Annotated in this window: 41 protein-coding genes (1 of these 41 only partly in view); 21 read left to right on the top strand and 20 right to left on the bottom strand. The window is 69.0% G+C overall.

Going from position 1 to position 44379, the window contains the following annotated elements; translation table 11 throughout:
- Window positions 1-210: 210 nt before the first annotated feature.
- The 3 genes from ACWGID_RS22805 (at window position 211) to ACWGID_RS22795 (ending at window position 2761) form a co-directional block, all read left to right on the top strand.
- On the top strand, window positions 211-693 hold the full coding sequence (locus tag ACWGID_RS22805) for a cupredoxin domain-containing protein (protein WP_452199551.1): 483 nt from the start codon (window positions 211-213) through the stop codon (window positions 691-693).
- 83 nt (window positions 694-776) lie between these two features.
- Window positions 777-2018 carry a hypothetical protein gene (locus tag ACWGID_RS22800; RefSeq protein WP_452199549.1) on the top strand — a complete coding sequence of 414 codons (1242 nt, stop codon included), beginning with the start codon at window positions 777-779 and terminating at the stop codon, window positions 2016-2018.
- Window positions 2018-2761 carry a nucleotidyltransferase domain-containing protein gene (locus tag ACWGID_RS22795; RefSeq protein WP_452199548.1) on the top strand — a complete coding sequence of 248 codons (744 nt, stop codon included), beginning with the start codon at window positions 2018-2020 and terminating at the stop codon, window positions 2759-2761. Before ACWGID_RS22800 ends, ACWGID_RS22795 begins: the two co-directional genes overlap by 1 nt.
- On the opposite strand, the gene ACWGID_RS22790 is transcribed toward ACWGID_RS22795, so the two are convergent.
- From ACWGID_RS22790 to ACWGID_RS22770, 5 genes are all read right to left on the bottom strand, one after another.
- Window positions 2721-3959 carry a glycosyltransferase 87 family protein gene (locus ACWGID_RS22790; protein WP_452199546.1) on the bottom strand — a complete coding sequence of 413 codons (1239 nt, stop codon included), beginning with the start codon at window positions 3957-3959 and terminating at the stop codon, window positions 2721-2723. The two genes, ACWGID_RS22795 and ACWGID_RS22790, sit on opposite strands and share 41 nt — an antisense overlap.
- The gene (locus tag ACWGID_RS22785) at window positions 3956-4627 is read right to left on the bottom strand and encodes an HAD family hydrolase (protein ID WP_452199544.1); all 672 of its coding nucleotides are present in this window, start codon (window positions 4625-4627) and stop codon (window positions 3956-3958) included. Before ACWGID_RS22785 ends, ACWGID_RS22790 begins: the two co-directional genes overlap by 4 nt.
- A gap of 88 nt (window positions 4628-4715) precedes the next feature.
- Window positions 4716-5510, bottom strand: a complete 795-nt coding sequence (locus ACWGID_RS22780) for a DUF4097 family beta strand repeat-containing protein (RefSeq protein WP_452199542.1) — start codon at window positions 5508-5510, stop codon at window positions 4716-4718.
- A gap of 124 nt (window positions 5511-5634) precedes the next feature.
- On the bottom strand, window positions 5635-6909 hold the full coding sequence (locus ACWGID_RS22775) for an AAA family ATPase (protein WP_452199541.1): 1275 nt from the start codon (window positions 6907-6909) through the stop codon (window positions 5635-5637).
- Window positions 6909-7568: an SAF domain-containing protein gene (locus ACWGID_RS22770; protein ID WP_452199539.1), complete on the bottom strand. Its 660-nt coding sequence runs from the start codon at window positions 7566-7568 to the stop codon at window positions 6909-6911. The genes ACWGID_RS22775 and ACWGID_RS22770 overlap by 1 nt, the downstream gene beginning before the upstream one ends.
- 168 nt (window positions 7569-7736) lie before the next feature.
- Between ACWGID_RS22770 and ACWGID_RS22765 the strand changes: the two genes are divergently transcribed.
- Window positions 7737-7985, top strand: coding sequence for a helix-turn-helix domain-containing protein (locus tag ACWGID_RS22765; RefSeq protein ID WP_452199538.1), 249 nt, complete (start codon window positions 7737-7739; stop codon window positions 7983-7985).
- A gap of 117 nt (window positions 7986-8102) precedes the next feature.
- On the opposite strand, the gene ACWGID_RS22760 is transcribed toward ACWGID_RS22765, so the two are convergent.
- Window positions 8103-8654: a hypothetical protein gene (locus ACWGID_RS22760; protein WP_452199536.1), complete on the bottom strand. Its 552-nt coding sequence runs from the start codon at window positions 8652-8654 to the stop codon at window positions 8103-8105.
- A gap of 169 nt (window positions 8655-8823) precedes the next feature.
- On the opposite strand from ACWGID_RS22760, the gene ACWGID_RS22755 reads away from it, so the two are divergent.
- The 5 genes from ACWGID_RS22755 to ACWGID_RS22735 all read left to right on the top strand — a co-directional run bounded on the left by ACWGID_RS22755 (window position 8824) and on the right by ACWGID_RS22735 (window position 14641).
- Entirely contained in the window at window positions 8824-10353 is a 1530-nt protein-coding gene (locus tag ACWGID_RS22755) for a LysM peptidoglycan-binding domain-containing protein (protein ID WP_452199535.1), read from the top strand.
- Between the two features lies 1 nt (window position 10354).
- Complete coding sequence (locus ACWGID_RS22750) at window positions 10355-11647, top strand: Rv3235 family protein (protein ID WP_452199533.1); 1293 nt, start codon at window positions 10355-10357, stop codon at window positions 11645-11647.
- 182 nt (window positions 11648-11829) lie between these two features.
- Window positions 11830-12807, top strand: a complete 978-nt coding sequence (locus ACWGID_RS22745; RefSeq protein ID WP_452199531.1) for a VanW family protein — start codon at window positions 11830-11832, stop codon at window positions 12805-12807.
- Between the two features lie 61 nt (window positions 12808-12868).
- On the top strand, window positions 12869-13576 hold the full coding sequence (locus ACWGID_RS22740; RefSeq protein WP_452199529.1) for a helix-turn-helix domain-containing protein: 708 nt from the start codon (window positions 12869-12871) through the stop codon (window positions 13574-13576).
- Window positions 13577-13588: 12 nt separating this feature from the next.
- Window positions 13589-14641, top strand: coding sequence for an aminoglycoside phosphotransferase (locus ACWGID_RS22735; RefSeq protein WP_452199528.1), 1053 nt, complete (start codon window positions 13589-13591; stop codon window positions 14639-14641).
- Between the two features lie 3 nt (window positions 14642-14644).
- Here the strand turns inward: ACWGID_RS22735 and ACWGID_RS22730 are convergent, their stop codons facing one another.
- Together ACWGID_RS22730 and ACWGID_RS22725 are read right to left on the bottom strand one after the other, a co-directional pair.
- Window positions 14645-16042 (bottom strand): alpha/beta hydrolase, encoded by a 1398-nt coding sequence (locus tag ACWGID_RS22730; RefSeq protein ID WP_452199526.1) that lies wholly within the window; start codon window positions 16040-16042, stop codon window positions 14645-14647.
- 157 nt (window positions 16043-16199) lie between these two features.
- The gene (locus tag ACWGID_RS22725) at window positions 16200-16811 is read right to left on the bottom strand and encodes a TetR/AcrR family transcriptional regulator (RefSeq protein WP_452199525.1); all 612 of its coding nucleotides are present in this window, start codon (window positions 16809-16811) and stop codon (window positions 16200-16202) included.
- A 278-nt stretch (window positions 16812-17089) separates the two neighbouring features.
- On the opposite strand from ACWGID_RS22725, the gene ACWGID_RS22720 reads away from it, so the two are divergent.
- The 6 genes from ACWGID_RS22720 to melA are packed head-to-tail and all read left to right on the top strand — an operon-like array spanning window position 17090 to window position 23259.
- Window positions 17090-17968: an endo alpha-1,4 polygalactosaminidase gene (locus ACWGID_RS22720; protein WP_452199523.1), complete on the top strand. Its 879-nt coding sequence runs from the start codon at window positions 17090-17092 to the stop codon at window positions 17966-17968.
- Window positions 17969-18001: 33 nt separating this feature from the next.
- Entirely contained in the window at window positions 18002-19300 is a 1299-nt protein-coding gene (locus ACWGID_RS22715; RefSeq protein ID WP_452199521.1) for an ABC transporter substrate-binding protein, read from the top strand.
- Window positions 19270-20223, top strand: coding sequence for a carbohydrate ABC transporter permease (locus ACWGID_RS22710; RefSeq protein WP_452199519.1), 954 nt, complete (start codon window positions 19270-19272; stop codon window positions 20221-20223). The genes ACWGID_RS22715 and ACWGID_RS22710 overlap by 31 nt, the downstream gene beginning before the upstream one ends.
- Window positions 20220-21038 carry a carbohydrate ABC transporter permease gene (locus ACWGID_RS22705; RefSeq protein WP_452199517.1) on the top strand — a complete coding sequence of 273 codons (819 nt, stop codon included), beginning with the start codon at window positions 20220-20222 and terminating at the stop codon, window positions 21036-21038. The genes ACWGID_RS22710 and ACWGID_RS22705 overlap by 4 nt, the downstream gene beginning before the upstream one ends.
- Window positions 21039-21040: 2 nt before the next feature.
- The gene (locus ACWGID_RS22700; RefSeq protein ID WP_452199516.1) at window positions 21041-21967 is read left to right on the top strand and encodes a carbohydrate kinase family protein; all 927 of its coding nucleotides are present in this window, start codon (window positions 21041-21043) and stop codon (window positions 21965-21967) included.
- Entirely contained in the window at window positions 21964-23259 is a 1296-nt protein-coding gene (gene melA, locus ACWGID_RS22695) for an alpha-galactosidase (RefSeq protein ID WP_452199514.1), read from the top strand. The genes ACWGID_RS22700 and melA overlap by 4 nt, the downstream gene beginning before the upstream one ends.
- Here the strand turns inward: melA and ACWGID_RS22690 are convergent.
- The 3 genes from ACWGID_RS22690 to ACWGID_RS22680 form a co-directional block, all read right to left on the bottom strand.
- Complete coding sequence (locus ACWGID_RS22690; RefSeq protein WP_452199513.1) at window positions 23223-24155, bottom strand: NAD(P)H-dependent flavin oxidoreductase; 933 nt, start codon at window positions 24153-24155, stop codon at window positions 23223-23225. The genes melA and ACWGID_RS22690 overlap by 37 nt on opposite strands.
- Window positions 24156-25450: 1295 nt before the next feature.
- Window positions 25451-28435, bottom strand: a complete 2985-nt coding sequence (gene secA / locus ACWGID_RS22685) for a preprotein translocase subunit SecA (RefSeq protein WP_452199511.1) — start codon at window positions 28433-28435, stop codon at window positions 25451-25453.
- 184 nt (window positions 28436-28619) lie between these two features.
- Entirely contained in the window at window positions 28620-29831 is a 1212-nt protein-coding gene (locus ACWGID_RS22680) for a winged helix-turn-helix domain-containing protein (RefSeq protein ID WP_452199509.1), read from the bottom strand.
- Window positions 29832-29986: 155 nt separating this feature from the next.
- Between ACWGID_RS22680 and ACWGID_RS22675 the strand changes: the two genes are divergently transcribed.
- On the top strand, window positions 29987-30799 hold the full coding sequence (locus ACWGID_RS22675; RefSeq protein WP_452199508.1) for a S1 family peptidase: 813 nt from the start codon (window positions 29987-29989) through the stop codon (window positions 30797-30799).
- 64 nt (window positions 30800-30863) lie between these two features.
- Here ACWGID_RS22675 and hpf read toward each other — a convergent pair whose 3' ends face one another.
- The 5 genes from hpf to mtrA form a co-directional block, all read right to left on the bottom strand.
- Window positions 30864-31490, bottom strand: coding sequence for a ribosome hibernation-promoting factor, HPF/YfiA family (gene hpf / locus ACWGID_RS22670; RefSeq protein ID WP_337759795.1), 627 nt, complete (start codon window positions 31488-31490; stop codon window positions 30864-30866).
- A 238-nt stretch (window positions 31491-31728) separates the two neighbouring features.
- Entirely contained in the window at window positions 31729-32310 is a 582-nt protein-coding gene (locus ACWGID_RS22665) for a ComF family protein (protein WP_452199505.1), read from the bottom strand.
- Between the two features lie 157 nt (window positions 32311-32467).
- Window positions 32468-34249, bottom strand: coding sequence for an LpqB family beta-propeller domain-containing protein (locus ACWGID_RS22660; RefSeq protein ID WP_452199503.1), 1782 nt, complete (start codon window positions 34247-34249; stop codon window positions 32468-32470).
- Window positions 34246-36003 carry an MtrAB system histidine kinase MtrB gene (mtrB, locus tag ACWGID_RS22655; protein WP_452199501.1) on the bottom strand — a complete coding sequence of 586 codons (1758 nt, stop codon included), beginning with the start codon at window positions 36001-36003 and terminating at the stop codon, window positions 34246-34248. Before mtrB ends, ACWGID_RS22660 begins: the two co-directional genes overlap by 4 nt.
- A gap of 47 nt (window positions 36004-36050) precedes the next feature.
- A complete protein-coding gene (mtrA, locus tag ACWGID_RS22650; RefSeq protein WP_141859693.1) occupies window positions 36051-36728 on the bottom strand; it encodes an MtrAB system response regulator MtrA in 678 nt (225 codons plus the stop codon).
- Window positions 36729-36985: 257 nt separating this feature from the next.
- On the opposite strand from mtrA, the gene ACWGID_RS22645 reads away from it, so the two are divergent.
- The 5 genes from ACWGID_RS22645 to ACWGID_RS22625 are packed head-to-tail and all read left to right on the top strand — an operon-like array spanning window position 36986 to window position 42033.
- Window positions 36986-38005 (top strand): hypothetical protein, encoded by a 1020-nt coding sequence (locus ACWGID_RS22645; RefSeq protein ID WP_452199500.1) that lies wholly within the window; start codon window positions 36986-36988, stop codon window positions 38003-38005.
- Window positions 38002-38634, top strand: a complete 633-nt coding sequence (locus ACWGID_RS22640; protein WP_452199498.1) for a DUF4129 domain-containing protein — start codon at window positions 38002-38004, stop codon at window positions 38632-38634. The genes ACWGID_RS22645 and ACWGID_RS22640 overlap by 4 nt, the downstream gene beginning before the upstream one ends.
- On the top strand, window positions 38631-39773 hold the full coding sequence (locus tag ACWGID_RS22635; RefSeq protein ID WP_452199496.1) for a DUF4350 domain-containing protein: 1143 nt from the start codon (window positions 38631-38633) through the stop codon (window positions 39771-39773). The genes ACWGID_RS22640 and ACWGID_RS22635 overlap by 4 nt, the downstream gene beginning before the upstream one ends.
- A complete protein-coding gene (locus tag ACWGID_RS22630) occupies window positions 39770-40741 on the top strand; it encodes an AAA family ATPase (protein WP_452199494.1) in 972 nt (323 codons plus the stop codon). Before ACWGID_RS22635 ends, ACWGID_RS22630 begins: the two co-directional genes overlap by 4 nt.
- Window positions 40742-40782: 41 nt before the next feature.
- Entirely contained in the window at window positions 40783-42033 is a 1251-nt protein-coding gene (locus ACWGID_RS22625; protein WP_452199492.1) for a DUF58 domain-containing protein, read from the top strand.
- On the opposite strand, the gene ACWGID_RS22620 is transcribed toward ACWGID_RS22625, so the two are convergent.
- The 4 genes in view from ACWGID_RS22620 to ACWGID_RS22605 are tightly spaced (at most 26 nt apart) and all read right to left on the bottom strand, a layout consistent with a single transcriptional unit that may run on beyond the window.
- Entirely contained in the window at window positions 42034-42702 is a 669-nt protein-coding gene (locus ACWGID_RS22620) for a phosphotransferase (RefSeq protein ID WP_452199490.1), read from the bottom strand.
- Window positions 42703-42728: 26 nt separating this feature from the next.
- Complete coding sequence (locus ACWGID_RS22615) at window positions 42729-43538, bottom strand: VOC family protein (protein WP_452199489.1); 810 nt, start codon at window positions 43536-43538, stop codon at window positions 42729-42731.
- On the bottom strand, window positions 43535-43870 hold the full coding sequence (locus ACWGID_RS22610; RefSeq protein WP_452199487.1) for an ArsR/SmtB family transcription factor: 336 nt from the start codon (window positions 43868-43870) through the stop codon (window positions 43535-43537). Before ACWGID_RS22610 ends, ACWGID_RS22615 begins: the two co-directional genes overlap by 4 nt.
- A gap of 22 nt (window positions 43871-43892) precedes the next feature.
- Window positions 43893-44379 carry the 3' portion of an ABC transporter ATP-binding protein gene (locus ACWGID_RS22605; RefSeq protein ID WP_452199485.1) on the bottom strand. The gene runs 473 nt beyond the window's last position, so 487 of the gene's 960 nt are visible here — the last part of the coding sequence; the start codon falls outside the window, past its right edge — the gene reads right to left on this strand; its stop codon occupies window positions 43893-43895.

Here is a 44379-nt window from a genome sequence, read left to right as displayed (position 1 = left end):
GTGCCTCGCCGCGCGGGAGGGAAGGTCTCGATGTGGTTTCATCGTGGCCTTTCCTCCAGCGCGGTGAGGTGCCCGCCGAGTGCCGCGCAGTAGGCGCAGGGGTCCCAGACGCCCTCCTCAGGGAACGATGAGCCATTCGTGTTCGTCAGGCAAGAGGGTGTGTCCCGCACCCTGAGAAGTTCACGTACCCCTCGAAAGGCTTCTGGACCGATGCGTTCGACCCTCACTCGCGGTGCCGCCACCGCTCTCCTGCCCACCCTCGGCGTGCTGGTCCTGGCCGGCTGTGGTGGCGGCGATTCCGGCAGCGGAACCAGCACCCCGTCAGCGAGCGCGTCGACCCCGACCTCGAGCCTGCCGACCAACACCCCGACCCCGGGGTCGCCGAACACCAGCTCCCCGTCGAACACCGCGGACCCCTCCGGTGAGCAGGCCGACGTCACCATCGACGTCACCGTTGCCAACGGCAAGGTCAACCCGAGCGGCGCCACGATCAAGGTGAAGGCCGGCCAGACCGTGCTCGTCAAGGCGACCAGCGACGCCGACGAGGAGCTGCACATCCACGGCTACGACAAGGAGCTGGAGCTCACCCCGGGCAAGCCCGCGTCGGTGACCTTCACCGCGAACATGAAGGGCACGTTCGAGGTGGAGACCCACAAGAGCGGCAAGCTGGTCGCCAAACTCGTCGTCTCGTGATTGCGCAACTGCTCCCGTTGCACGGGATCGGGGGTCGGCAAGACCTTCCGGTTCCGTTCGGGCTGGCGGTTGGTGGTGCCGCGGTGGCGGTGACGGTCTCGTTCGTGATCCTCGGGCTGGCGTGGCGAAGTCCGAAGTACCGCGGGAACGCCTCCGGGAAGCCGTTGCCCGCCGCAATCACCCGGACGGTCGACGCCGGCTGGTTCCGGTGGATCGTCCGCGTGGTCGGGCTGGCGACCTTCCTGTACGCGATGGTGTCGCTGATGTTCGGCGTCGACCGGTTGACGAACCCGATCTTCGGCTTCATCTACATCCTGGTCTGGGTCGGACTGGTCCCGATCTCGATCCTGCTCGGACCGGTCTGGCGGACGCTCAACCCGCTGCGCACGATCCACCTGCTGCTGTCCAAACTGCTCCGGCAGCCGTCGTCGAAGGGTCTGCTCGAGCTCCCGTCATGGGTAGGACTGTGGCCGGCCGCACTCGGGATCTTCGCGTTCACCTGGCTGGAGCTGGTCGCGCCGGATCGCGCGACGATTCCGGTACTGCAAGCCTGGATCGCGCTGTACGTCGTGATCACGCTGTTCGGCGCGATCCTGTTCGGTGACCGCTGGTTCGCGCAGGGCGACCCGTTCGAGGCGTACGCGACGCTGATGTCGCGCCTCTCGCCGTGGGGCCGCCGGACCGACGGCGCGCTGGTGGTCCGGCGTCCGCTGGAGAACCTCGACGGGATGAAGCCGCGGCCCGGCCTGGTCGGACTGGTGGCCGCGCTGCTCGGCTCGACGGCGTACGACGGATTCTCGAACTCGTCGGCGTGGATCGGCTGGGCGCAGAACCAAGACGTCTCGATGACCTGGCTCGGGACCGCCGCACTGATCGTGTTCATCCTGTTCGTGCTGGTCACGTATTCCGGCGCCACGCTCCTCGCCGGCCGCCTCTCGGACAGCTCCCGTACGTCGCTCCCGGGTCTCTTCGCGCACTCCCTCGTACCGATCGCCTTCGGGTACGTCGTGGCGCACTACCTGACCCTGTTCATCCTCGAGGGGCAGCGGACGCTGATCTACCTGAGCGACCCGCTGAGCAACGGGGCGAACATCTTCGGCACGGGTCTACTCGCGGTGAACACCGGTATCACCAACCACAGCACGGCGATCGCGGTGATCCAGGTGCTGGCGGTGGTCGGCGGTCACCTGCTCGGCGTCGTCTCGGCCCACGACCGCGCGGTCGCCCTGTTCCCCCGCGCCAAGGCGCTGGCTGGTCAGCTCCCGCTACTCGTCGTCATGGTCGGCTACACCTGCGGCGGCCTGCTCCTACTGTTCTCTTCCTGATGTACACACCCGCCGCCCGCTCGGCCCTCCGCGACAGACTGGTCGAGGCGGCCCGAGCGGACGCGCGCATCGCGGGTGCCGCGCTGACCGGATCGGCCGCGTCCGGCGCCGAGGACGAATGGTCGGACATCGACCTCGCCTTCGGCCTCGCCCCGAGCGCTGACCAACAGGCCGTACTGGAGGACTGGACGGCGCGGCTGTACAAGGACCACGGCGCCGTCCACCACACCGACGTGTGGTCGAGCGGGACCGTCTACCGAGTGTTCCTGCTGGAGTCCACGCTGCAGGTGGACATCGCCTTCGCCCCGGCCGACGAGTTCGGCGCGCGCGGTCCCGCCTTCCAAGTGCTGTTCGGAGAGACCGTGGAGCAGCCGGTCTGGAAAGCGCCGTCGCCGATCGACCTGGTGGGGATGGCGTGGCTGTACGCCCTGCACGCGCGATCGAGCATCGCGCGCGGCAAGGTGTGGCAGGCCGAGTACATGATCAGTGGAGTCCGTGACCACGTGCTGATGCTGATGTGCCTGCGGTACGACGTTCCGCATTCGCAAGGTCGCGGGTTGCATCTGTTGCCGTTGGTCGCCAGCACGACCGTGGAGCCGACGCTGGTGCGGTCGCTCGAGCTCGCCGAGTTGCGGCGGGCGTTTCGCGCGAGTGTCGACGTACTGCTGGCCGAGGTGGAGCTTGTCGACGCGGACCTGGCGGTCAGGCTTGGGCGGCCGGTTCGGGAGTTGACGCGGTCTTAGGCAGTCCGCGGCTGGTCCATGCGAGCAAGATGAACGCGACCATGCCGACGATCAGGTGCGAGTTGCCGGGGATCGACTGCCAGAACGACCAGTCGAGCTCCCGGTCGTCGCGGTACGGGACCCACCAGATCGAGCGCAGTACGAACAAGCCGTAGAACAGCACGCCGGCGACGACCGCCGGGTTCAGTCCCCAGACCCGGTTGATGCCGCGGATCAGGCTGACGCCGAGCGGGATGATCCACACCCAGTGGTGACTCCACGAGATCGGCGACGCGTACAGCACGGCGAGCGCCAGTACCGAAATCGCGGTGACGCGTTCGTCGGCCAGCCAGTACCGCCGGGCCAGCCAGAGCACGATCAGCCCGAACGCGGCCGAGAGCAGGAACCAGACCGGCTGCACCCAGCTCGCCTCGTCACCGATCCGGTGCAGGAACCCGTTGAACGACTGGTTCCCGGTGTACGCGATGCCACCGACCCGGTTGGCGTCCAGGATCACGTCGGTCCAGTACCGCCACGACTGGTGCGGCACGACCGCGAACCCGACCGCCATCGTCGCCAGCAGCCCGAGTACGGCGTTGCGCAGCGCCCGCCACTGCTTCGTCACCACGAGCAACGCGAGGAACGGCAGCGGCGTCAGCTTCACACCGATCGCGACGCCGACCCAGAACCCCCGCAGCCGCGCGTCGTTCGGCCGGACCAGGTCCAGCAGGATCATTGCGGTCAGCAACAGGTTGATCTGGCCGAACTGGATCGTCTGCCAGACCGGTTCGAGCAGCAGCGACAGCAGGGTGAGCGCGATCAGCACCGCGGTCTGCTTGCGCTGGCTGATGAACGACCAGAACGTCTTCGGCAGGCTGGTCCGCCAGAGCGCGGTGATGGACAGCACCGAGATCGTCGTCCAGGCCACCAGTGCGACGCCCCACGGTACGGCGGCCAGCGGGACCATCGCGATCGCCGAGAACGGCGGGTACGTGAACGGGAGATCGGAGCCGCCCGGCAGCTTCGCGTCGTACAGCGACTGACCGTGCAGCAGCACCGAGCCGCCCATCCGGTAGACGCGCAGGTCGATCATGCCGCCGTACAGGTGGGCGACCCAGGCACCGAGCGCGACGAGGACCGCACAGCCGGCGATCGCGATCAGCACGCGGCGGCGGCCGGCCGGCAGAACAGGGGAGGAGGGAGGGGTGGTCACGGTCACGTCAGGTCGGCTCCGAACAGGGTTTCCAGCGCTCGCCGGGTCTCGTCGTACTCGGTGTGAAGTATCGCGGTCATGCCGACCGCACGGGCGCCGTCGACGTTCAGTTGCAGGTCGTCGACGAACACGCATTCCTCCGGCTTCAGGTCCAGCCGGCCGGCGGCGAGCAGGAAGATCTCCGGCTCGGGCTTGCGCAACCCGACCTCACCGGAGATCACGATGTCGTCGAACATGCCGTCCCAGGTGTCGCGCGGGTACGTGTTGCCCCAGGAGTTCGACAGCAGGGCGGTCCGGATCCCGCGCTCGTTGACGCGCCGGACCAGCGCCGCCATCGCCGGCTGGTGCTCGAAGTGCGCGAACATCCGCTCGATCAGTCCTTCGGCGGGCAGCGGCGTCCCGTCCCGCCGTACCAGCATGGACGCCAGCTTGCGCTCGAAGTCCGGTACGGCGATCTGGCCGCGCTCGAGGGCATGCACCGGGTTCAGCTCGGCCTCCGCGGTCGCGTCCTCCGGCGACTCCGACGGGAGCCACGCGAGCAGCGCCCGCAGGTACGAGTCGAAGTCGAAATCGTCCAGCTCCGCCCAGCGCCGCAGCGCCGCTTCCAGGCCGGAGGTGAGCACGCCGCCCCAGTCCACCAACAGACCTCGCGGCATCGCGCGCACCTCAACCATGGCGGCAAGACTACTCAGCCCGCGACCTCCGTGACGCTTCCGGCCCCGGCGCTCACTCCACGTACACGGCCGCCGGGAATCGCCGGGATCAGTGGTTGTACTCGATGCTGACGTCCCCGGACGACGTCTTCGCCTTGATCGTGCGGGTGGCGTTCGGGTCGATCTTGACGTTCGCCGACTCGTCGCCGGACGAGGTGGTGGTGTCGACCTTGTACGACTCGGCACCGGACGGGATCCGGATCTCGACGTCCCCCGAGCTCGACTTCGCCTCGACCGACTGCGGCGCGACTGTGAAGTCGAGCGTCGCGCTCCCGGAACTACTGGCCGTCGTCACCGAGGTCGCGGCCAACCCGTCCCCCGCGAGATCACCCGAACTCGAACGCATCGTGAGCGGCCCGCCGACATCGTGGACGTCGATGTTGCCCGAGCTGGTCTTCACGTCCGCCCCACCCGCGAACCCGGACACGGTCACGTCCCCGCTGCTGCTCTCGACCCTCAGCTTGACGTCCCGCGGCACGGTCAGGACGTAGCTGGTCTTGCACCCGAACGACAGGAACCCACAGCCGCCACTCTTCAGCTCGAGCGTGCTGTCACCCGCGTCGTAGCTCTCCTGTGGATCCGAGCCGAACACGTTCCGCTCGAACTGCCGGTCGACCTTCAGCTCGGTGCCGTCCCCGGGCTGGATCTCGACCTTCGCGGCCCCACCCTTGACCAGCAGCGAGTCGCCCTGCACCTGGTAGCTCTGCTGGCCGCTCTTGGTGCCCTCGGTCAGCCCGGTGAGTGCCCAGTACACGCCACCCAGGATGAGCGCGATCGAGATGGCGATCCCGTACCGCCGCTGCGCGCTCATCGAACTGGACTGCCGCCCCTGGACATCGGACATGACGCTCCCTGAAGTACGGATCGAAGTACCTCAAACCCTGGCACACCAAACCCGCACTGTCTGGCGGGGTTGTCCCCGAGATCCCCACCATCCGACCCTGACTCCGCCGCCCTTTGATCCCGGGTCAGGCGGGGACGGCGGCCAGCTCCTTGTGGATCGTGGTGGCGAGTTGCTGGAGGGATTTGCGGAGTTTGCTGGACTTGGCCGCGTCGGAGAGGCTGCGGCCGTGCGACATGGCGGCGTCGACCGCGCTCTGGTCGAACGGCAGGAACGCCGCGGGCTCGATCCCGGCGTACTGCGCCAGCGCCTCGGCCGCCGCCTCGTTCGGCGAGCCGCCGAGCGTGCCGGAGCGGACCCGGTTCATCACCACGCGCACGGTGACCGACGGTACGACGGCGCGCACCTCGTGGATCGCCCGGATCAGCCGGGTCAGACCGACCGGGTCCGCGGAACCGACGACGATGACCTCGTCGGCCTCCTCCAGCGTGGAGACGGTCGCCCCGTTACGCCGCGGGGCCAGCGAGTCGAACGAGATCTCCTCGTCGGTCTCGATGCAGAACCCGGCATCCACCACCGTCACCGGCGCCAGCGTCCGCGCGGTCGACCAGATCGACTCGATCGCGGCCGGCCGCAGCTCGGTCCAGCGGTCCGCGCGGCTGAGGCCGGTCAGCACCAGGAGATGCGGATCCACCTGCCGGGCGTGCTTGGCGAGCATCACCATGTCGAGCGAACCGTTCGACGCCGAGCGCGCCGCCGCGGCCAGCCCGGACGTCTCGTCGAGCATCCCGAGCATCTGCGCGACGGTCCCGCCGTACACATCGGCGTCGGCGAGCAGCGTCGGGATCTTCTTCAGCGCCAGCTCGTAGGCAAGGTTGACGGCCACTGTCGTCCGCCCGGGCGCGCCCGTCGGCCCCCAGACCGCGATCAGCCGGCCAGCTCCCTCGGGGTACGGCGGCGGCTCGCTATTGATCGTGTCCGGCGTCAGCGGCACGAACCCGCCCGCGAAGTGCGCGTTGGAGACCGGCGGACCCGAGTCGACCGCGTCGGTGACCGCGCGACCGAGATCCCCCGGACTCACGTCGGCCGGGAGGATCCGCTCGATCCCCATCCGGGCGAGCCGGTCCTCGGCGCCGAAGGGCGCACCGTTCTCGGTCGGGTCGACCAGCGCCAGTACGACGATGCCTCGGGCGTGCAGCGCGGCGACGGCGTCCGACGAGAGCCGGGGCAGGGCGTCGGCCAGCAGCACCGCACGGGCCTGCCCGCTAGCGGCCGCGGCCATCACGTCGGCGATGTCGACGCAGCGCCGGACCACTCTGATCCCGGGCGCGCGCTCGGTCCGCCGTACGACCTCTGCCTCCCAGGGCGCGCCGGTCACGGCCAGGAGGACGGGGATCGCCATCAGTTGCCCTTCCGCACCAGGGTCGGCTCGCCGGCACTGATCGCGGTCAGAGCGGCCGGGATGCGGGGCAGGTCGCTGGAGGCGAGGCTGATCAGGACCTGGCGTCGGGCCGTGCTGCCCGAGACGCCCTTCACCGAGTCAATCTGCAGCACCCGCACGCTGCTCCACAGCGGCCTGGCCGACTGGCCCTCCTCCTTCGGCACCACCCAGACGTCCACGATGTCGCCGACCGCGGTGTCCGACGGCAGGCGGCCGGTCGCGACCGACAGCGGCATCTCGGTGCGAGTCTGCTCGGACTTGGGGACGGCGGCGTCCTTCGGCAGGAACTCGCCCTCGCCGACCGTGCGGCCGACGACCAGGCCCTTCACGTCGGCGTCGGCGGACAGGTACCGGCCCGAGTCGTTGCCGTTGGTGAAGCGCACCCGGACCGTGGTCAGGTCGTCCCCGGTGAGCGGGGCGCCGACCCGGAGCTCGTGTTTGGCGGCCAGGATCGTGGTCGTGTCGTCGGCGGAGGACAGCAGCTTGGCGCCGGCCAACGCGGTGACGGCGACCAGCAGCACGCCCAGGACCAGACGCCCGTCCTTCCAGCGGGCCTTCCGGTTCCGCTGGGCCGGCGCGGACGGCGCACCGAATCCACTTCGCACTTGTGTCTCGACCACGTCGGCTCCCCAGTCAATCGATCGCTCTCGGCGGACATTCTGCCCGTTCCCGGTTCCGGACGTGAACGGTCATCCACAGGCTGTCACGGCCTGGGGACAAACGCGATCATCCATTCGCCAACCGTGGCAAACTGAAGGAACCAGCCACTATCCGAAGGAGTACGGACGATGCCGAGCCCCCGGTTCCTCCAGCTCGCCGATGTCGCGGAGGTCCTGAACATCTCCGCCAACCAGGTCTACGCATTGGTCCGCCGCGGTGACATCCGGGCCGTCAAGATCGGCGGCCGCGGTCAGTGGCGGGTCGAGGCCACCGAGCTCGAGAAGTACATCGAGCGGCTCTACACCGAGACCGAGCAGTTCATCGACAGCCATCCACTCGGCGAAGAGGCCGAGACCACGGAGGACGCCCGCTTCTAAGTCGCAGACGGTCACGCCGGCGGGCTGGCGCTGGTGAGACCAGATGGTTGTGAACTCGATACGTCGCGGCGGGAGTACCGATGGGTGCGCGTGTCGGCGTACCCGCCGGTGTTTGGGTCAGCGGCGGCGGAGGGCTCGGAGTGACTGGGTGGGGACCAGGCGGACGTTGTAGACCTCGGTCCGGCGGCGCGGCGCGTCCAAGGGATGCTCGGCGAGCTCGAGGAAATCGGCACCGACGCGGTCGATCGTGCCGCTGACCGGGCCACGGCCGCCGCCGCAGAACAGCGTGACCGGTGAGCGGTCCCGGGCGATCCCCCGGAGCAGATGGGCGAGCCCGAGCTTGCCCTCGACCGCCCCGACGGCCGGCTCGGCCCACGGCCCCAGCTGGTGTACGGCGACCAGCGCCCCGACCGGGATCAGCCACTCCTCGTAGCGCTCGGTCTCGAGCAGCAGACAGTCCTTGCCGACCCGGCTTAGCAGCCCGCGCACGGGCTCCGCGTCCATCAGCTCCACGCGGACGACGGTGTCCACCGCACCGCGGAGCCGGTCGAGCACCGTGATCTTCCCGACCTCGGCGCGGATCCGGTCCGCGACCTCGCCGTACAGATCCGTCTCCTGGAGCGCCTCGAACTGCGACTCCAGGTCCGCGAACAACGCATCCCACCGCATGACCGTGAACCTACCGGTCCCGAGTGCCGACGTACCCCTCGGTGATCACCCTCCGCACCGGAAACCGACGCTGCGTGCGTTAAGGACTTGCAAAGCTGACCTAGAACCGGTCTATAGTGGTCAAGCCAACGCAAACTAACGCAAACTCAAAGGTCGGGAGCGAAGCGGGATGAACGCGATGATCCGGGTGCTGAAAGGCACACTCGCGGTGCTCGCGCTGGCTGCCCTCGGGCTGGCGCTGCGCTGGATGACCGCCGGGTCGATCAGCGGCGTGCGCACGTACGACCTGGATTCGCTGACCGTGCTCGCGGTCGGGACGGTCGCCTGGATCGCGTACGGGTGGCTGGTGCTGGCCGTCCTGATGACGGTGCTGGAGCAGATCCCCGGAGTCGTCGGCGCGCTCGCCGGAGCCGTCGCCGGGCGCATCACGACGAAGACCGCGCGGGCCATCCTCCGCTCCGGCCTCGGCGTCGCCGCCGTCACCCCACTCACGGTCGGCGTCGCCCACGCCTCCCCCGGCGACAGCGCCCACGTCCGCCAGTGGGACCAGACCGAGCCGAAGTCCACGGTCAACCTCGGCAACACCAACTACCGAGCCACCGAACCCCGCTCCTCGGTCGAAATCGGCGGCACGGAAGCCAACTACCGCGCCACCGAGCCCCGCTCGACCGTAGAAATCGGCGGCACCGAAGCCAACTACCGCGCCACCGAGCCCCGCTCGACCGTAGAGATCGGCGGCGCCGACACCAACCCGCCCGCGACCTCCGCGGACAACACCACCGCTCGGTCCTCCGCCAACACGCAGCCCTCGACCGCCAACCAGTCCTCGGCCAACACTCAGTCGTCGGCCGGTACGGCGGAGCGCGGCGCCACCGACTACCGCGCGACCGAGCCCCGCTCGACCGTGGAGATCGGCGGCGCCGACACCAACCGCCCCGCCACCTCCGCCGACCAGAACACGACCCGCGCCTCCACCAACACCCAGTCCTCCGCGAGCAAGCAGTCCTCGACCGGCACCCAGTCGTCGGCCGGCACGCAGGAGCGCAGCACCGCCAAGTACCGCGCCACCGAGCCCCGCTCCACCGTCGAAATCGGCGGCACCGAAGCGAACTACCGTGCGACCGAACCGCGCTCGACTGTGGAGATCGGCGGCGCCGGCACTGACCGGACTACCCCGGGACAGCCGACTGGCAGCCGGACTGGCGGCAACCCCACGGCTCCGGGGACTCCGACCGCGTCTGGCCGTCCGACGACCTCCGCGGCCTCGACCAAGCCAAGCAGCCCCACCACGCCGGGCGACCCGACGACTCCGGGCACCCCGGGCATCCCGGGCACCCCGGGTACGCCTGGTCGTCCTGCGGCGCCTGCTCAGCCGGGTGCGGAGCGGCCGACGGATGCGCGGATGCGGATGGGGGTGCCGGATCGGCCTACCGACGGGGCGCCGACGCGGTACACGGAGCTGCGGCCGCGGGTTCCGGTGCGGGTGGTCGTGCGCGAGGGGGACTCGCTGTGGAGCATCGCCGCGCGAGAGCTCGGTCCGGGTGCGACGGACGCGGCGATCGCCGCCCGCTGGCCCGCCTGGTACGCCGCGAACCGCCACGTGATCGGGGACGACCCCGGCCTCATCCTTCCCGGCCAGGTCCTCCGCATTCCGCCCACCCACGGCGACCACCTCCCGACCACCCACCAGGAGAAGTGACATGAGCCAGCCACAGAACCTCGGTGCGGAGGACCTCCAGCACCCCACCAGCTCGGCGCAGGACGAGTCCACCACGGCGCCGGTACTTGCCACCGCCACTTCCGCACAGGACGAGGCCATCGCGGCTCAGGCGCAGCACGCGTCCGCCGTCTCCGCTGCGCAGGACGGGGCCACCACGGGCTCGGTGCGCGGTACGTCCGGCACTACCTCGGCGTACGACGAGTCCGCCGCTTCGGCGCCGGAGCGTGTCGTTCTCGCCGCCGTTACCGACCCGACTTCAGCACTGGAATCCACGGAGGCAACCATGGCCGTCACCAACGCCGCTCGGGCCGACCAGCTCGGCACCACCGCGATCGCCGCAGTCGTCGGGGCGGCGCGCGCGGAGGTACCGGGGATGTTCGCCGCGGTCGAGCGTCCGCGGCTGCAGGCTGTGGACGGCGGGTCCGCGAGGAGCGCCGTACCTGCGACTGCTCGGTACGCCGGTGGCCTGACGGAAGGGGCGCTCGCCCTGCGCCTGCAGGCGATCACGCGACTCGGCGTCGGCTCCGCCCCACGCCACCTGTCGAGCATCACCTCCGCACCCCAGGCCGATGCGGCTGCTGCCGAGCCCGCGCACCTGGACCCCACGGTCGAGTCAGACGCAGCCGACGCGAAGCCGGCCGAGGCTGACGCGGCTGGTGCGGACGCCGCTGGTACGACGAAGGCGCGGAAGCTCAGCGTCGTCTCGGATTCGGCATCGGCGGCGGCGACGCCGGACGCGGCGCCTGGGCAGCCTGACGGGGCCCGGGCGCCGCTCACCACGACCACCCCGCGCGCGGTCCCGGTCGACGCCACCGCCGCCAACGCCGGCGCCGCTTCAGCCGCGACCGCCGCCTCGGTCCCGACCGCCAAGGGTCGCGCCGCGAAGGTTGGCGGCTCCCCCGTCGGCACCGCCCAGACGTCGGCGGTTCCGGTTGGGGTGCCGGAGGCTCGGGCTTGGGGTGGGCGGTTGGCTCAGGCGGTTTCTGAGGTGCTGGCTGGGGATCGGCCGATTTCGCAGCTGGTGCGGTTCACGGACGACAGCGTGTTCATGGAGCTGAACCGGCGGGTGCGGTTGCTCGGGCTGAACTCGACCGCGGTGAGCCGTGGGGCGCGGGAGAAGAGCACGGTGCGGTCGGTGCGGGTGTTCATGCCGGAGCCGTGGATCGCCGAGGTCGCCGCGCACGTGCGGCACGGGGACCGCTCGCGGGCGATCGCCTTCCGCCTGGAGATCCGCCGCAACCGCTGGGTCTGCACCGCCCTCGAGATCGGCTGACGGGCCGCGGCGAACTCGATTGGGTTCGGAAGTATTTGCCGCCGTCATCGAACTCCCGGTGTGTACACGGCGTCGTACGGAGCGCAATCCGATCGTGCTGTTGCTGTCATCTGGTTGGGGCCGCGGCGGCGTACGGTAACCGAGGTCGGTCACCAGGCCGGCCGCTTGTTCGGGGGAACAGGATGTCTGAGACCACAACTGCCGCACCGCTGGACGAACGGACGGAGTCGACTGGGGTGTCGCCGGCCGGGACGTGGCAGGTCGAGGTGCAAGAGCTGAGTGCGGCCGAGCGGGCGCGGGTGCTGCCCGCGGTTCGGCGCCGGCGGTGGACCGAGCGGGTGCCGCTGCTCTATCCGCTGGCGGTGCGTTACCACCGCGCGGTCAAACGCCTCGAGTGGATGCGGTCCAGCACGCCGTACGCCGATGTGCGCCAGGCGGCCGACCTTCCGGTGCGGATCAAGCGCCACAAGTCGCTCCTGCTGCGGCAGCTCGGTGAGACCGAGATGTGGATGCAGCACAACAAGGTGAAGAACCTGTCGCTCGCCTGCGCCCAGGTCGACGGTCTGCTGATCCGGCCCGGCGAGACGTTCTCCTTCAACAAACTGGTCGGGAACGCGACCCGTCGCAAGGGGTACGCGAAGGGCATGCGGCTGTCGAACGGACAGGCTCGTCCGGGCATCGGCGGCGGTATCTGCCAGCTCGCCAACCTGCTGCACTGGATGGTGCTGCACTCGCCGATGACGGTCACGCAGCGCTCGACGCACAGCTTCGACCCGTTCCCGGACAACGGCCGCGTACTGCCGTGGGGTGTCGGCTGCAGCATCGTCTACAACTATGTGGATCTCCAGTTCCGCAACGACACAGACCAGACCTTCCAGCTGCACGTCGGCGTCGGCGACCGCTATCTCGAGGGCGAGATTCTCGCGGACGTCCCGGCCGCGTCGTCGTACCGCGTGTTCTCCAAGGACGAGCGGTTCCTGCACGTCGGAGCGGAGCACTTCCGCCGCAACGAGATCTGGCGGACCGTGATCGACCGCCGTACGGGGGCGGCGCTCCGCGACGAACTGGTCAAGGAAAACGTTGCCCTGGTCAAGTATGTCCCGGTCGACGTGCCGGTGCTCGACGTCGTGGTCCCCAAGCAGTACCCGCCCCGAGGCTGACGCCAGGCGACAGGTGCCGCACGGGCCTGAAACTGTCGGTAGGGCGTAGCAGACTGGCGGTGTGACCGTAGCTGTCGAGCCGTACCGGGAGCGCCCCGCGCGCATCGCCGGCGCCGGCCTGTGGACACGCGAGGCCGAAGGTGGGGAGTACCGGATCCTCCCGGACGGCTGCATGGACCTGTTGCTGATGGACGACGACCTGATCGTCGCCGGTCCCGACAGTCACGCCTGGACGGGCAGCGCCCCCCGCGGGACGCGGTACGCCGGGATTCGGTTCGCGCCCGGAGCGGCACCGGGTTTCCTCGGCGTACCGGCCCGCGAACTGCTGAACGAGCGGGCCCGGCTGGCCGATCTCTGGTCGCCGAACCGGAGCAGACGCCTGCTCGACCGGATCAGATCGGCTCCCGACTCAGCGGCCGCGCTCGACCTCGAGGTCGCCAAACTGGTCGAGGCACCGATGGACCGGCTGATCCCGCACGTTCTCCGCAGCGTCCGCGGCGGCCTGCTCCGCGGTACGTCGGGCGTTTCCCGCCTGGCCGGGACGGTCGGCCTGAGCGAGCGGCAACTGCATCGGCGCTGTCTGGAAGCCTTCGGGTACGGCCCGAAGATGCTGGACCGCGTGCTCTGGATGAACGTCGCCCTCGACCACGCCCGCACCGGTCTATCGCTGGCCGACGTCGCCGTCCTCACCGGGTACGCCGACCAGGCGCATTTCACCCGCGACGTGAAAGCCCTCACCGGTCTGCCCCCGAAGATCCTGTTGAGCTGAGAGAACCCGCGCATGTCAGCATTGCTGTTCATGACCGGTCACCCGGAAGTCGGTACGGCGACGCTGCGGCACAACCCGTTGAACGCGGTGACTGCGACCGTCGAGCGGGTCACCTACGCGGACGGCCGGACTGCGGTTCGCAAGGAGCTTCGCCGGCCGACCGACACCCTAGGCCCGTGGGCCGCCTCCACCGACCCGCGGCACTGGAACTACTGGCGCCGCGAGCTCGAGGTCTACCGCGACGACGAACTCCGCGGCCGACTCGCCGACGCCGGGCTCGTCATCCCCTCCGCGCAGGCGGAGGAGTCGCCGGACGGCGCCGTACTCCTGATGGAAGACATCGGCGGCACGCCCGGCACCCAGTTCAGCCTCGCGGAACATGCCGCACTCGCGCGCGCCTGCGGCCGTTGGCAGGCGCGCCCGATCGACGACCGGCCCTGGACGTCGAGGGGTTTCCTCCGCGACTACTCGACCACGCGCGACGTGCCGTGGCAGTTGATGACCGACGACAGCTCCTGGCAGCAGCCGCTGATCCGCGAGACCTGGCCAGCCGGACTGCGCGAAGCCTGGACCCGGCTCCTGGTCCATCGGGACGCGCTACTCGACCTGGTCGCGAGCCTCCCTCGCGCCCACTGTCACCTCGACTTCTGGGTCTCGAACGTGATCCAGCGACCGACCGGCGAGCTCGCCCTGTTCGACTGGTCGTTCTTCGGCGACGGCGCCCTCGGCGAGGACATCGGCAACTACATCCCGGACGCGGTCTTCGACCTGTTCTGGCCGGTTGAACGGATGCCCGAGCTCGCCGAGACCTGCATCACCAACTATCTCGACGGCCTGCACGACGCCGGCTGGCACGGCGACCCGGACGAGGTGCGACTCGCGGTGATGGCCTCCGGCGTCAAGTACGCCTGGCTGCTGCCCGGCCTGCTCGGCCGAGCGTCCGACGAGTCGCACAACGCCTACCACCAGGAGGTCGACAGCCGGCACCTGTTCCACCAACGCGGCCAGGCCCTCGCCTTCGTCGCCGACTGGTGCGCGGAGGCGATCACCCGAGCACGACGGTGATCGTCAGGTGGTTCCGCAGGCGCGGTCGTGAGCGGGACGCCGGCCGGTGGCGAGGAAGTCGGTGACGGTGTCGTTCAGGCACCGGTCAGCCTTGAACAGGTACGCGAGATGCCCGCCCTGATCCGCGGTCACCATTCGCGCACGGTCGCCGAGCACGCCGCGCATCATCCGGGCCCCGACCAGCGGAGTCGCGGGGTCGCGGAGGTTCTGCGCGATCAGGATGTTCGACGGACCACGGTCGGAGATCCGCACCGGCGCCTCCTGCCGCGCCGGCCAGTACGCACACGCCGACACACTCGCCGTCGCCGCACCGAACATCGGGTAGCGGATCCGGTCGATCGCGACATTCACCTGGTACGTCGCCAGCGCCCGCGGCCAGCGCGAATCGTTGCAGAGCACGTGCAACTGACTCGCCAGGTAGTTGTCGTTCACCGGGGCGGCAGCAGTCTTCGCAGGTGCTTTCGCAGCGCCGGCCGGGTCGCCGGTCGCGAAGCTCCGCCAGATTCCGGCAAGTTCCGGAAACTTGTGGTCGTAGTACAGCTGGCTGAACGTCGTCTGCCGGAAGATCGCGCCCAGCGACCGCCCGCCGACCATCTCCTGATCGGCCTTCGCGGCGAGCTCGTAGTACTTCGCCGTCACCTGCGCGACCGTGGTCCCGAGGCCGTACTCCGGGTGCGCCGCGACGTACTGCGCGAAGTCCGGAAAACGTTCCTCGAAACCGCGGGCGATCCGCCGCTGGAACGCGTAGTCCCAGCCACCGGGCCCGGTCGAGCTGTCCAGCACGACGCGATCGGTGCGTTCCGGAAACATCGACGAGTAGACCGCACCGAGGTACGTGCCGTAGGAAATCCCGAAGTACGACGTTTTCCGTTCCCCGAGGGCGGCGCGGATCCGGTCCATGTCGCGGGCCGTGTTCGCCGTGCTGATGTACGGCAACAGCGCACCGGTCTTCGACTTCGCGCACTGCCCGGCGATCGTCTTCGCCAGCGCCGCCTGCTGCTTCACGTCAGCCGCGTTCCGCGCGTACGGCGGCACGCTCGAGAACTGCTGCGCCGCGGTCAGGTCGCACGTGACCGGCGTACTGCGGCCGACGCCGCGGGAGTCGAAACCGATGATGTCGTAGCTGTCCCGGACGTTCTTCGGCAGCGCGAGTTTGGTGCCTGAGGCATCGACCAGGTCGGCCGGAAAACGCAACCCCTCGCCGCCGGGACCGCCCGAGTTCGTCAGCAGGATGCCGCGGCGCTTGGCCGGATCCGCTGTCGACAAGCGGGAAACCGCGAGGGAGATCGTCGGCCCGTCCGGCCGACTGTAGTCCAGTGGTACGTCGAGTGTCGCGCACTCGGGTTTCGACGCGGTCGGTGGATCGAACGCCGGGCAAGCACCCCAGCTCAGCCCCTTCACGACAGAAACCCCAGAACTCGCCTCGGAAACTGGAGCGCTCGCGGCGGAAACTCCCGTTCCGGCGAGGGCTACAGCGGATGCGGTCAGGACAGCAATCGTCGTCTTTCGCACAGTTCTCCTTGTCTGCTGGAAGGTCTGCTGAACGGTGGGCTGGGCGTCAGCTCATGGGGTCGCCGATCGCGCCGCCGGTGGCCTCGCGGACCCCGCGCACGATCCGCGCGAACGGATCACTCAGCCGTGCCCGATCGCCGGCGACGACGGCGACCAGTTGCTCCTCGCTGACCACCCGAACCACAGCGATGATGGTCGCGGCATGCACCCGCACCCCCACGTCGTCGAGGGGCCGGCGCAACCGATGGGCGACGATCGGCACCAACTCGCGCTCGGCCTGATCACAGGCCATCAGGAACGCGGTCCGGATCGCGGGTTCCGTTCGGCTGAGCACGATCATCTTCCCGGCGGCGCGATCGTCGTCGAGCTCCTCGGCCGACGGCGTCCGCTCGTCCTGCTCGGCCGCCACGTGATCCTCGAGCGACCGGTCGTCGGGCCAGCGCCGCCAACCCTCCAGGAACCAGGCCCAGCTGTGGGCCAGGATCGGCTCGGCGCAACTTTCCTTGCTCCGGAAATGCCGCCACAACGTACGCACGGACAGTCCGACCGCGTCCGCGATCTGTTGCCCGCTCGTCGCGGCGACACCGTTTTCCCAGAACAGGTCCGCCGCGGCCCGGGACACCTCGAACCGCAGCCGGTCCCGTCGCTGAACACTCATCGCCGCTCCTGTCACTTAGTGCCATTTCGACACTAAGTGACAGTCGGGTCACGCGCGCCAGCACTGCGCAGTACCGCTCTCTGGGCCAGAATCCACGCACTCGTATGCACGTTCTGCTTGACGGAGTCGCGTGGCAGCGCTTGACTGGGTCGGCAGTGACGCACCCAGCCGGTAGCGGACCACGCCAGCGACAAGGCGGTCCGGAGCCCGGTTTTCAGGCGCCAGGGCTCAGGTGAGGCCCGAGGCGGGGTCGCGTCCCCGGGACCGATGGAGCAATCGTGTCCAAGTCGCACCAACTCACCCACCGCCCCCATCACCGGCTCACTCGCCGCCTCCTTGTGGCCGGCCTCGCCGCCGCGTTGGCCGTGGCCGCGACGGTCGCCGTCCGCACCCACAATCCGGCCGACGCGGCAGACGCGGCACGCACGGCCGGCGCGTCAGCTACGTCAGTCACGGTGCCGCCGGCGCACGCGAAGTTCGACTACCAGATAGGCGGCGCATACACCCCGCCCGCCGGCGTTCAGGTGGTGACCCGCGACCGGACCGCCGCACCGGCGGCCGGGCTCTACAACATCTGCTACGTCAACGCTTTCCAGGTACAGCCCGGCGAACAAGGTCAGTGGGCCTCCGACCTGCTGCTCCGCGACGCCAACGGCAACCTCGTCATCGACGAGGACTGGGGCGAGCCGCTGCTCGATCTCCGCACCGCCGACCAGCGGAACCGGATCGCCGCCAAGGTCAACGGCTGGATCGACGGCTGCGCGGCCAAGGGATACCAGGCGATCGAGCCGGACAACTACGACAGCTACACCCGCTCGAAGAACCTGCTCACCGCCGGACAGGCCAAGGCGTTCCTGAAGCTGCTGGCCACCCACGCGCACAGCAAGAGCCTGGCCATCGGCCAGAAGAACACCGTCGAACTGGCCGGCGACCGGACGACGGTCGGCCTGGACTTCGCCGTCGCCGAGGAATGCGGCCAGTACGACGAGTGCGCCGACTACGTCGATGCCTTTGGCAACAACGTGATCGTGATCGAGTACACCGACAACGGCCGGCGGAAAGCGTGTTCGCAGTACGGCGGAACGCTCTCGATCGTGCAGCGCGACGTGGACGTCTCGACTCCCGGTGACTCCGGGTACGTCCGCAAGACCTGCTGAAACCCCTTTCCTGCATCTTTCCTGGAGACCGTCATGTCTCAGCATGCTCGCAACCTGTCCCGCCGCGACATCCTGCGCGCCGCAGCCGCCGCGGCCGCCGTCGGCACGCTCGGTGCCTGCGGCAAGAACGACGACACGGGGGCCGACGCCAACGGCGTGGTCACGCTCGATCTCTGGCACGGCCAGGTCGATCTCGGCAAGGCCGCGGTCGACAGCCTGATCGCCGCGTTCAACAAGAGTCACCCGAAGATCAAGGTGGTCGGCGGCGGTGGCGGGGTGACCGCGGACAGCATGCTGCAGAAGGTCACCGCGGGTCTGGCGGCGGGGTCCTACCCGGACATCGCGTACATCTTCGGGTCGGATCTCGCCAGCCTGACCAAGAGCCCCAAGGTCGCCGACCTGACCGGCGGGCTCAAGATCGACGACTACTGGCCGGCCGCGAAGGACGCCGTCAGCGTGAAGGGCAAGGTCCGCGCCGCACCGGCCCTGCTCGACTCGCTCTGCGTGGTCTACAACAAGAAACTGTTCGCCGCGGCCGGCGTCCCCGCACCGAAGGCCGGCTGGACCTGGGACGACTTCGTGGCCGCCGCCAAACAGCTGACCAACCCGGCCAAGGGAGTCTTCGGCACCGGCTGGCCCGGCGTCGGAGACGAGGACACGGTCTGGCGGATCTGGCCGATGATCTGGGACCTCGGCGGCGACGTCGTGAACGGCGACGGAAAGAAGGTCGGATTCGATTCCGTAGGCGAGCAGGCCCTTGGAACACTCGACAAACTGCGCACCGACAAGTCGCTGTACGTCGACCCGAAACCGGGGAGCGAGCAGCTCTACCAGGTCTTCCTCGGCGGCCGGATGGGCATGGTCGCGACCGGCCCCTGGCAACTCCCGGAACTCAAGGAAAACGGTGTCGAGTACGGCGTCGCGCCGCTGCCGTCGTACTCCGGGAAACCGGTAACGATCTCGGGTCCGGACACCTGGACGATCTTCGACAACGGCAAGGCGAAGGTGAAAGCGGCCACCGAGTTCGTCAGTTGGTTAGCCGAGCCGGAGCAGGACCTGCAGTGGGACATGAAGGGCGGCAGCCTGCCGATCACCAAGGCCACCGCTGACCTGCCGGCGTGGAAGCAGCACGCCGCCGCGACCAACGGGCTGGAAGTGTTCGTGAAGGCGCTCGACACAGCGAAGGTGCGGCCGACGATTCCGACGTACCCGCAGATCTCGCAGCATGTCGGTGAGGCGATCGCCGCCGTACTGCTGGGGAAGCAGAGCCCGAAGGATGCGTTGAAGCAGGCCGTCGACCAGTGCAACCAGGTACTGGCGGTGCCGAGCTGATGGCCAGCGTGGTCGGTACGTTCACGGTCGACCAGCGGAGCCGGGCGGCGGCGAAGCGGCGAGCCCGGAGCGAGGGCGCGACCGGGTGGGCGTTCGTCAGCCCGTCCGTGGTGATCATCCTCGGGTTGAGCGTCGTACCGGTGCTGTGGTCGTTGTTGTTGTCGTTCCAGGTCAACGATCTGGTGTCGCCGAGCGAGTGGGTCGGGCTGGCGAACTACCAGGCGTTGCTGAAGGATCCGGCCTTCGGGTCGGCGGTCTCGCACACGCTGATCTACACCGTGCTCTATGTGCCGTTGAGCGTCATCGCTGGGTTAGCGATCGCGATCGCTCTGGACCGCAAGATCGCGTTCATCGGCCTGTACCGGACGCTGGTGTTCGTACCGTTCGTGGTGTCGGCGGCGGCGCAGGGCGTGCTGTTCTCGTTCGTTCTCGATCCGGAATTCGGTGTCGCGAACTCGGTACTGCACAAGTTCGGCCTGCCCGCGCAGGGGTTCTTCAGCGACCCCGGCCAGGCGCTGTACCTGCTCGTCGCCATCTCGCTGTGGAGCGGAACGGGTTTCTGCGTGATCGTCTACCTGGCCGGTCTGCAAGGCGTGTCGAGCGAGCTCGTCGAGGCGGCCCGGATCGACGGCGCCGGCCGGTGGGGCGTACTGCGGCACGTCACGCTGCCCGCGCTGACGCCGGTGACGATCTTCCTGCTGCTGTTCCAGACCATCAATGCGTTGCAGGTGTTCGACCTGGTCTTCGTGACCACGAAGGGCGGGCCGCTCGGGTCGACGACGGTGATCGTCTACTTCATCTGGGAGAAGGCGTTCAAGACCTTCACCGCCGGCTACAGCGCCGCGGCGGCGTACACGCTGGCGGTCGCGTTGCTGGTGGTCGGTGTGGCCTTGCAGATCTACCGGCGGAAGGTGGCGCGATGAAGCGTTTTCCGTTCAGTGCTTGGCATTTCGTCCTCGCGCCGCTGGCGTTGCTGTTCGCGTTGCCGCTGGTCTGGTTGCTGGTCAGTTCGGTGATGAGCAACGCGGAAATCAACCGTTTTCCGCCGGCCCTGATTCCGCACGGGATCAAGCTGGACGGTTACCGGTACGTGCTCGGGAACGCTTTGTTTCCGCGATGGTTCCTGAATTCCTTCATCGTTTCCGCGATTGCCGTGACCGCCAACCTGGTGCTCGGATCGCTCGGCGGGTACGCGTTCGCGCGAATCCGGTTCGCCGGCTCGAAGATCGTGCTCGGGCTGATGCTGGCGACGATGGTGATCCCGTTCCAGCTGACGATGATCCCGACGTTCCTGGTGATGAAGCAGCTCGGGCTGATCGACACCCTCGGCGCCCTGATCGTTCCGTCCCTGGTGACGCCGCTTTCCGTTTTCCTGTTCCGGCAATTCTTCGTTTCCTTGCCGCGGGAGCTCGAGGAGGCCGCCTGGATCGACGGCTGCGGCCGGCTGCGCATCCTCGTCTCGATCGTGCTCCCGCTCGCACGGCCGGCGCTGAGCACAGTCGCCGTACTGACGTTCCTCGCGACCTGGAACGACCTGACCTGGCCGTTGTTCGCGATCAACACCGACTCCACCTACACCCTTCAGCTCGGACTGACCACGTTCCAAGGGCAGCACCACACGCAGTGGTCCGCCGTGATGGCCGGAAACGTCATCACCGTGTTGCCGGTCCTGCTGGGGTTCCTCCTGGCCCAGAAGGCGTTCATCCGCTCCCTGGCCTCCACCGGACTCAAAGGCTGAGAATGACTTACGACCTGCTGGTGATCGGCGATGCGAACCCCGACGTGGTCGTCGGGCCCGTCGATCAGCCGATCCTGTTCGGCCAACGGGAACGCCTGGTTCCCAGCGGCTCCCTGGTACTCGGCGGCTCGGCGTCGATCATGGCCTGCGGCGCGGCGCGTCTCGGGCTGCGCGTCGCCTTCGCGGGCCGCGTGGGTGCCGACGCGGCCGGCGACTTCGTCCGTACGGCGCTGGCCGACCGCGGCGTGAACGTCGACGCCCTCGTCGTCGACGACGCGCTGCCGACCCCGCTCACCACCATCCTCACCTCGGGCGACGACCGCGCGATCCTCACCTCCCCCGGCTGCCTCCCGAGCACCTCGGCCGACGACGTACCGCGAGACCTGCTCAGGTCGGTACGCCACGTGCACGCCGCGTCGTTCTACCTCCTGCCGTCGCTGGCGGCCGGACTGGCAAGCCTCTTCAAGGAAGCGAAAGCGGCCAAGGCCACCACCTCGCTGGATCCGAACGACGACCCGACCGGCCGCTGGGACCGGACGGTCCTCGACCCGATCCTGCGGGTCACCGACTACTTCCTCCCCAACGCGGCCGAAGCCCTCGCGCTGACCGGTCACCCCTCGGTCGAGGACGCGGCCGGCATCCTGGCCCGCCGCGGCCCTTTGGTCGTGGTGAAGAACGGGTCGGACGGCGCCCTCGCCCACAACGGATCCAAGGTGTTCACCACGCCGGCGCTGAAGATGGACACCGTCGACTCCGTCGGGGCGGGCGACAGTTTCGACGCCGGCTGGGTGGCCGCCGTACTCGATGGGTCCCGCACCGAGCGGGCCCTCGCCATCGCCGCGGCCTGCGGATCGCTGTCCACCCGCGCCGCCGGCGGTACCGCGGCCCAACCCGACTGGGACCAAGTGACAGAGAGCGTGACGTCATGACCAAGATCGTCTTCATCGGCGCCGGCAGCGTGGTCTTCACGCAGGGTCTGCTCGCCGACCTTTTCAGCCTTGCCCTCGGCCCGCTGCACATCGCGCTGCACGATATCGATCCCGAACGACTCGACACTGCCGCGGCCGCCGCGGCGTACATCGCCCGCGAACACGGCGTGACGCCGCAGATCACCGCGCAGCTCGACCGGCGCGCGGCGCTCGCCGACGCCGACTTCGTGATCAACATCGTCCAGGTCGGGATGAACGCGGCGACCCGCGCCGACTTCGAGATCCCCGCCCGCTACGGGATCCGGCAGACGATCGGCGACACACTCGGCGTCGGCGGGGTGTTCCGCGCGCTCCGCACCTTTCCGGTACTGCGCGGGCTCGCGCAGGACATCGCCGACGTCTGCCCGGACGCGTGGTTGCTCAACTACACGAACCCGATGGTGATGAACGTCTGGTACCTCAAGGCCCTCGGCGTCCGGAACGTCGTCGGTCTCTGCCACTCGGTCTACTGGACGATGCAGGGGCTGTCCGAGCTGGTCGACGTACCGTATGACGACGTCACGTACCTGGCCGCCGGCGTGAACCACCAGTCGTGGGTACTGCGGTTCGAGCGCGCCGGGGAGAACCTGTACGACCGGTTGGACGCGGCGATCGCAGCGGATCCGGAGCTGCTGCGACGGGTCCGGGTGGACATGTACCGGAGACTCGGGTTCTACCCGACCGAAACGAGCGAGCATTCGTCGGAGTACGTGCCGTGGTACCTCGGGCACGCGAGCGAGGTCGAGCGGCTGCGGTTGCCGATCGGCGCGTACCTCGAGATCGTCGCGGACAACCTCGCGTCGTACGAGCGGACCCGCAACGCGCTGAAGTCCGGCGAACCCGTGGTGGTCGAACCGACGATGGAGTACGCCCCGCAGATCATCCACAGCATCGTCACCGGCACGCCGCGGACGGTCTACGGCAACGTGCCGAACACCGGTCTGATCAGCAACCTACAGCCCGGCGCGGTCGTCGAAGTCCCTTGTCTGGTTGACGCTTCGGGGGTGCAGCCGACGTCGATCGGGGCCCTTCCGGCGCAGTGCGCGGCCCTGAACCGCTCGTACCTGAACGTCGCCGAACTCGCCGTCCAGGCCGCCGTCGACGAGGACCCACGAGCGCTGCGGCAGGCCGTGATGGTCGACCCGGCGACCGCGGCAGCGCTACCGGTCGAGCAGATCTGGGAGCTGTGCAACGACCTGGTGATTGCTCACCGCAACTATTTGGACCCGTCGTTGAGGGCAGCGCTCAGATAGGTCCGGTACGTCGCGAACTCGGACAGCACCGCGGCCGCGGTCGGCTCGCCCGTCAGTGCGCCGACGCCTTGGCCCGCGTAGATCGACGCGCGGGCCGGGTCCGCGGCCGTCGAGCCGTCGACGTACTCCGCGTGGCCGGCGTCGTCGGATTTCAGCTGCTGCTCGCGGCCTTCCCAGGTGTCGAAGTACGCGTTCCGCAACGCGCGGCCGCCGAACTCGTCCGGCCACCCGGCGCGCGACGCGGCGTCGAACACCGTGCCGTAGACGGTGTCGGTCTCGTCGGCCTCGATGATCCGCTGCCGTGCCGGTTCCTTCGTCAACGCCTCGACGCAGGTCAGGAACGCCGTACCGATCCAGCCGCCCGCCGCTCCTGCCGCGAGCACGGCGGCGAGCCCGCGCGGCCCGGAGATCCCGCCACCGGCGAGCACCGGCAGATCGGTCAGGTCCAGAATCGCCTGCAGCAACGGCAGCGTCGCGACCGCGTTCCGGCCGTGCCCACCCGCCTCGGCGCCGCGCGCGACGATCGCGTCCACGCCGGCGTCCACAGCCGCACGCGCGTCCGCGACCGTTCCGGCTTGCGTCGCGACGACGATGCCCGCCTCCTGCAGCGGGGCGACGTACGGCTTGTAGTCACCGAAGCTGAGCGAAACGAGCGCCGGCTTCAGCTCGAGGATCGCTTCCAAGTGCTCCGGATGCTCCTCGACCGACCAGGCCATCAACCCGATCCCGTACGGCTTCCCACCCGCCGCCGCGATCGCTCCCTCGGTACGAATCCAGTCCGCACTCACCGCCGACCCGGCCCCCAGCATCCCCAACCCACCACCAGCCGAGATCGCCGCCGTCAACCTCCCCCCACTGACATTGGCCATCGGCGCCCCCACCACCGGAACGCTCACCCCAAACCGCTCCCTCAACCACATACCCCCCAGCCCACCACACCCCCACCCTCAAACCAACACCAGCCCCACCACCCCTGCCCCCACACCGAGGACCCCCGAGTGCTGGCGTACGCCGCGCCGCCCGCCGCCAACGCACACCAACCCAATGCGCCACGCGTCACCAACCCGCCCCGCGCCATAGTCGGGGCCTTGGACCCCCACCGGGGACTGTGCACAAGCAATTGCCTATCCATAGTCCCCACCGAGTGTGCACACCCCCGAGTGCCGGCGTACGCCGCGCTGCCCGCCGGCCGATCCACCCACAAACCCAACGCGCCAGGCGCCACCAACCAACCCCGCACCAGACTCGGGGCCTTGGACCCCCACCGGGGACTGTGCACAAGCAATTGCCTATCTGCGGTCCCCGCCGCATGTTCACGCCCCCGAGTGCCGGCGTACGCCGCGCCGCCCGCCACCAGCGCCAACGCCAAGACCTTGACCAGGTGGTCCTGGACTTGGGTGCGTAGACCCAACCCAACGCGCCCGGCGTCACCAACCAAGCCCGCGCCAAAGTCGGGGCCTCAGACCCCCACCGGGGACCGTGCACAAGCTATTGCCTGTGCGGTGTCCCCACCGGGTGTTCACACCCCCGCGCGCCGGCGTACCAAACCACGCCTGCCGCGGAACGGCGCGACGCCTGCGCCGAGCGACCCGACACTTCGGGTACGCCGCCGGGGAAAGGCAGGGCGAACAGGCCACTCAATGCCGCCAATGCGGCCGAGTTACGCCGACCGCAGCGCGCAGCGCCGCACCATGCTCGGGGCCTTGGCCCCCTACCGGGGACCGTGCACAAGCAATTGCCTATCCACAGTCCCCACCGGGTGTGCGCACCCCCGAGTGCAGGCGACCGCCGCGCCGCCCGACGCTCGCCAACGCACACCAACCCAACGCGCCAGGCCTCACCAACCAACCTCGCGCCAATACTCGGGACCTTGGACCCCACCGCGGACTGTGCACAAGCAATTGCCTGTGCACAGTCACCACGGAGTGTTCACACCCCCAAGCGCCGGCGTACGCCGCGCCGCCCGCCACCAGCGCCAACGCACACCCAACCCAACGCACCCGGCGTCACCAACCAACCTCGCGCCAATACTCGGAGCCTCAGACCCCCACTGGGGACTGTGCACAAGCTATTGCCTGTGCGCAGTCCCCGCGGAGTGTTCAAACCCCCGAGTGGCGGCGTACGCCGCGGCGCCCCGGAACGGCGAACGGCCGGCTCCGGGGTTGCGGGGCCGGCCGTTCGGGGGAATGGGTTACTTGTAGACGTCTGACTGGGGGTCGCCGTGGCAGCGCTTGTACTTCTTGCCGCTGCCACAAGGGCAGGCGGCGTTGCGCGGCGTGCCGGCGTACTCCAGGCTGCCTGCTTCGGCGCCTTCCTGGTGCGTCGCGACCTCGTCGTCGCCGTCGATCGTCGGCGCCGAGTAGGTCAGCCGCTGCTGCCGGGGCTCGTTGCTCAGACCCTTGGCGCGCAGCCTCGGCGTGTCCCGCGGCCGCGGGGTGTCCTGCGGGCGCTCCTCGTCGTCCTCGCTCCGGCCCTCGAACTCCGCGACCGGTGCGCCCGGCGTGAGGATGTCCTGGATCCGCCGGCCTTCGAGGCTGTCCTCGTCGGCCAGCGCGGCCTCGGAGGCGAGCTCCATCTCGGCGCGCATCGCCTCGATGTCGACCTCGACGTTGAAGATGAAGTTGATCGACTCTTCCTTGATCGACTCCATCATCGAGGCGAACATGTCGTAGCCCTCGCGCTGGTACTCGACCAGCGGGTCGCGCTGCGCCATGGCGCGCAGGCCGATGCCCTCGCGTAGGTAGTCCATCTCGTAGAGGTGCTCGCGCCACTTGCGGTCCAGCACGCTGAGCACGACGCGCCGCTCCAGCTCGCGCATCGCCTCCTCGCCGAGCAGCTCTTCACGACGCTCGTACGCCGCGTGCGCGTCCTCGAGGAACCGCTCGACCAGGAAGTCCTGGGTCAGGCCGGCCTTCTCGCCGCCGGCCTCCTCGATCAGCTCGTCCTCGGTGAGCTCGGTCTGGTACAGCAGCTTCATCGCGGCGAATAGCGCGTCCAGGTCCCAGTCCTCGGCGAACCCGTCCGCGGTCGCGCCCTGCACGTACCCGGTGACGGTCTCGTCGAGCATGTCCTGCACCTGGTCGCGCAGGTCGGCGCCCTCGAGCACGCGGCGACGCTCGTCGTACACCACGTGGCGCTGACGGTTCATCACGTCGTCGTACTTGAGGATGTTCTTCCGGGTCTCGAAGTTCTGCGCCTCGACCTGGCCCTGCGCGGACGCGATCGCCTTGGTGACGACCTTGTTCTCCAGCGGCTGGGTGTCGTCGTTGTTCCGCGACATCGCCCAGTCGACCATCTCGCGCTTGAACAGCCGCATCAGGTCGTCCTCGAGCGACAGGTAGAACCGGGACTTGCCCGGGTCGCCCTGGCGGCCGGCGCGACCGCGGAGCTGGTTGTCGATCCGGCGGGACTCGTGCCGCTCGGTGCCGAGGACGTAGAGGCCGCCGAGTTCGCGGACCTCCTCCTGCTCTTCCTTGACCTGCTTCTCGAACTGCTCCAGCAGCGACGGGTACTCCGACTCGTACTGCTCGATGTCCTCGGCCGGGTCGATACCGCGGGCGCGGAGCTCCTTGTCGGCGAGGAACTCGGGGTTGCCGCCGAGGATGATGTCGGTACCACGACCGGCCATGTTGGTGGCCACTGTGACCGCTCCGCGGCGACCGGCCTCGGCGACGATCGCGGCCTCACGCGCGTGCTGCTTCGCGTTCAGGACCTCGTGCTCGATGTTCTCCTTGAGCAGCTGCCGGGAGAGTCGCTCGGACTTCTCGACCGACGTCGTACCGACCAGGATCGGCTGGCCCTTGGCGTGCACCTCAACGATGTCCTTGACCACCGCGTCGAACTTGGCGTCCTCGGTGCGGTAGATCAGGTCCCGCTCCTCGACCCGGATCATCGGCTTGTTGGTCGGGATCGGCACCACGCCGAGCTTGTAGACCTTGGAGAACTCGTTCGCCTCGGTCATCGCCGTACCGGTCATGCCGGCCAGCTTGCTGTAGAGGCGGAAGTAGTTCTGCAGCGTGATCGTCGCGAGGGTCTGGTACTCCTCCTTGATCTCGACGCCTTCCTTGGCCTCGATCGCCTGGTGGAGACCCTCGTTGTACCGGCGGCCGTGCAGCGTCCGGCCGGTGTGCTCGTCGACGATCAGGACCTCTTCCTGACCCTGGCCGCCGACCACCACGTAGTCCTTGTCCCGGTGGAACAGGTCCTTCGCCTTCAGCGCGTTGTTCAGGTAGCTGATCAGCGGGGTGTTGGCCGACTCGTACAGGTTGTCGATACCGAGCCGGTCCTCGACCTTCTCGATGCCGCGCTCGAGGATCGCGACGGTGCGCTTCTTCTCGTCGACGTCGTAGTCGGCGACCCGGCGCTTGGTGTCGTCGATCTCCAGGTCGGTGACCCGCGGGTTCTTCCGCTTCAGCTCCGCCTCGTCGGCCAGCGTCCAGGCCTTCAGCACGTTCGCGATCCGGGCCATCTCGACGTACCAGCGCTGGGAGTCCTCAGCGGGGCCGGAGATGATCAGCGGGGTCCGGGCCTCGTCGACCAGGATCGAGTCCACCTCGTCCACGATCGCGTAGTTGTGCTCGCGCTGGACGCAGTCCTCGATGCTGGCGGCCATGTTGTCGCGCAGGTAGTCGAAGCCGAACTCGTTGTTGGTGCCGTAGGTGATGTCCTTGGCGTAGGCGACCCGGCGCTCGGCCGGCGACATCTCCGGCAGGATCACGCCGTAGTCGAGGCCGAGGAAGTGGTACACCCGGCCCATCCACTCGGCCTGGTACTTCGCCAGGTAGTCGTTCACCGTGACGACGTGCACGCCCTTGCCGGACAGCGCGTTCAGGTACGTCGGCAGCGTGCCGACCAGCGTCTTGCCCTCACCGGTCTTCATCTCGGCGATGTTGCCCAGGTGCAGCGCCGCGCCACCCATGATCTGTACGTCGTAGTGCCGCTGGTGCAGGGTCCGCTGGGCGGCCTCCCGGACGACCGCGAACGCTTCCGGCAGCAGCGCGTCGAGCGTCTCCCCGTTCTCGTGCCGCTGCTTGAACTCCGCGGTCTGGCCGCGCAACTCCTCGTCGGACATCGCGGAGAAGTCGTCCTCGATGGAGTTGACCATCTTCGCGATGCCCTGGAGCTGGCGGAGGATCTTGCCCTCGCCGATCCGCAGGACCTTGTCGACAACCTTCATGGTGGGGAGTTCTCTCCTTGCTGCTGAAGCCTGGAAGCGGGCGACGCCGCATGGCACGGCCGACCCCGGGGGAAGGCGTGCGTCCCCCATCGTACGGGGCCGAGTGTGCCAAGCCACGCCCGCAGCGTGCCTCGGGCCCTAACCGACCCACGCGCGAGCGAACCGGAAAGTTCCCGGCCTCGTCTCAGAAACCGCGCAAGGCGTCACTCAGCGCAGGCGACAGATCACCTCCACCGGCCACCCGGACCTGGTCCAGCCCGAGCCACCCCGCCAACTGGACGAGCTCGGCGGCCAGCTCCTCGGGCGTCTCCACCGGAGCCTTCGGCTCGGCGTGTGCCGACTGGACCAGCAGTACGCCGCCGGCGCGGTCGGCCTTCAGGTCCACTCGGGCGACCAACTTATCCCCGAGGAGAAAGGGAAGCACGTAATAACCGTGGACGCGCTTCTCGGCCGGGACGTAGATCTCGATCCGGTACCGGAAGTCGAACAGGACCTCGGTCCGGGTGCGCTCGAAGACCAGCGAGTCGAACGGGCTGACCAGGGCGCGGGCGTTGACCCGCCGCGGCAGCCGCGCGTCGCGGTGCAGGTACGCCGGGCGCTTCCACCCGTCGATCCGGACCGGCAGCAGCTCGCCGGAGTCCACCAGCTCGGCGATCGCCTGCAGCGTCGGCTCCGGCGCGGTCCTGAAGTAGTCCCGCAGGCACTGCGCCGTCGCGACCCCGTGGGCCCGTGCCGCGATCGAGACCAGTCCACGGTGCGCCTCGGCGAGGGACGGGGTCGGCGTCTCGACCACCGCGCGCGGCAGCACCCGCTCAGGTACGTCGTACAGCCGCTCGAACTGCTGGTTGCGCCTCGCGACCGTGATCTCGCCCGCGAAGAACAGGAACTCGAGGGCGCGTTTCACGTCGGACCAGTTCCAGCCCCAGTTGTCCTTCGAGCGCTCGACGTCGTCGTCGATCTCGCGGGCGGTGAGCGGGCCGTGGGTCTGCACGTCGCTCAGCACCTGCTTGACCAGGTCCGGCCGCTCCTTCGCGATCGACCGCGGACCGCCCCATGCCTCGGTCGTCGCGCGCGCCATCCGCCAGCGCATCAGCGGGTGCGTCTCGACCGGGATCAGCGACGCCTCGTGCGCCCAGTACTCGACCAGGCGACGCGGGGCCTTCCCGGAAGCCCGGTCGAGGAGGTCGCGCGGATACGGACCGAGGCGCGAGTAGAGCGGGAGGTACTGCGTGCGGCTCAGCACGTTCACCGAGTCGATCTGGATCAGCCCGATCCGGCCGAGCACCCGCGCCAGCGCCCGTGCGTCCGGGACGCCTTTCGGTCGCGGGTCCATGAACCCCTGCGCCGCCAGCGCGACCCGGCGCGCCTGAGCCGTGGACAGCACCTCTGTGGTCATGCGCGCATTCTGCCGGGCCGCACCGACAATCCCCGCCCGAGCCGTGGGCATAACTCGGGAGTTACCGAAAGTGGGAGGTGCGCTACGGATGGTGTTCGAGGGAACCTGCCAGCAGGCCGTCCGCCCGTGCGGCCCCTATCACCATGGAGTGAGGCATGACAGGAATGAAGCATGTGGTCCGCGCTGCCCTCGCGGCCGGCGTCCTGACCGCGGCGACCCTCGGTGCGGTGGCCGTCGCCGGCACCGCGTCGGCCGCCCAGAACCCCGGCGCCCCGACCAACCGCATCGTCGGCGGCACCGTCGCCCACACCGCGGACGCCCCCTGGGCCGTCGCGCTGAACAACAGCGGTTCACCGTCGCCGAGCGGCCAGTGGTGCGGCTCCACGCTGGTGAAGGCGAACAAGATCGTCACCGCCGCGCATTGCGCTCAGGAGGCCGCGACCACCTACACCGCCATCCAGGGCCGTGACGTCCTGACCCAGTCCGGCGGCAAGACGTCGAAGATCAGCAGCATCTGGGTGGACCCGGAGTATGGGAAGTCGCCCGCTCACGACGTCGCCGTGTTGACGCTGGCGACGCCGTTCGAGGGTGTGGACACGCTGGCGCTGGAGACCGACAAGGCCGTGGACAAGGCCGGCGCGGCATCCGTCGTCTACGGCTGGGGCTCCACGGAGGGCACCGGACCGGAGGACACCTTCCAGAAGGTCGACGTACCGGTGCTCGGTGACGACTACTGCTCGAAGGCCTACGCGAGCCAGGGCTACACCCCGGACGGCGAGATCTGCGCCGGCTACGAGGCAGGCGGCAAGGACTCCTGCCAGGGCGACTCCGGCGGCCCGCTGGTCCTGAACGGCCGCCTGTTCGGCGTCGTCTCCTGGGGCGTCGGCTGCGCGGACGCCGGCAACCCGGGCGTCTATGCCCAGGTCGCCACGTACGCCGCCGAACTGCAGAAGCAGATCGACAGCTGAGTCTCCCCGCAGAGTGAAGGGGCCGGGCGATTGCCCGGCCCCTTCGTCGTGCTCCTCCCGCGGTCTAGACGGCCAGCCGGATCACGCCGTAGTCGTAGCCGCGACGGCGGTAGACGACGCTCGGCTGGTTCTCGTCGGCATCGACGAACAGGTAGAAGTCGTGCCCGACCAGTTCGAGCTCGTAGAGCGCCTGGTCCAGGGTCATCGGCTTGGCGGTATGGGTCTTCTCGCGCATCACCAGCGGTCCGTCGCCGGTGACCGTGAGAGATCCGTACTTGTGTGTCGCCACCTCTTCCTCGGCGACTGGTTCCTCCACTACAGGGGCGTTGCCGTTGAGCGGCTGCTTCGCGTTCACGTGCCGCAGGCCTTCCGGCGTTCGCTCACCACGGTGCACCCGGCGCCGGTCGGCCGCCTTGCGGACCTGGGACCGGAGCCGGTCCAGGCAGACGTCGAACGCCGCCTGCTTGGTCTCTCCGCACGCCTCCGCGCGGACCACCGGACCCTTGGTGTACATGGTGAGCTCGACACGCATCGCCCGATCGTGCTGTCGCGGGTTCTTTTCCTGGCTGACTTCCACCTCGCACCGCAGTACCCGATGATCGACTTTCTCGATTCGCTCGAGTTTTTCCTCGACGTACTGCCGGAAGCGGTCACTGACCTCGCAGTGATGACCCTTGACAACGACGTCCACGGAAACCTCCATCGATCGGCGACTTCTTGTTACGTCTCCGGGCCCCCGTCCTTCCTGTCCTCGCTGAGCTGACTGCGATTGGGGCGCCCGAAACGAGAACACCCGCGGTCGAGCCGGTCGGACCCCGTGGCCAGGAAGCCGGCTGATCCGGTCCTGCACCACTCCACTGCCCGACAAGCCCCTGCGGGTGTCATAGGCCAACGCTAGTCGGCTTCGGCGAAAACCGGTAGAGAAGTTCTCATGAACCAGACGTCTCGTGTCGCGCGGTCGCGGCCAGGACGGCGCAGCCGAGGACCCGGATTCCGCCGGTTTCCAAGGCGCGGCAGGCCTCGCTGAGCGTGGATCCGGTGGTGATCACGTCGTCGACCAGCAGGACAGGTTGATCGCTCAGCGTTTCAGCCCAGCGCGAACGCAGCCCGAACGCCCCGTCCAGGTTGGCGGTACGGCGTTCCGCGGACAGCCCGGCCTGGTCGTCGGGACGCCCGACGACCCGCAGCGCGTCGGCCACGCGCGCGTCGATTCCCTGTCTGCGCAGGGATCTGACGGCTGTCTTCGTAATCCGCCGGAGCGGGTCGTGCCCGCGCTGCCGGACTGTTGCCCGAGGCGACGGCACCGGACACAGCCACGCCGCCCGCCGCCCTCCGAGGGCCGTCCGGGCGACCGTCGCGAGCAGGTGACCGAGCGGTTTGGCGAGCGCGTACCGGGCATGCTCCTTGTGCGCGAGGATCAGCTCGCGGAGCTCCCCGCCGTACGCCGCGGCGGCGGTCGGTGGCGCGAGCCCGGGTGGCGCCGGGTCCGGCCATGCACGGAACGGAGTCAACTGCGTCAGTAGCCCCCGGCAACCATGACAGAGAGTCACTCCGGGGCGCTCGCAGCCGGCGCACCGCCCGCCCAGCACCAGATCCGCGAACCCACCCCACACCCCACCACGATCGGTGAGTCGTCGCCGGCGGGCAACTCCCGCCTGTGGACAACTGTCAGCCGGGGTACGTCGGGATGATCGGGGCGGACCCGGCGTCGGAGTCCATCGTCATCCAGAGCAGGTCCTTGCTGAGCCAGTGCATGCGTCCGCTGTCGTCCTCGATCACCGGCAGGGTGTCCTTGTTCGGGTTGGACGTCACGTGCTCCGCGGTGAAATCGGGGGTCGACCCCGGCAGCAGCTGCAGACTCGAGCCGTCGGTGTTCACCATCCAGGTCTGACGCCGCGGGCTGCTGGCCGTCGCCCCGACGACGAGGATGCCGGCCTTGCTCCAGGCCGCGTCGGTGATGTTGGTCAGCGCGAGCTGCAGCTGCCGGAGTTCGGTGAGCACCAGCTGCTTGCCGCCGTCCCTGGTCTGGACGGTGCCGATCTGCACGGTGTTCTGGTCGCCGGCCTTCGGCTTCATCACGATCAGCGCCCGGACGCCGTCCGGCGCCATCCGGAGCTCCTCCGGGGCATCGCCCTTGAAGTTGACCGCCACCGGGGTGAGCTTCCCGTCGTGACCGCGGACGCGGAGCCGGGGGTGGTCGGTGTCGGCGCGATCCAGGATCCACAGGTTGTCCTGGCTGTCGAAGCTCGGCTGCAGGGTCTTGCCCTCGACCTTGATCGGCACCAGGTCGTCGTTCTTGTCGCCGGACGGGTCAAGCCGCCCGTACATGACGACGTGGTCGCCGTTCTTGGTGGTGGTGACGATCGCGCCGAAGGCGCCGCTCAGGTTGACCGCGAACGACTCGGCGTCGTACGACGACAGCTTGCTGCTGGTCAGCGGCTGGGCGGCGATGTCCGAGGACCCGTCCAGGCCGACGATGCGCTGCGGTTTGTTCCGCCGCAGGCCGAACAGCTTGGTCAGCGCCGCGCCCGGCACCTGCGGGTCGAACTGGGCGAAGTTGGCGAACGGCAGCACGTCTGGGTCGTCCGGCAGCAGCGGAGCGCCACCGACGGTGATCTTGGCGCGCAGATTGATCTGGTTGAGCGTCCAGACGATCTGTGCGGCCAGCAAGCGGCGGTCCTGGTCGCGGAGACCACCGGCGGCGTCATTCAGCGCCACGGTGGCCACGCCGAAGTCGACGGGGACGGACACCTGCACTTCGGTACCCGGCGGTGCCACAGTGGACACGCCGTTGCCCAGCCGGCTGGTCGGGCCCTTCAGCAGCTCCTGGATGAGCTGGGTCGCCGCCTGGCCCTGTGACAGGTTCAGCGGCAGGTAGACCGGGTCGGCCACCAGGAGCTCTCGGGCCTGGTTGAAGAAGTACAGGTCCCGGGAGGCGAGCTTCAGGTCGACCTGGTTGCTGCCGAGGTACGCACCGGGCGGGACCGAGTCGACGCGGTACTGGCCGTCGATCTTCTTCAGCTTGAACAAGAAGGTGGTCTGGGCGTTCACCGGCGCCGGGTTCCACTCGCCGCGCGCACCGATGGTGGCGATCCTCGGAGCGCTCAGCTGGATGCCGTTGCCCTTCTTGGTGAGCGACTCGGGGCTCTGGTCGTACACGACCGTCTGCAGCTCCGGCTTCCACGCCGCGGCCGCCTCCGGGGTCATGTACTGCCGAGCGACGTCGTACGCCTGGGAGTCCGACATGGCCTCCAGGAAGCCGCTGACGATGGCCATCTCGTCGACGTTCGCCCGCGGCGGCTTGGCCTCGACACCGACACCACCGAGGTCCGGCGCCAGCCCTTGCCGCTCGCCACTGCGGATGGTGCCCTGGGTCGGTACTGTCGCGCACCCGCCGAGCAGCGCGGCGACGACCAGCAGCGGCAGGACCGCGCGCAGCTTGCGCCTCACCGCTCGTCACCACCGTTCAGCTTCTGGTACGGCGCTCCGACGTCGACGAGCTCCGTGACGATCCGGAGGGCGTCCGCCGGGCGGGCCGGGAGCGGCGAGCCGGTGAGTGCCACGTCCGGACGGCGCGGCAGCGTCAGCCGGAAGTACGCACCGTCGCCTGGTGAACCCCAGGCGTCCAGACGGCCGCCGTGCAGCCGGGCGTCCTCCAGCGCGATCGACAGACCGAGGCCGGTGCCACCCGTGGTCCGGGCCCGGGCCGGGTCGGCCCGCCAGAACCGGCTGAACACCATCTCCGCCTCCTCGGCCCGGAAACCGACACCGTGGTCACGGACCGCGACGGCCGCCGCGTCCTCGTCGTACGCCGTGCTGATCCGGATCGGCAGGCCCTCGCTGTGCTCGATGGCGTTGCCGATCAGGTTGCGCAGGATCCGCTCGATCCGGCGCGAGTCCACCTTGGCCCGGCACGGCGCCGTCATGTCCAGCTCGACCGGACAGCCCTTGGCCTTCAGCAGGGCCTCGTGGTTCTCCAGGACGCGGGTCACGATGTCGCGCAGGTCGACGTCCTCCAGGTCGAGCGCGGCCGCACCGGCGTCGAACCTGCTGATCTCCAGCAGGTCGGCGAGCAGCTCCTCGAACCGGTTGAGTTCGTTCTGCAGCAGCTCCACCGAGCGGCGGCTCATCGGGTCGAACTGGTCGCGGCTCTCGTGCAGCAGGTCGGCGGCCATCCGGACCGTGGTCAGCGGCGTCCGCAGCTCATGCGACACGTCCGAGACGAACCGGCGCTGCAGCCGGGACAGCTCCTCCAGCCGGCGGATCTGCCGCTGCAGGTTGCTGGCCATCTTGTTGAAGGACACGGCCAGCCGGGCCAGGTCGTCGGTACCGCGGACCTGCATGCGTTCCTCGAGCTTGCCGGCTGCCAGCCGTTCAGCGATCCGCCGGGCCATCCGGACCGGCGTCACGACCTGTCTGGTGACCAGCCAGGCCACTGCACCGAGCAGAACGATCAGCAACAGACCCGCGGTCACCAGAGCACGCTGGACGACGTCGAGCGTCTCCTGCTGCGCGGTGAGCGGGAAGAGGAAGTAGATCGCGTACCGGTCGCCGGTGGAGTTGATGCGGATCTGCGACCCGATCACCAGCCCCGGTGCGCCGGAGCCGTCGCGGTAGTTGATCTTCGTGTACGTGTCGTACAGCTTCGAGTCGTCGCTCATCACCGAGGACGCGAGTGCCTGCGGGATCGAGTCGCTGTCGACCAGACCGGTGTAGCGGATGGCGTTGGACGCCGCCTGGTCGGTCGGGACCAGCAGAACGTCGTACAGGCCCGGGCGGTTGGTACCGAGCACCAGCTCGGACAGCTGCTGGTTGATGTCGCTGCGGTTGGCGGCGTCGATCGTGTTGGCCAGCTGCGCCAGCTGCGCGCGCACCTCCGCCTGGGCGCTGGTACGCCGTGATTCCAGGACACCGTCGGTGACCTGGCTCATCATCACCCAGCCGACCAGGATCAGGACCAGCGTCGACATCAACAGGGTGCCGGTGACGATCCGGGCCTGGATGGAGCGGCGCCAGATGTCCGGCCAGTGCTTCGGGTGCGTCCGCCACAGCGGCTGCGGCTGGGCAGACCAGTCCGCCACGGCGGCGGTGAGCTCCAGCTCCGTCCCGCGGGATTCGGCCCCCTCCTGCTCGGGCGGGGCCGGCTGCCCGTCCGACGGACCACCTGGTTGGCCGGTGTGGTCCACGATGACCGGATCGGCCACCGGCTCCGGGTGGGCCGTCTGCGACTCTGGGCCGCGTCCGTACTCGATCAGTCCGCACCAGCCTTGTATCCGACACCGCGGACCGTGACGACGATCTCGGGGTGCTCAGGGTCCTTCTCGATCTTGGAGCGCAGTCGCTGGACGTGCACGTTCACGAGCCGGGTGTCGGCCGCGTGCCGGTAGCCCCAGACCTGCTCCAGCAGCACCTCACGGGTGAACACCTGCCAGGGCTTCGACGCCAGGCAGACCAGCAGGTCGAACTCCAGCGGCGTCAGCTGGATGGTCTCGCCGGCCCGCTTCACGGAGTGCCCGGCGACGTCGATGGTGAGGTCGCCGATGGTCAGCGACTCCGGACCGGGCTCGTCCATCCGGCGCAGCCGGGCCCGGATCCGGGCCACCAGCTCCTTCGGCTTGAACGGCTTGACCACGTAGTCGTCGGCACCGGACTCCAGCCCGAGCACCACGTCCACGGTGTCGCTCTTGGCGGTCAGCATCACAATCGGTACGCCGGACTCGGCCCGGATCGCCCGGCAGACGTCGATACCGTCCATCCCCGGCAGCATCAGGTCGAGCAGCAGCAGGTCGGGCTTGAACTCCCGGAACGCCGGTACCGCTTTGTCACCGGTCGCACACAGATAGGTGTCGTAACCCTCGTTGCGCAGCACGATGCTGAGCATCTCCGACAACGCGGTGTCGTCGTCGACGATGAGGATGCGGCCCCGCATCGTCCGGTTACCCTCTGCCACGCCCAGTCTCCTTGCCGTCCGAATGTCGTCCGACTGCCGTTCGAATCCCGACCGATCGGTGTGCGACCGGCGGGTGCCAGGCCGTACGCACTACGGATAGTGTCCCATTCCCCCGGTAGTGCACACGCCGGATCGCCGTGTGACCCCGAGTTGGGCTGTGATCATGGTGCACGGTTGGGGTCCACCACAACTCACGTGCCGAGAGGTACGACGGTTCAGCTGGGAGGAGGAACGCAGTGACCGACCGGAACATGCGCCTGTACGACGACGTGGCCACGGAGCCGCTGCGCCCCTGGCTGCCCGCCGATCTGCTCGACAACGCCGCCCGGACGATCTCCGACAACAAGACCATCATGCTCGGTCTTCCGGTACTCGCGGGGATCGCATTGGTCGCGGTGCAGGCGGTGCTGACCGAGGTCGCCGTACCAGGTGGGCTCGGTGGGTTCTTCGGAGCGGACGACCCGTTCTCGCAGGCCGGTGCGGCGCTGTTGCTCACGTACGGCGTGCAGGTGGTCCTGTTCTCGGTCGTGTCGAGCATGCTGGCCGGGATCATCGCTCTGGCCGCGGTGCGGAGTCAGCTGGCGCAACGGCTCGGTCCGCGTGAGCTGATGCGGCTGATCAGACCTGCGCTGCCCGCACTGGCTGCCGTCGGTCTGGTGCAGTCGCTGTCGTTCATCCTGCTGATCGGCGGCTGGGGACTCCTGGTCTTCGGTGTCGGAGCTGGTGCCGACGCAGCGATCTCTTCGGATGCAGCTGGTGCGGTCGCCGTGGTGATGATGCTCGTCGGCGGTGCACTGGTGCTGATCTTCGGCGTCCGGCTGGTGCTGGCCGGGACGGTCGTGCTGATGGAGGGCCGGCACGCGCCCGCCATCGGCCTCTACGTCCCCGCGCGGGTCGGCGTCTGGGGGGCGCTGCGACGGTCGTGGCAGCTGGTACGGGGCAAGTTCTGGCGGGTCTTCGGGATCCTGCTCTTCGGCGGCCTGGTCGTGAACATCATCGGGTACGCCCTGCAGTTCGGGGTCAGCGCCATGATCATCACCCTCGGCTCGTGGGCGGACCTCAGCAACAGCAGCGGGGCCGTGCTCGTGACGGTCGTGCTGGGTGTGGCGGCCGGTGTCGCGACCGTGCTTACGCTGATCGCCAGCCTCGCGTTCATGTCCGCCGTCCAGGCCCTGATCTACCTGGACCTACGGGTACGGCGTGAAGGCCTCGACCTGTGGATGCGTCCGCCACTGCGGTCGGAGGGACCGGCGTGATCGTGTTCTGGCAGGAACCGCCTGTCGACATCGACCGGGACCAGGCTGCCCAGGAGGCGGCCAAAGAGCTGTCCAAGCCGGCGTACCGGGACTCTGGCGGTTCGCTGATCGGCAAGGCTCTCAGCAAGTTGGTGGAGTGGATCCGCGACCTGCTGGACAGCCTCACCGGTTCGTCTCCCAACGGCCATGCCGGTCTGGTCATGCTGATCGTTCTGCTCGTCCTTGTCGTCGTCGTGGTGCTCTGGCGGGCCGGAGTACTGCGGACCAGTCGTAAGGCCACGTCGCAGGCCGTTTTCGACACGGCGCGGCCGCAGCGCGCAGCGGAGTACCGAGCGCAGGCAGAGCGGGAGGCCGGCGCCGGCGACTTCGCTCTGGCCATCCGCAGTCGCTTCCGGGCCTGCGTTGCCGAGCTGACCGAGCGGACCGTGCTGGACGAGCGGCCAGGACGTACGGCGTACGAAGTGGTCACCGATGCGTCGCGAGCGGCACCTGTACTGCGTGAACCGCTGCAGCCGGCCGCACTGGTGTTCACGGAGGTTGTCTACGGCAACCGTCAGGGGACACCGGAGCGGTACGCCGCTGTTGTGGCCGCTGACAACGCCGCACGGACCGCACGAGTGGCTGTATGAGCACGCCGGTCGGGCGGACCGTCGGCGATAGCTGGAAGGCGTTACGACTTCCCCTGCTCGTCACTGGTGTCGTCGTGCTCGCTGCGATCGTCATCCTGATCGCCACGTCCGCACAGACGTCAGGTCAGTTCAGTCCGGACTCCACCGAGCCAGCCGGGGCACGCGCGCTGGCAGCGCTGCTGAAGAACCACAACGTCGACGTACATGGCACCGAGTCGCTGGACGACGCCGTGGAGCCAGGTGATGGACAGACGCTGCTGGTCGGGCCCGGCGGCTCACTCGATCGCTATGACTGGCAGCAGATCGCCGACGCCAGGTGGAGTCACCTGGTCCTGATCGGGCCGAGTGGTGACGCTCTGGACATTCTCGCGCCCGGAGTCAAACCCACCGGAGACGCGCTGGACCTGCAGAGTCGTAAGGCGGACTGTGACCTCCCAGCCGCGGCCAAAGCGGGGACAGCGACAGTCAGCGGGTACACGTACAGCGCACCCGACAACGCCATCGCCTGCTACGGCGACGGCATCAACAACACCATCGTCCGGCTGGACCTCGACGGCCGCACAGTCGACGTGATCGGTACGCCGACGTCGTTCACCAACGCGCGACTCGCGGACGACGGGAACGCCGCGCTGGCGCTGAACCTGATCGGCACGCACCAGGACCTCACGTGGTTCCTGCCGCAACGGGACACGTCCGGCAGCGGTCCGGTCAACCAAGACGCGCCACCGCTGATTCCACCGGACGTGCGGTACATCGCGTGGGCGCTGGCCTTCACAGTCCTGGTGGTGGCGCTGTGGCGGGGCCGACGGCTCGGTCCGGTCGTGGCGGAGCAGTTGCCGGTCATCGTGCATGCCGCGGAGACCACTGAGGGCCGTGCGCGGCTGTACCGGCGTTCACGCGCCCGGGACCGTGCCGCGGCGGCACTGCGCGAGTCCGCGCTGGGGAAGCTCCACAAGGCCCACGGCATTCCCCGCCGGGCCGAACCGTCCGCAGTGGTCGCGACTGTTGCCGCCCGCACCGGTCGGGACCCGGCCATGCTGTACGAACTGCTCTACGGGCTGCCGCCACAGTCCGACGCCGCTCTGATGTCCTTGTCCTTTGAGCTCGACGTACTGACGCAGGAGGTACGACACCCGTGACGACTACCGAGGTCTCCGCGGACCAGGCCCGGCAAGCGCTGGTCGCGCTCCGGACCGAGATCGGCAAGGCGGTGGTCGGCCAGGACACCGCGGTGACCGCACTGGTGCTCGCACTGCTCTGCCGCGGCCACGTGCTGCTCGAGGGCGTCCCCGGTACGGCGAAGACGCTGATGGTGCGCGCACTGTCCACAGCGATGCGTCTGAACACCAAGCGGGTCCAGTTCACGCCGGACCTGATGCCGGGCGACGTGACCGGGTCACTGGTCTACGACGCGCGGACGAGCGAGTTCGAGTTCCGGCCGGGACCTGTGTTCACCAACATCCTGCTGGCCGACGAGATCAACCGGACGCCACCGAAGACCCAGGCCGCGCTGCTGGAGGCCATGGAGGAGCGGCAGGTCACCGTGGACGGCGAACCGCGCCTCCTGCCGGCGCCGTTCGTTGTCGCCGCCACGCAGAACCCGGTGGAGTACGAAGGCACCTACCCGTTGCCCGAGGCCCAGCTGGACCGGTTCCTGCTGAAGGTGACGCTGGACATCCCGCCACGGGACGCCGAGATCGCCGTACTCGCCCGGCATGCACAGGGCTTCGATCCGCGGGACCTGGCTGCCGCTGGGTTGCGTCCCGTGGCCGGTCCGGAGGATCTGGAGGCTGGACAGCGCGCCGTACGCCGGGTTGCGGTCCGCGACGACGTACTGGCTTACGTCGTGGACCTGTGCCGCGCCACTCGCCAGTCGCCTTCTCTGCAGCTCGGTGTCTCACCGCGTGGGGCCACAGCGCTCCTCGCGGTCTCTCGTGCGTGGGCGTGGCTCTCCGGCCGCGACTACGTCATCCCGGACGACGTCAAAGCCATGGCACGTCCCTGTCTGCGGCACCGGGTCCAGGTGCGCCCGGAGGCCGAACTGGAGGGCGTCAACGCCGACGCGGTCCTGGAAAGCGTGCTGGCCACCGTCCCGGTCCCCCGCTGATGGTTGTGACAGGCCGGGCCGGGCTACTGGCGGCGGCTGGGGTGGTTTTCGTTGCCCTGGCGGCGCCGTCGTGGGACGGGGTCGGTCTGGTCGTTCTCGTGGTGCTGTTGGTCTGTTTGGTGGACATCCTGCTGGCAGGCTCGCCACGTCGGCTGCAGTTCAGTCGCGACGGAGACCACGCCGTACGGCTGGGCGAGCAGGCTGTTGTGCAGTTGCTGGTGACCAACCCGGGACGACGCGTACGCGGGTTGTTGCGAGACGCGTGGCCGCCGTCGGCCGGCGTACTGGATCCGCCACACAAGCTGGATCTCCCGTCAGGCGAGCGTCGGCGGCTGGTGACGCTTCTGGTGCCGACGCGGCGGGGAGATCGCCAGGCGGCGCGAGTGACGGTGCGGTCGATCGGTCCGCTCGGGTTTGCTGGACGCCAGGGGTCGCATCGGGTGCCGTGGACAGTGCGGGCGTTGCCACCGTTCAACAGCCGTAAGCATCTGCCGTCCCGGTTGGCGCGGCTGCGCGAGCTGGACGGGCGTACGGCGTTGCTGGTGCGCGGCCAGGGCACCGAGTTCGACTCACTGCGGGACTACGTGCCCGGTGACGACGTACGAAGCATCGACTGGCGGGCGACGGCTCGGCGCGGGAACGTCGTACTGCGGACCTGGCGCCCGGAGCGGGACCGCCAGGTCGCGATCGTCATCGACTCCGGCCGCCTGTCCGCGGGGCGGGTCGGCGACGCACCACGGCTCGACCACGCGATGGACGCCGCTCTATTGCTGGCCGCACTGGCCACTCGCGCCGGCGATCGGGTCTCCCTGCTGGCCTGCGATTCCGCAGTGCGGGCCGACGTACGCCGTCCTGCGCCGGAGGACGTGCTGCCGTCGTTCGTGAACGCTCTCGCGAACGTGGACGCCGAGCTGGTGCAGACGGACTTCCGGGTCGTTGTGTCGCAGGTGCTGGAGCGACTGGGCCAGCGTTCGCTCGTAGTACTGCTCACTGGGCTGGACCCGGCGGTCATCGAGGAGTCACTGCTGCCCGTCATCGGTCCACTCCTGCGCCGTCACGTAGTACTGCTCGCTTCTGTCGCCGATCCACGGCTGGCCGAGCTCGAGTCCACCCGCAGCGACCTGCTGGAGGTGTACGGCGCTGCGTCGGCTGCCCGTACCCGTCTGGATCGAGAGCGCGCCACAGCGACGCTGACGCGAGCCGGCGTCACCGTGGTGGACGAGAACCCGGACCAGATCGCTCCGGCCCTGGCAGACACCTATCTGGCGCTCAAGAAGGCTGGACGACTGTAGCTACAGGGCTGCTTCGAAGGTCTGTCTGTTGGCCGTGATGAAGGCGTGTTCACGGCGGGACCATGCGATGCGTTCGGCTGCGTCTGCGGGGTCGCACGGGGTCTGCTGCCAGAACGTCACGTTGTGGAGCTGGGCTACTTGGGTTGCCGGAATGACGGACCGGCGTTGCGACGAGGTCAGGCCGTAGGCGTCCGCGAAGACTCGGACCTGGTGGGCCTGGCGGTCCGGGTCGGCGTGTTTCGAGGCGATGCACCAGGTCCACGCGGCGTACCCGATGTCCTCCAGGGGATCGCCGGGGGCGGCCAGGTCGAAGTCGATGATGGCGGCCGGGAGGTCCTGGTCGAACACGAAGTTGTTCGGCGCGGCGTCGTGGTGACAGACCACAGGTGAGGCGCCCGCCAACGCAGTGCCGGCGGTGGCGTCGTGGAAAGCGCGCAGGAGCGCACCGGCCGCGGCGACCTGGACGTCGGACCAGCGCTGGAACCTGGCGGGCACCCAACCATCGACGTACGTGAGGATGTCGCGGCCCGACTCATCCTGACCGAGGTACTTCGGGGCCGCGGTGAATCCCCGCTCCGCCAGGAGTTCGAGAAGCGCGGCCGTGAAGGCGGAGGCGGCCGACCCGGGGCGGCGCACCGTGTCGTCGACGCGCACTACCCCGGCCGTCATGCGACCTCCGGCGAGAGGTTGTTCGGTCATGCCATCGTCGGGCGGGCCTGGAGGAACGTCCAGCGGTGACCTTCGAGATCCTCGGCCTCGTAGCTGCGGTAGCCGTGCTCGTGGATGTCCTGCAGGATCTTCGCGCCCTTGTCGCGCGCGTGGGCGAAGTGCGCGTCGAGATCGTCGACGTACACCCAGACATTGTGATCGGTCGTGCTCGGCCGCGGCTCGGTGCGTTCGAACAGGAGCACGGCGGCGGATCCGACGTGCAGCTCGATCCACATCGCTTGCTCCCCCTCGGCAGGCAGCGTGTCCCACGAGTCGAGCGCGAACACCTCGTGCAGCCAGCGCGCCGCGGCGGCCGGATCTTCGTAGTACAAGGCGATCGAGAGCCGGCCGATCTCGCGCGGCGACCCGGCAGCGCTCGCCCGCCGCGCGACCCAGTCCGGCAGCCAGCGGATGACGCGCGGCCAGAAGTAGAACGCTTTCCCGCCCTCGGTGACCAGCGACTGTACGACGGTCACTCGCGTCCCACCGTCGATCGCCTCGAAGTCGACCCGGGTCTCGGTGTCGTCGACCGAGCTGCGATAGCCGAGCCGCACACCGGGCTCCCAGTCGGTGATGATCGCGAGTTCGAGGGCGTCGTCGGCGTACACCTCGAGCACCCGTCCACCGACGCCGGGCTCGATCCGCATCGCGGTCACGCGGCTGGAGTCGAAGAAGTTGATCGGGTTCCGCAGCCACCACTGGTCGATCTCCGCGGTGAACGCCTCGAAGGCGGTCGCGGGGTCGACCGCGACCTCGACCGAGGCGGTGGCCGAACGTGGCACGGGCGTGGTGGTCATGATGACTCCTTCTGCTCGACATGCCGTTTGAACGAGCCCAACTGATTGCGCCAGTGCGCCTGGACCTGGTCGAGCCAGGCCTGGACAGCGACTACGGGCTCGGGGTTGAGGCGGAACAGCCGGACCCGGGCGTCGCCGGGGACCCGTTCGTCCTCGACGAGGCCGGCCTCCAGGAGAAGCTTGAGGTGGCGACTCATCGCGGGCGACGACGCACCGGTCGCCGCGGCCAGCTCGCCCGCGCGCCGCGGGCCTTCCCCGAGCAGCTGCACGACCTGCCGCCGCGTCGGGTCCGCGAGCACCTCGAAGACCCGGTCGACCTGCTCTTCCGCCATACCGCAATAGTTCTACTTCTTGTTAACTATTGTCAACCGTTGAAACTAGTGCCGCGGCCAGATGACACGCGACCTGCGGCGTACTGCTGGCCGGGAGGATCTCGAGCAGCGTCGTGGTGCAGGCTTCGATACCGTTGCCAGCAGCCACCAGTTGGCAACGCGGGTGGAAGCGGCAGCCGGTGGGGATGTGGGTGGGGTCCGGGGGCTCGCCGGTGAGGACGATGCGTTGCGGGGACTCGGGGAGGACCGACAGCAGCGCGCGGGTGTAGGGGTGCTGCGGGTCGGTGAGGACGGCCTCGGTCGGGCCGGACTCGACGATGCGGCCGAGGTACATGACGGCGACCCGGTCGGCGATGTTCCACGCGAGGCCGAGGTCGTGGGTGACGACGAGTGCGGACAGGCCGAGGTCGTCGCGGAGCCGGAGCAGGAGCGAGAGGATTTCGCCGCGGACCGAGGCGTCGAGGGAGGCGACGGGTTCGTCGGCGATCAGCACCTTCGGGTCCAGGGCG

It is taken from the genome of Kribbella sp. NPDC054772 (genome assembly GCF_053611945.1).
This window is presented reverse-complemented; position numbering and strand designations above follow the sequence as displayed.

Excerpts from the sequence above, each read along its gene's own strand:
- ACWGID_RS22635 (WP_452199496.1), top strand. The coding sequence starts at position 38,631 with ATGAGCACGCCGGTCGGGCGGACCGTCGGCGATAGCTGGAAGGCGTTA.
- melA (WP_452199514.1), top strand. The coding sequence starts at position 21,964 with ATGACCAAGATCGTCTTCATCGGCGCCGGCAGCGTGGTCTTCACGCAG.
- ACWGID_RS22780 (WP_452199542.1), bottom strand. The coding sequence starts at position 5,510 with ATGTCCGATGTCCAGGGGCGGCAGTCCAGTTCGATGAGCGCGCAGCGG.
- ACWGID_RS22705 (WP_452199517.1), top strand. The coding sequence starts at position 20,220 with ATGAAGCGTTTTCCGTTCAGTGCTTGGCATTTCGTCCTCGCGCCGCTG.
- ACWGID_RS22750 (WP_452199533.1), top strand. The coding sequence starts at position 10,355 with ATGAGCCAGCCACAGAACCTCGGTGCGGAGGACCTCCAGCACCCCACC.
- ACWGID_RS22735 (WP_452199528.1), top strand. The coding sequence starts at position 13,589 with ATGTCAGCATTGCTGTTCATGACCGGTCACCCGGAAGTCGGTACGGCG.
- mtrA (WP_141859693.1), bottom strand. The coding sequence starts at position 36,728 with ATGCGGGGCCGCATCCTCATCGTCGACGACGACACCGCGTTGTCGGAG.
- ACWGID_RS22680 (WP_452199509.1), bottom strand. The coding sequence starts at position 29,831 with ATGACCACAGAGGTGCTGTCCACGGCTCAGGCGCGCCGGGTCGCGCTG.
- ACWGID_RS22725 (WP_452199525.1), bottom strand. The coding sequence starts at position 16,811 with ATGAGTGTTCAGCGACGGGACCGGCTGCGGTTCGAGGTGTCCCGGGCC.
- ACWGID_RS22760 (WP_452199536.1), bottom strand. The coding sequence starts at position 8,654 with ATGCGGTGGGATGCGTTGTTCGCGGACCTGGAGTCGCAGTTCGAGGCG.
- ACWGID_RS22610 (WP_452199487.1), bottom strand. The coding sequence starts at position 43,870 with ATGGCGGAAGAGCAGGTCGACCGGGTCTTCGAGGTGCTCGCGGACCCG.
- ACWGID_RS22765 (WP_452199538.1), top strand. The coding sequence starts at position 7,737 with ATGCCGAGCCCCCGGTTCCTCCAGCTCGCCGATGTCGCGGAGGTCCTG.
- ACWGID_RS22700 (WP_452199516.1), top strand. The coding sequence starts at position 21,041 with ATGACTTACGACCTGCTGGTGATCGGCGATGCGAACCCCGACGTGGTC.
- ACWGID_RS22795 (WP_452199548.1), top strand. The coding sequence starts at position 2,018 with ATGTACACACCCGCCGCCCGCTCGGCCCTCCGCGACAGACTGGTCGAG.
- ACWGID_RS22675 (WP_452199508.1), top strand. The coding sequence starts at position 29,987 with ATGACAGGAATGAAGCATGTGGTCCGCGCTGCCCTCGCGGCCGGCGTC.
- ACWGID_RS22755 (WP_452199535.1), top strand. The coding sequence starts at position 8,824 with ATGAACGCGATGATCCGGGTGCTGAAAGGCACACTCGCGGTGCTCGCG.
- secA (WP_452199511.1), bottom strand. The coding sequence starts at position 28,435 with ATGAAGGTTGTCGACAAGGTCCTGCGGATCGGCGAGGGCAAGATCCTC.
- ACWGID_RS22620 (WP_452199490.1), bottom strand. The coding sequence starts at position 42,702 with ATGACGGCCGGGGTAGTGCGCGTCGACGACACGGTGCGCCGCCCCGGG.
- ACWGID_RS22715 (WP_452199521.1), top strand. The coding sequence starts at position 18,002 with ATGTCTCAGCATGCTCGCAACCTGTCCCGCCGCGACATCCTGCGCGCC.
- ACWGID_RS22805 (WP_452199551.1), top strand. The coding sequence starts at position 211 with ATGCGTTCGACCCTCACTCGCGGTGCCGCCACCGCTCTCCTGCCCACC.
- ACWGID_RS22775 (WP_452199541.1), bottom strand. The coding sequence starts at position 6,909 with ATGGCGATCCCCGTCCTCCTGGCCGTGACCGGCGCGCCCTGGGAGGCA.
- ACWGID_RS22785 (WP_452199544.1), bottom strand. The coding sequence starts at position 4,627 with ATGGTTGAGGTGCGCGCGATGCCGCGAGGTCTGTTGGTGGACTGGGGC.
- ACWGID_RS22615 (WP_452199489.1), bottom strand. The coding sequence starts at position 43,538 with ATGACCACCACGCCCGTGCCACGTTCGGCCACCGCCTCGGTCGAGGTC.
- ACWGID_RS22745 (WP_452199531.1), top strand. The coding sequence starts at position 11,830 with ATGTCTGAGACCACAACTGCCGCACCGCTGGACGAACGGACGGAGTCG.